The organism is Vibrio sp. MM46 (assembly GCF_027587135.1).
GTDB lineage: Bacteria > Pseudomonadota > Gammaproteobacteria > Enterobacterales > Vibrionaceae > Vibrio > Vibrio harveyi.
In genome coordinates this window covers 115,344-173,014 of the sequence record NZ_JAPPTO010000008.1, presented here as the reverse complement: position 1 = coordinate 173,014, position 57,671 = coordinate 115,344, and the positions used below count along the sequence as shown (strand labels likewise).

40 protein-coding genes (1 of these 40 only partly in view) are annotated in these 57,671 nt (G+C 43.9%); 15 read left to right on the top strand and 25 right to left on the bottom strand.

All coding sequences use genetic code 11. The annotated features are described in order from the left end of the window. Positions 1-41 precede the first annotated feature (41 nt). The 3 genes from clpX to tig all read right to left on the bottom strand — a co-directional run bounded on the left by clpX (position 42) and on the right by tig (position 3,430). On the bottom strand, positions 42-1,322 hold the full coding sequence (clpX, locus tag OH459_RS11340) for an ATP-dependent protease ATP-binding subunit ClpX (protein WP_005430932.1): 1,281 nt from the start codon (positions 1,320-1,322) through the stop codon (positions 42-44). A 71-nt stretch (positions 1,323-1,393) separates the two neighbouring features. Next, on the bottom strand, positions 1,394-2,020 hold the full coding sequence (gene clpP / locus OH459_RS11335) for an ATP-dependent Clp endopeptidase proteolytic subunit ClpP (protein WP_005430931.1): 627 nt from the start codon (positions 2,018-2,020) through the stop codon (positions 1,394-1,396). Between the two features lie 105 nt (positions 2,021-2,125). Beyond that, positions 2,126-3,430 carry a trigger factor gene (gene tig, locus OH459_RS11330; RefSeq protein ID WP_009698344.1) on the bottom strand — a complete coding sequence of 435 codons (1,305 nt, stop codon included), beginning with the start codon at positions 3,428-3,430 and terminating at the stop codon, positions 2,126-2,128. A 527-nt stretch (positions 3,431-3,957) separates the two neighbouring features. Here tig and OH459_RS11325 point away from each other — a divergent pair. The 3 genes from OH459_RS11325 to OH459_RS11315 all read left to right on the top strand — a co-directional run bounded on the left by OH459_RS11325 (position 3,958) and on the right by OH459_RS11315 (position 7,365). Then, the gene (locus OH459_RS11325) at positions 3,958-5,751 is read left to right on the top strand and encodes a sensor histidine kinase (RefSeq protein ID WP_029788625.1); all 1,794 of its coding nucleotides are present in this window, start codon (positions 3,958-3,960) and stop codon (positions 5,749-5,751) included. 15 nt (positions 5,752-5,766) lie between these two features. Next, positions 5,767-7,104: a sigma-54-dependent transcriptional regulator gene (locus OH459_RS11320; protein WP_009698346.1), complete on the top strand. Its 1,338-nt coding sequence runs from the start codon at positions 5,767-5,769 to the stop codon at positions 7,102-7,104. Positions 7,105-7,182: 78 nt separating this feature from the next. Next, positions 7,183-7,365: a hypothetical protein gene (locus tag OH459_RS11315; RefSeq protein WP_026000132.1), complete on the top strand. Its 183-nt coding sequence runs from the start codon at positions 7,183-7,185 to the stop codon at positions 7,363-7,365. A 58-nt stretch (positions 7,366-7,423) separates the two neighbouring features. On the opposite strand, the gene OH459_RS11310 is transcribed toward OH459_RS11315, so the two are convergent. From OH459_RS11310 to OH459_RS11275, 8 genes are all read right to left on the bottom strand, one after another. Continuing rightward, positions 7,424-8,785 (bottom strand): TRAP transporter large permease, encoded by a 1,362-nt coding sequence (locus tag OH459_RS11310; protein ID WP_005446567.1) that lies wholly within the window; start codon positions 8,783-8,785, stop codon positions 7,424-7,426. 3 nt (positions 8,786-8,788) lie between these two features. Continuing rightward, positions 8,789-9,460 (bottom strand): TRAP transporter small permease, encoded by a 672-nt coding sequence (locus tag OH459_RS11305; RefSeq protein WP_005446565.1) that lies wholly within the window; start codon positions 9,458-9,460, stop codon positions 8,789-8,791. A gap of 121 nt (positions 9,461-9,581) precedes the next feature. Further along, positions 9,582-10,577 carry a TRAP transporter substrate-binding protein gene (locus tag OH459_RS11300; protein ID WP_009699389.1) on the bottom strand — a complete coding sequence of 332 codons (996 nt, stop codon included), beginning with the start codon at positions 10,575-10,577 and terminating at the stop codon, positions 9,582-9,584. 214 nt (positions 10,578-10,791) lie between these two features. Continuing rightward, a complete protein-coding gene (locus OH459_RS11295) occupies positions 10,792-12,261 on the bottom strand; it encodes a protein adenylyltransferase SelO (RefSeq protein WP_038898577.1) in 1,470 nt (489 codons plus the stop codon). A gap of 216 nt (positions 12,262-12,477) precedes the next feature. Continuing rightward, a complete protein-coding gene (locus OH459_RS11290) occupies positions 12,478-15,471 on the bottom strand; it encodes a M6 family metalloprotease domain-containing protein (protein ID WP_269986798.1) in 2,994 nt (997 codons plus the stop codon). A gap of 231 nt (positions 15,472-15,702) precedes the next feature. Continuing rightward, a complete protein-coding gene (locus OH459_RS11285; protein ID WP_029788629.1) occupies positions 15,703-17,070 on the bottom strand; it encodes a TrkH family potassium uptake protein in 1,368 nt (455 codons plus the stop codon). Then, positions 17,067-17,729, bottom strand: coding sequence for a potassium channel family protein (locus OH459_RS11280; protein ID WP_005446558.1), 663 nt, complete (start codon positions 17,727-17,729; stop codon positions 17,067-17,069). The genes OH459_RS11285 and OH459_RS11280 overlap by 4 nt, the downstream gene beginning before the upstream one ends. Positions 17,730-18,067: 338 nt before the next feature. Beyond that, the gene (locus tag OH459_RS11275; protein WP_050937211.1) at positions 18,068-19,303 is read right to left on the bottom strand and encodes a DEAD/DEAH box helicase; all 1,236 of its coding nucleotides are present in this window, start codon (positions 19,301-19,303) and stop codon (positions 18,068-18,070) included. A gap of 197 nt (positions 19,304-19,500) precedes the next feature. On the opposite strand from OH459_RS11275, the gene OH459_RS11270 reads away from it, so the two are divergent. Further along, on the top strand, positions 19,501-20,823 hold the full coding sequence (locus OH459_RS11270) for a hemolysin family protein (protein ID WP_033007918.1): 1,323 nt from the start codon (positions 19,501-19,503) through the stop codon (positions 20,821-20,823). Positions 20,824-20,885: 62 nt separating this feature from the next. Here the strand turns inward: OH459_RS11270 and OH459_RS11265 are convergent, their stop codons facing one another. Next, the gene (locus OH459_RS11265; RefSeq protein ID WP_020480883.1) at positions 20,886-22,847 is read right to left on the bottom strand and encodes a TonB-dependent receptor domain-containing protein; all 1,962 of its coding nucleotides are present in this window, start codon (positions 22,845-22,847) and stop codon (positions 20,886-20,888) included. Here OH459_RS11265 and OH459_RS11260 point away from each other — a divergent pair. Then, on the top strand, positions 22,822-23,694 hold the full coding sequence (locus tag OH459_RS11260; protein ID WP_061065705.1) for a 4'-phosphopantetheinyl transferase family protein: 873 nt from the start codon (positions 22,822-22,824) through the stop codon (positions 23,692-23,694). The two genes, OH459_RS11265 and OH459_RS11260, sit on opposite strands and share 26 nt — an antisense overlap. Positions 23,695-23,709: 15 nt before the next feature. On the opposite strand, the gene OH459_RS11255 is transcribed toward OH459_RS11260, so the two are convergent. The 6 genes from OH459_RS11255 to OH459_RS11230 form a co-directional block, all read right to left on the bottom strand. Further along, on the bottom strand, positions 23,710-24,651 hold the full coding sequence (locus tag OH459_RS11255; protein ID WP_038898580.1) for a hypothetical protein: 942 nt from the start codon (positions 24,649-24,651) through the stop codon (positions 23,710-23,712). Further along, positions 24,644-28,591, bottom strand: coding sequence for an enterobactin synthase subunit F (locus OH459_RS11250; RefSeq protein ID WP_269986790.1), 3,948 nt, complete (start codon positions 28,589-28,591; stop codon positions 24,644-24,646). Before OH459_RS11250 ends, OH459_RS11255 begins: the two co-directional genes overlap by 8 nt. Before the next feature lie 33 nt (positions 28,592-28,624). Continuing rightward, positions 28,625-29,515, bottom strand: coding sequence for an isochorismatase family protein (locus tag OH459_RS11245; RefSeq protein WP_029788635.1), 891 nt, complete (start codon positions 29,513-29,515; stop codon positions 28,625-28,627). Between the two features lie 66 nt (positions 29,516-29,581). Further along, complete coding sequence (locus OH459_RS11240; RefSeq protein ID WP_269986789.1) at positions 29,582-31,201, bottom strand: (2,3-dihydroxybenzoyl)adenylate synthase; 1,620 nt, start codon at positions 31,199-31,201, stop codon at positions 29,582-29,584. Further along, complete coding sequence (locus OH459_RS11235; protein ID WP_269986787.1) at positions 31,198-32,418, bottom strand: isochorismate synthase; 1,221 nt, start codon at positions 32,416-32,418, stop codon at positions 31,198-31,200. The genes OH459_RS11240 and OH459_RS11235 overlap by 4 nt, the downstream gene beginning before the upstream one ends. A 354-nt stretch (positions 32,419-32,772) precedes the next feature. Beyond that, positions 32,773-33,879, bottom strand: coding sequence for a hypothetical protein (locus tag OH459_RS11230; RefSeq protein ID WP_017818983.1), 1,107 nt, complete (start codon positions 33,877-33,879; stop codon positions 32,773-32,775). A 92-nt stretch (positions 33,880-33,971) separates the two neighbouring features. Between OH459_RS11230 and OH459_RS11225 the strand changes: the two genes are divergently transcribed. Beyond that, entirely contained in the window at positions 33,972-34,763 is a 792-nt protein-coding gene (locus OH459_RS11225) for a 2,3-dihydro-2,3-dihydroxybenzoate dehydrogenase (protein ID WP_050932155.1), read from the top strand. 24 nt (positions 34,764-34,787) lie between these two features. Here OH459_RS11225 and OH459_RS11220 read toward each other — a convergent pair whose 3' ends face one another. Then, positions 34,788-35,507, bottom strand: coding sequence for a transglycosylase SLT domain-containing protein (locus OH459_RS11220; protein ID WP_009696054.1), 720 nt, complete (start codon positions 35,505-35,507; stop codon positions 34,788-34,790). Between the two features lie 391 nt (positions 35,508-35,898). On the opposite strand from OH459_RS11220, the gene OH459_RS11215 reads away from it, so the two are divergent. From OH459_RS11215 to OH459_RS11205, 3 genes are all read left to right on the top strand, one after another. After that, a complete protein-coding gene (locus tag OH459_RS11215; protein ID WP_005446528.1) occupies positions 35,899-36,918 on the top strand; it encodes a hypothetical protein in 1,020 nt (339 codons plus the stop codon). After that, entirely contained in the window at positions 36,918-38,531 is a 1,614-nt protein-coding gene (locus OH459_RS11210) for a hypothetical protein (RefSeq protein ID WP_005446526.1), read from the top strand. Before OH459_RS11215 ends, OH459_RS11210 begins: the two co-directional genes overlap by 1 nt. Before the next feature lie 85 nt (positions 38,532-38,616). Further along, on the top strand, positions 38,617-39,132 hold the full coding sequence (locus OH459_RS11205) for a hypothetical protein (RefSeq protein WP_049536085.1): 516 nt from the start codon (positions 38,617-38,619) through the stop codon (positions 39,130-39,132). A gap of 46 nt (positions 39,133-39,178) precedes the next feature. On the opposite strand, the gene OH459_RS11200 is transcribed toward OH459_RS11205, so the two are convergent. From OH459_RS11200 to OH459_RS11190, 3 genes are all read right to left on the bottom strand, one after another. Then, the gene (locus tag OH459_RS11200) at positions 39,179-39,967 is read right to left on the bottom strand and encodes a YeeE/YedE thiosulfate transporter family protein (RefSeq protein ID WP_269986841.1); all 789 of its coding nucleotides are present in this window, start codon (positions 39,965-39,967) and stop codon (positions 39,179-39,181) included. Positions 39,968-40,264: 297 nt separating this feature from the next. Further along, entirely contained in the window at positions 40,265-40,681 is a 417-nt protein-coding gene (locus tag OH459_RS11195; protein WP_045490463.1) for a DUF5991 domain-containing protein, read from the bottom strand. 3 nt (positions 40,682-40,684) lie between these two features. Beyond that, positions 40,685-41,530, bottom strand: coding sequence for a hypothetical protein (locus OH459_RS11190; RefSeq protein ID WP_005446522.1), 846 nt, complete (start codon positions 41,528-41,530; stop codon positions 40,685-40,687). A 154-nt stretch (positions 41,531-41,684) separates the two neighbouring features. On the opposite strand from OH459_RS11190, the gene OH459_RS11185 reads away from it, so the two are divergent. The 6 genes from OH459_RS11185 to dndE all read left to right on the top strand — a co-directional run bounded on the left by OH459_RS11185 (position 41,685) and on the right by dndE (position 49,731). Continuing rightward, positions 41,685-42,209 (top strand): hypothetical protein, encoded by a 525-nt coding sequence (locus tag OH459_RS11185; RefSeq protein WP_269986779.1) that lies wholly within the window; start codon positions 41,685-41,687, stop codon positions 42,207-42,209. Positions 42,210-42,236: 27 nt separating this feature from the next. After that, positions 42,237-44,264 carry a DNA phosphorothioation-associated putative methyltransferase gene (locus OH459_RS11180; protein ID WP_269986778.1) on the top strand — a complete coding sequence of 676 codons (2,028 nt, stop codon included), beginning with the start codon at positions 42,237-42,239 and terminating at the stop codon, positions 44,262-44,264. A gap of 197 nt (positions 44,265-44,461) precedes the next feature. After that, positions 44,462-45,541 (top strand): DNA sulfur modification protein DndB, encoded by a 1,080-nt coding sequence (gene dndB, locus OH459_RS11175; RefSeq protein WP_138955735.1) that lies wholly within the window; start codon positions 44,462-44,464, stop codon positions 45,539-45,541. Next, the gene (locus tag OH459_RS11170; RefSeq protein WP_269986775.1) at positions 45,538-47,361 is read left to right on the top strand and encodes a DNA phosphorothioation system sulfurtransferase DndC; all 1,824 of its coding nucleotides are present in this window, start codon (positions 45,538-45,540) and stop codon (positions 47,359-47,361) included. Before dndB ends, OH459_RS11170 begins: the two co-directional genes overlap by 4 nt. A gap of 7 nt (positions 47,362-47,368) precedes the next feature. Next, positions 47,369-49,381 (top strand): DNA sulfur modification protein DndD, encoded by a 2,013-nt coding sequence (gene dndD / locus OH459_RS11165; RefSeq protein ID WP_269986773.1) that lies wholly within the window; start codon positions 47,369-47,371, stop codon positions 49,379-49,381. Then, the gene (gene dndE / locus OH459_RS11160) at positions 49,381-49,731 is read left to right on the top strand and encodes a DNA sulfur modification protein DndE (protein ID WP_269986771.1); all 351 of its coding nucleotides are present in this window, start codon (positions 49,381-49,383) and stop codon (positions 49,729-49,731) included. Before dndD ends, dndE begins: the two co-directional genes overlap by 1 nt. Positions 49,732-49,770: 39 nt before the next feature. Here the strand turns inward: dndE and OH459_RS11155 are convergent, their stop codons facing one another. The 3 genes from OH459_RS11155 to dptH form a co-directional block, all read right to left on the bottom strand. Further along, on the bottom strand, positions 49,771-50,970 hold the full coding sequence (locus OH459_RS11155; RefSeq protein WP_269986770.1) for a hypothetical protein: 1,200 nt from the start codon (positions 50,968-50,970) through the stop codon (positions 49,771-49,773). After that, complete coding sequence (locus OH459_RS11150; RefSeq protein ID WP_269986768.1) at positions 50,963-53,029, bottom strand: hypothetical protein; 2,067 nt, start codon at positions 53,027-53,029, stop codon at positions 50,963-50,965. Before OH459_RS11150 ends, OH459_RS11155 begins: the two co-directional genes overlap by 8 nt. Before the next feature lie 290 nt (positions 53,030-53,319). Next, a protein-coding gene (gene dptH / locus OH459_RS11145; RefSeq protein ID WP_269986766.1) for a DNA phosphorothioation-dependent restriction protein DptH crosses the window boundary here: on the bottom strand, positions 53,320-57,671 show its 3' portion. It continues 790 nt past the right edge of the window; the window shows 4,352 of its 5,142 coding nt (coding positions 791-5,142); the start codon falls outside the window, past its right edge — the gene reads right to left on this strand; the stop codon is at positions 53,320-53,322.

Sequence of the window (57,671 nt, the reverse complement as noted above, 5' to 3'; positions counted from 1 at the left end):
AAGGAGGTAATTACTTACCTCCTTTTTATTTATGGCTGAATTTATTCTGCTCCAGCTGCCTGATTATCGGCATTGCTGTAGATGAGCAATGGTTCTGATTCACCGTTAATTACTGATTCATCAATCACGACTTTACTTACGTCAGTCGCTGATGGCAGTTCATACATGGTTTCTAACAGAACGCTTTCTAAGATTGAACGTAGACCACGAGCACCCGTCTTACGCTCCATCGCTTTTTTAGCGATAGCACGCAACGCGTCTTCACGGAACTCAAGTTCTGCGTCTTCTAGTTCGAACAATGCTGCATATTGCTTGGTCAACGCGTTCTTCGGTTCACATAGGATCTGAATTAGCGCTTCTTCATCAAGCTCTGTCAGTGTTGTTGTTACAGGCAGACGACCAATGAACTCAGGGATCAAACCGTACTTCACTAGATCCTCAGGTTCTACCTGAGTAAATAGTTCACCAACGGTTTTGGTTTCGTTCTTCGAGCGCACTTCTGCGCCAAAACCAATACCTGTGCCTGTTGCTACACGTTGTTCAATCACTTTATCTAGACCAGCAAATGCACCGCCACAGATGAACAGGATCTTAGACGTGTCCACTTGTAGGAATTCTTGCTGTGGATGCTTACGACCACCTTGTGGCGGAACCGATGCAACCGTGCCTTCGATAAGTTTTAGTAGCGCCTGCTGAACACCTTCACCAGATACGTCACGCGTAATTGATGGGTTTTCAGCTTTACGAGAAATCTTGTCAATTTCGTCAATGTATACAATGCCGCGTTCAGCTTTCGCTACATCGTAATCACATTTTTGCAGAAGCTTCTGGATGATGTTTTCAACGTCTTCACCAACATAACCAGCTTCGGTTAGTGTGGTAGCGTCAGCCATTGTAAATGGCACATCCAGGAATCGAGCTAGTGTCTCAGCAAGCAGTGTTTTACCACTACCAGTAGGACCGATTAGAAGGATGTTACTTTTACCAAGTTCCACACCTTCGCTCGTTGTATCACCATTGCGTAAACGCTTGTAGTGGTTATATACCGCAACTGCGAGCACTTTTTTCGCGTAATCTTGTCCGATCACATAGTCATCAAGGTGTTCACGGATCTGTTTTGGCGTTGGTAACGCTTCAGATTCTTTCTTAGGGAGAACATCCTTGATTTCTTCGCGAATGATATCGTTACATAAGTCGACACACTCGTCGCAAATGTAAACTGACGGACCTGCGATTAGCTTGCGAACTTCGTGCTGACTTTTGCCACAGAAAGAGCAGTACAGCAATTTGCCGCTGCCGCTTTCTTTGCTTTTATCTGTCATTCGCTAACCTCTTAGCCTTTACTCTTTATGAATGAGTGTATATCAAATTTAGCCAAAATGCGCTGGCTAAATTACTCGCCGCGATGGCTCAACACTGCATCCACAATACCGTATTCTACTGCCTGATCTGCCGACATGAAGTTGTCACGATCAGTATCGCGCTCAATCACTTCAAGAGGCTGGCCAGTATGTTCTGCTAATAGGTTGTTTAGCTTCTGCTTGATAGTCAGGATTTCCTGAGCATGAATTTGGATATCAGAAGCTTGACCTTGGAAGCCACCTAGTGGTTGGTGGATCATCACACGTGAATTAGGCAGAACGTAACGCTTACCTGGCGCACCACCTGCAAGCAGGAACGCACCCATAGAGCAAGCTTGACCCATACATACTGTGCTTACATTTGGTTTGATGAACTGCATTGTGTCGTAGATAGACATACCTGCAGTCACGCTGCCGCCTGGCGAGTTGATGTATAGGAAAATATCTTTATCTGGATTTTCAGATTCTAGGAAAAGTAGCTGAGCCACGACAAGGTTTGCCATGTGGTCTTCCACTTGACCAGTTAAAAAGATCACGCGCTCTTTAAGCAAGCGTGAGTAAATGTCGTAAGAGCGTTCGCCGCGGGAAGTTTGTTCAACCACCATTGGCACTAGCGCGTCAATAATTGGCGACATTGCGTTTTTTTCTTGGTAGCTCATATTCTTATGTCCCTAAAATAAATGGCCCGGATGATGTGTATCATACGGACCATTGTTAGCAGAATAGTCGACGTTAAGTCAACCTTCTACGCAAGATATTGCTTATTAAGCAGCAGGTTGTTGGTTAAGTAGCTCGTTGAAGCTTACTTCTTTCTCAGTAACCTGTGCTTTAGCGATGATCGCGTCGATAGCTTGCTCTTCTAGAGCAACGTTACGCATGTTGTTCATCATTTGCTCGTTTTGCTCGTAGTAAGCAATAACTTCTGATGGATCTTCGTAAGCAGTTGCCATTTCTTCGATTAGCGCTTTCACTTTCTCGTCGTCAGCTTTTAGTTCTTCAGACTTGATTACTTCGCCTAGTAGAAGACCTACAACTACGCGACGTTTAGCTTGCTCTTCGAATAGTTCACGTGGAAGCTGTGCAGCTGCTTCTGGGTTACCACCGAAGCGTTGTGCAGCTTGTTGACGTAGAACTTGGATTTCTTGGTCGATAAGTGCAGCTGGTACGTCGATTTCGTTTTGCTCAACTAGACCGTCGATAGCTTGCTCTTTGATGCGGTTCTTAACAGCTTGCTTAAGTTCGCGCTCCATGTTCTTACGAACTTCAGCTTTAAGTGCTTCAACGCCACCTTCAGCAACACCGAACTTAGAAACGAACTCGTCGTTTAGTTCTGGTAGTTCACGAGCTTCAACTTTGTTCACTTTGATTGCGAACTTAGCTGCTTTACCTTTTAGGTTTTCAGCGTGGTAATCTTCTGGGAAGTTTACGTCGATTTCGAATTCCATACCTTTAGTTTTACCTTCGATACCGTCTTCGAAACCTGGGATCATGCGACCTGCGCCCATTTCTAGTGGGAAGTTCTCAGCTTTACCGCCTTCGAACTCTTCACCGTCGATAGAGCCAACGAAATCGATGCTTACACGCTTACCAGCTTCTGCAGCTTCTTCAACTTCTGCCCAAGTAGCTTGTTGCTTACGTAGAGTTTCGATCATCTCTTCTACGTCTGCATCTTTAACTTCTGTTGTTGGTTTTTCAACAGTGATGCTGTCTAGACCTTTAAGCTCAACTTCTGGGTAAACTTCGAAAGTTGCAGTGAAAACTAGGTCTGCGCCTTCGTTGTTTTCAACTGGAGCGAAAGTTGGAGCGCCAGCTGGGTTGATTTTCTCTTTTACGATCGCTTCGATGAAGTGGCGTTGCATAACTTCACCAAGAACGTCTTGACGTACTGCTTTGCCGTACATCTTAGCAACCATTTTTAGAGGCACTTTACCCTTACGGAAACCATCGAAACGACGGTTTTTAGCGATGTTGCGTAGTTCAGCTGTTACAGCGTCTTCGATGTTTGCAGCTGGAACAGTAATGTTTAGACGGCGCTCTAGGCCTTCTAGCGTTTCAACAGTAACTTGCATTATTTATAAACCTCTAAAGTGGCTCGGTTTGTCCGAGCGTATGAGCGAGACTCTCCGGAGTTCACGCTTCATCCTTGTGTAGTGTCCTGTCCGAACACCTAATTTAAAATCGAGTATCGATGCTGAAAATCAACATCGGACTAATCAGTGATATCTTCGGTGTCATCACCAAAGGTATCTCCTATTAGCCTCAGGACAGAATTTTTAGACGCGACATTCTAGCGATCTGTCGCTACCCTGTCGAGCCAATAGCCACTATGTGGACATTGTCTGCGCTAAATTCTCGAATACTGACCCCAAAATTAGCGAAAAATGCGATTTGAACACCGCTTCATCGCTGTCAGCATATCTAGAATGGGGACAATAGCGACTTTTTCAAGAGAATCGACAGCTTTTTTTATTGAAAAGCCTAAAAAGAGATCTTGCTCTTGTTTTACTCCACAGAGTTGGAAACTAAATCCCTATTCATCTCTACAAACTATTAACATTTTCTTACGTGACAAAAGGAAGGTGTCAAGGAGCGTGGGATGTCGCAGAGAAACCGTATTATACTGATTTTTTTCGCCTTCTATTTCCTCTGCGCGTTCATCGGTGGTCACTGGGTTTGGAGCCATAGCTACCAGTCATTACTCGACAAACATCAATCGCAGTTGGAGCGCTTTTCTAGCCATATTCAAAATAAGTTAGATAAATATGCTCACATCCCACACCTGCTTTCTAAGGATGAACCTTTGGTCGAAGCGCTACTTAACCCAGAAAACAGCGCACAACTTGAAATCACCAATCGATACTTAGAATCGGTCAATGGCGTCATTGAAGCGGCTGACACCTATTTAATAGACAAATGGGGAACAACGATCGCTGCAAGCAACTGGCGTAAAGAACGTTCTTTCGTCGGACGCAACTTTGCTTTTCGTCCCTATTTTAAACAAGCGATTACAGGGCAACGCAGCCAATATTACGCGCTGGGTTCAACATCGGGTAAGCGTGGTTATTACTACTCTTACCCTATTGTCTATGCTGGGGGGGTGCTCGGCGTCGTCGTGGTTAAAATGGATCTGAGTAAGATAGAGGACAACTGGCAACAACCCAACAGCGTTTTCGTAGCAAGTGACCCGAACGGTATTGTATTTATGAGCAGTCGCAATGACTGGTTGTTCAAAAGCCTGCAGCCTCTCGAAGAGCCAACTGCAGCAGAGGTGTGGGCAAGCAGGCAATATTTGAACACCACAATCGACTCACTTGGATTCGTCGGTGACATGAGCTTAGCGCATACCGAAGCGAAGCAAGGCTACCCCTATAACAAAGGGACACTAGTGGTTTCATCCTTACCTTTAGAAAACCTCAAACTCACTATCCGAGTGCTTTCTCCTAAGCAATCTGTCATCTGGTTCACTATGGGCTATTTGCTTGTTCTCACGCTTGTTTTTACTGTGCTCTTTCTCGTTGGGCAGCTCATTTATCATCGCCAGCAGCGGCATCGACAAATCGAACGCATTCAGCAAGAAGCAAATCAGAAATTGGAATATCAGGTAATGGCTCGCACCGCTGAATTGCAAGCAGAGATAGCACAACGTATCGAGACAGAGCAAACCTTACGCGTTACCCAAGACGAGCTGGTGCAAGCCGCAAAACTTGCTGTGCTGGGACAAATGTCGGCAAGCATCAGTCATGAACTCAATAATCCCCTCGCCGCCATTCGCAGTTTTGCTGAAAACGGTAAGCTTTTCTTGCACAAAGAGAAATATGAACGGACGGAAGATAACTTAACGCGTATATCCGCCCTGACCGACAGAATGGCGAACATCAGTCAGCAGCTGCGCTCTTTTGCTAAGAAGACCAGTGGGAATGAGCTGGCACAAACTCACCTTCTGCCCGTTATTGCCTCCGCAAAAGAACTGATGAAGCCGGCATTCAAATCAGCCCGAGTGACATTAAGTACCAAACTCATAGAACAAGACGTAGAAGTGCAGATCAACACAATTCAACTCGAACAAGTGCTGGTGAACTTATTGACCAACGCAATAGAAGCGACCAAAGGGCAAGAAAACAAGCAAGTCCATTTGTCTATCGAAAAAGATATACAAGCCGAACTCGTATGGATTTATGTCGATGATAATGGCACGGGGCTCGGTGAGTTCACCTTTTCACAGCTATGCGAACCCTTTTTAACCACCAAGCAAAATGGCTTAGGTTTAGGGCTCTCGATATCGCAACAAATTTTAGCTGGTATGAATGGCAAATTAAGCGCCCAGAATCGAGAGCAAGGCGGAGCTCGATTCTCCATTTGCTTACCTCTTATTTCATCACACACCACATAACAAAAGGATTGAACTATGTGTCAGGTGTTTTTTATTGATGACGAAGCCGATCTCAGACTGGCGATCGAACAAACCTTTGAACTGGCAGACATAGAAGCCAAGTTTTTTCCGGATGCAGAGTCGGCTTTGATCGCGATGCAACAAGGAGAAGGCTCGGGCGTGGTCGTCACCGACATCTGTTTGCCGGGCATTTCTGGTATGGATTTACTGACCACATTAACCCAGCGCGACCCAAACTTACCCGTCATCATGATCACAGGACACGGCGACATTTCAATGGCAGTTCAAGCTCTTCATCAAGGAGCCTATGACTTTATTGAAAAACCATTTGCACCTGAGCATCTGGTAGAAACCGTCAAACGCGCAATTGAGAAACGCAAATTGACGAATGAAAATGAGAAACTGCGTCAATCCCTGAAAGCCAGTCAAACCTTGGGACCGCGTATTATTGGAGAAACCGAAAGTATCCAACTGCTACGTGAAACCATCACTCACATTGCTGACACCGATGCGGATATATTACTGTTTGGAGAAACGGGGACAGGTAAAGAACTGATAGCTCGCTCTCTGCACGAACAAAGCTCTCGTCGGAACCAAAACTTTGTCGCGGTAAACTGTGGGGCAGTACCTGAGAACCTCATCGAAAGCGAGCTTTATGGTCACGAAAAAGGGGCGTTTACCGGAGCAGAAAGTCGTCGTATCGGTAAGTTTGAATTTGCACAGGGTGGCACGTTATTTTTGGATGAAATCGAATCTATGCCAGTTCAAGCACAAATCCGTTTACTGCGCGTTTTGCAAGAAAGAGTGATTGAGCGGGTTGGTTCCAATGAGTTATTGCCATTGGATATTCGAGTGATTGCAGCAACAAAGGTGGACTTAAAGCAAGCCTCTGAACAAGGCACATTTCGCCAAGACCTCTATTATCGCCTCAATGTGGTAACACTGGATTTACCGCCGATGCGCGAGCGTAAGGAAGATATTCCCGCACTATTCCACCACTTTTTACTGGTTGCCGCATCACGCTATGGGAAAACCTCCCCTAGCCTCTCCTCACAAGATTTGGCTCAGTTAATGGCACATGATTGGCCGGGTAATGTGCGTGAGTTACGTAACGCGGCAGAACGATTTGTTTTACTTGGGAAACTGATACAGCTAGGCGACGCTTCGTGCACATCTACATCCCCATCGAGCCTTTCTGAACAAGTGGCAGAGTTTGAAAAAGCAGCCATAGAGAGTGCTCTACTGGAGAACAGCGGGAGTATCAAGCAAACGATGGAACAATTGAATGTGCCTCGAAAAACCCTGTACGACAAAATGCAACGCTATCAGATAGATAAAGATCTATATAAATAAAACGCCGTTTGCGGTTTGTTGTTATATCCAACTTGAATCATACTTTTTACTAACGAGAGTTTAATGGTTCATATGGATATGACAGAGAAAATCAGGATACCCGTTATCACAGATACCGTGATGGTCGACGGTCATTATCAGGAAGAAAGGCGATCCGGTGAAGATCGGCGCAAAAATAGAAAGAAGTGGCTTGGTTACGAGCGCAGAGTCAATCCCGACCCTCGTAGACCTTCCTACAAGTCAATAAACGAAGAGGTGTGAATCGTCACACCTCTTTTGTTTTAACTGTTTCGGCTCTTACCGTTCACTTGCCCTGCCGCTACTTAGTAATGATTTCCGGTCCCATCAGCGTCGTTGGCAACCAAGTTGACACCCAAGGAACGTACGTCACGATAATGAGGAATAAGAACATCACCGCCACCCACGGTAGCGCCGCTTTAACCACATTCATCATCGACATTTTGGCGACCCCAGCAGTCACAAACAAGTTAAGTCCAACAGGTGGCGTAATCATGCCAATTTCCATGTTAACGACCATCATGATGCCAAGGTGAATCGGATCGATGCCCAGAGCGATCGCTATTGGGAACACTAGCGGTGCCACAATGATCAACAAGCCCGAAGGTTCCATAAACTGACCACCAATCAACAGCAGCACGTTCACGACAATCAAGAAAGTAATAGGACCTAGCCCCGCCGACAGCATAGATTCAGTGATCATTTGCGGTATGCGTTCTTCTGTCAGCACATGCTTAAGAATCAAAGCGTTGGCAATGATAAACAGTAACATGATGGTCAGCTTGCCTGCTTCATACAAGGTGTGTTTGGTGTCTTTATGAACGAAAGTCTGGAACACTTTAACTAAGGCTGGTTTACTATTTTGCTTATCAGCAAAGGGCCCCATGTCTTTGTATACGAAGTTGGCAATGAAGAAGGAATACACCGCCGCCACTGCCGCCGCTTCTGTTGGGGTAAAGATACCGCCGTAGATACCACCCAAAATGATCACCACCAACAACAGACCCCAGCTCGCATCTTTGGCGGCATCAAAGGTTTCTTTCCAACCCACGAAAGGCTGTTTGGGTAAGTTTTTGATCCGTGCGGCAATGTAAATGGCGATCATCAACATCACTCCCGCAAGTAAGCCTGGAATCACACCACCAAGGAACATACGTCCAACCGACACATCAGTTGCAGCGGCGTACACCACCATTACAATCGAAGGAGGAATCAAAATACCCAGCGTACCCGCATTACAGATCACGCCTGCAGCAAACTCTTTGGAGTAACCGTTTTTGATCATACCAGCGATAACGATACTACCGATCGCAACCACCGTCGCAGGGGACGAGCCAGAAAGTGCAGCAAACATCATGCAAGCCACAACTGATGCCATCGCTAACCCACCGCGAAACCAACCTACAATGGCAATCGCGAAGCGGATAATGCGCTTGGCAACGCCACCCGTAGACATAAAGCTAGAGGCCAAAATAAAGAAAGGTATCGCTAACAAGGTGTAGTGGCCAGCAAACGCGTTAAATAAGGTTTGTGCTACCGATGCAAGAGAAGCATCTGAGTGCATCAATAAGAAAAGAATACTGGACAGACCCAGTGAGATAGCAATTGGCACACCAATCAACATGAAGCCAATGACCATCAAGAATAACAACAGAATATCCATGATTTATTGCTCCTTGCGATCTGATGACGAAGAGCCGTTTGGAATCGCATCAGCGGCTTCGCTCAGTTCTTCTTTAAGTGCTTCCAACTCTTCTTCTGCTTCATGACCTGCAATCAAACGGTCTAATTTACCCGTCGCGATCTGCCATGTGATTTGTACAAAACGAAAAGTCAGAAGTGCCATACCAAGAGGTAAAGCAAAGTAAGGAATAAAACGAGGAAGCTTCTCATAGCGTTCCCCTTCGTTGAGCCAGTCCGCTAGAAACTGAAACATCTCAGGCATAGGAATATCGTCGGTTTCATACCATGCACGCTCAGTGACAAACGGATACCAGTAATTCCAAGAGCCGATTAACAGTAGAATGGAAAATGCCAAACAACACACAGCAGCAAGCAGTGCGAGGATCTTACGTTTGCCTTCAGGGACCATGTTAATGATGACATCAACACCGATATGAAAGTGCTTCTTCACACCGTAGGAGGCACCGACCAAAACCATCCATGCGAACATGAATACCGTCAACTCAAGTGCCCAAAGGATGTTGTCGTTAAAGACATAGCGGAAAATAACATTGGCAAAAGTCAGCAACGTCATTGCACCAAGAAAGAACGCAATCAGCGTTTCTTCAATCGCATCGGTGACTCGTCCTGCCTTGGAAAAAAAAGTCTGTTCCATAATTACATCACGTCATTATTGGGATAAAAGGGTCCCCCTCCTCCATATTGGAGTACGCGAGGACCAATCGTAGTGCTTAGTGCTTTTTACTTATGAACCCAAAGAAACTTGGGCTGTTTGATTATTGGTTGGAAGCAAGAGCGGCATCGATAAGATCTGAACCAATGTCTTTCTCGAATTTCTTCCACACAGGTTGCAGTGCCGTCACCCACTCTTGACGCTGCTCAGGCGTTAAAGTACGAACCACACCACCGGCTTCAATGATGTTGTTCTTATTAGCAAGGTTCACCTTGGTTGACTCGGCATTACGCTGAGCCGTCACTTCTTGAATAATGGTATTAAGCTGTTCGCGCTGATCGTCTGGTAACTTTTTCCAGAAATCGTTCGATGTCACAACTAAGTAATCTAGGATGCCGTGGTTGGTTTCAGTAATGCCATCTTGTACTTCGAAGAACTTCTTACCGTAAATGTTCGACCATGTGTTTTCCTGACCATCGATAACTTTGGTTTGAAGACCGCCATACACTTCTTTAAATGACATTTTTTGAGGGTTTGCACCAAGCTGTTCGAACTGAGCCACCAATACGTCGGAAGCTTGCACACGGAACTTCAAACCTTCCGCATCGCTAGGCAACATCAATGGCTTGTTGGCAGACATTTGCTTCATACCGTTATGCCAAAATGCCAGACCTTGCAAGCCACGACGCTTCATTGCATTTTTCAGCTTTTCACCGGATTCCGAGTTTTGGAAACGGTCGACAGCCGCCACATCCTCAAAAAGGAAAGGAAGGTCGAAGATGCGGTACTTCTTGGTGAATTTCTCAAACTTAGAAAGAGAAGGGGCAGCGAGTTGAACATCACCATTAAGCAGAGCTTCAAGCACCTTGTTGTCGTCGTAAAGCGTCGAGTTAGGGAAGACCTGCATGCAAACTTTGCCGTTCATCTCTTCATTTACACGCTTTTCCAGTAGCGAGGCAGCAATGCCTTTAGGGTGTTTATCTGTGTTCGTTACGTGACTGAACTTGATTACGGTTTCACCAGGGTCACAGTTTGCAGCAGCATTAAAGCTGGTGATGGCTAGAGCAGATACAGACAAAAGGGTTAGAGGCTTGAACATTATTATTCTCCTTGTTGAATCACATCCCATCCTTTCCATGAATACCAAACGGGCAGAGGGTGATGGGTACAGATGTTCAACAAGGAGCAAGTTGTAGACCAACTCAATTATCAACTTAAAATCAGTAAGTTAAATTAAATTCAAAAGTTAGCCAGTGCAAAAAGGGGTTAAATCCACCCATGCTAATCTGCGTGATGGGTGGAGAATGACACATTTAAGAAGAGCAGCTAATTTCCATCTTTTTCCCCCACTCTGGAGGCAGTTTGGCGTAGTCGTCCAACTCTGGCTGCTCGTCATAAGGACGCTTGAGCAATTCAGCCAGACGGCTTACTTCACTGAAGTCTCCTTCCTCTGCCTTATCAATGGCAAGTTGAGCTAGGTAGTTACGCAAGATGTATTTTGGATTCGCTCGACGCATCTTTTCACAGCGAGTTTCTGCTGATACGCACTCACCGCGCTCGTCCACTTCCAACTCACAGCGGGCAAGATATAAGTCTACCCATGCACTTGCAGCTTCTCGATCAATAAACAAATCAATCACAGCTTGGGACGAGTTAACGTCTAAGTTAGACAACTCACGGAAGAATCGCGTGTAGTCCGTTTTGTTTTGGTTTAACAGCTCAAACATGGCTTCGAACAAGCGTCCGTCTTCTTCTATTTTGGTCAAAAGACCGAGCTTGGCGCGCATCAATTCACTGAACTTCTGGCTAAGGCGCATTTCAAACTTTCCTAGTGCTGCCTCCAGATCTTCCCGCTGCACAAGCGGTGACAAAGAATGTGCTAAAGCCGAAAGGTTCCAAAGAGCGATACGTGGTTGCTGTTCAAAGGCATAACGCCCTTGGTAGTCCGAATGGTTGCAGATGTAATTAGGATCGTAGTCGTCGAGGAAGCCAAACGGTCCATAATCAAAAGTTTGCCCAAGTATCGACATGTTGTCGGTATTCATCACACCGTGGGCAAAACCATAGGCTTGCCAGTACGCAATCATCACTGAGGTTTTCTCCACGATGGTCTCGAACATGGCAGCATATGGTTTCTCCACTTCTAAACAATCTGGGAAATACCACTCGATGACTTTATCAGCGAGGTACTTTTGCTCACTAAGTTGGTTGGTGTAGAAAAAATGCTCAAAGTGACCGAAGCGAATGTGCGTTTCAGCGATTCGAATCAGTAGCGCGCCATATTCCATCTTCTCACGGTAAACAGGCGTATCGCTGTCCATCATGCCAAGCGCTCTGGTCGTAGGAATGCCTAACCCGGCCATGGCTTCACTGCACAGATATTCGCGGATCGTAGAGCGCAATACTGCCCGACCATCCCCCATCCGTGAGTACGGCGTGAGCCCTGCTCCTTTGAGGTGAATATCAAACCAAGTGCCATTTTGGTGTTGCATCTCAGCCAGTAACAACCCGCGACCGTCACCTAAATCCGGGTTGTACACGCCAAATTGATGCCCTGCGTACTTCATTGCCAAAGGAGCAAATGATGCAAATTCGTTTTGCCCTGCAAACACATTCAACAACTCTTCATTCGCGCTTTCTGGTAAGCCAAATTGCTTCGCTAATTCTCCGTTCCAAACAACCCAACGTGTGTTATCTAAAGGCTGTGGCGTGACATAAGTGAAAAACGCAGATGGCAGGTCACTGAAGCGATGGGTGAAATTAACACCTTCCCAGATGGACATAGTAGTTCCTTAATAAAACGACTTCCTAAACGTGAGTATAAGCGCTGAACAGGTTTCTCTTCAGCCACGAATTATTCATGGGTATTTACGAAATACCGATAACGACAGACCAACATGAGATGACTTCACAACGCGTCACTGTACTACGGGACGAGACAACTAAAGAAATAAAAAAGCCACTCGGCTGAGTGGCTTTAATGAATGAACAAGAGACGCTTATTGCTCGCGACGACGCCAGCCAAACAGCCCTAATAACAATAGTGCCCAGTAAGACAAAGCACCACCGCCACTATCCGAATTGTCAAAACTTAAGCTGCTTACCGAAGCCACCACTGACACATTCACTGAGCCAGTCGCCAAGCCACCATTCCCATCCGACACGGTGTATTCCAGTTGAACATTCGTCACTTGATCTTGAGGTGCTTGGTATTGGATCTTTCCATCCACCACACTTGCCGTTCCCACGCCGGATGGATTACTCACGCTCTGCAACACTAAGCGATCTTCATTGAAATCTAAATCATTAGCGAGCACGTTGATCATAATGCTCTTTCCAGACTCAACACTGGCGCTATCTTGATTAGTAACCGGCGGCGTGTTCTCAACATCAACACTAACCGTCGCGGTTGCAGACAAACCGCTAGGGTCCGTGACCGTCACTTGGAAGGTAAGCGTCTCTCCCGCCTTCGTTCCTTGCGCCACAGTAAACTTCGCGTTCACACTATTCGCATCTGAAATAATGGCTTTAGTACCCGTCGTTTGCTGCCATCTATAGTTAAGTGCATCACCATCAGGGTCAGAGCTTGAAGAAGCTGACAAGCTGCCTTGCCCGTTCGCTGTCATGCTACCGATATCAACTTCGGCATTGGCTGTTGGCGCTTCATTTTGACCATTCACACGCACTTGCACCGCCACTGGCAGCGATTTCAGCGCACCATCTGAAGAAACAAGACGATATTGGAAACTGTCATTACCCACAAAGTTTTCTTTAGGTGTGTATTGGGTGCCGCTCAATGTGCCATGCGTAGGTTGTTGAGTGTATTCCACATTGAATTGATAGCCAGGGGCAATAAAGTCATTCGACATAAGCGCAAGCGTTACAGGCACGTTTTTGTCCGTCGTCACCGTGTCCGTTTTAGCCTCTACGATATTGCTTGAATCAATATCAAACAGCGCGCCAAAAGGAATGTAAGAGAAGTTTTGACGCATTAAACCTGAAGAGTAAATACGTTCACGATCTCCTGCCCAAATCGTTGGCACTGTTTCTTGTTCCGTCGCTAAGGTGCTTCTAAAGTTATAGTTAGATTCAAAACGCCCGTTCTCAATTTCAACCACAAGCAAATGCTTACCTGCCGTTATGCGACTTGGTTGTTCAAACAGAATACGAGTGCTGCTACGAAGTGAGCCTGCCTGCAGAAGCTGCGCCTCATTTTGATCGAACTGCAAACTGAACGATTCAAATCCAGGATGTGGGAAACGCCATACCTTGTAGTTCATCACCCCAGCATTGTCATTAGGTGTCACATAAAGTTGCAAGCCATCCAATTCTGAAGCCACTTTAAGATCCAAAGAGACAGCCAAAGCGTCATCAGAGCTTGGGTAAACATATCCTCGATGGAACGAGTTTTGCCACGCCGACTTGTTTGGTTCACTTGGCATGGTTAGTGAAAACGTTGCCGAGTTTGATTCACTTGAGATATTTGAGATACGAACACCCGTGTTAAAGCCTGCTATGCCGATCAAACTAGGGTTGGAATCGTCAGAAATGCTCGTGCCACCATTTGGATAAAGATCTCGATCGTCGCTAGGAAAACCGGCTTCCAATTGTTTGCGTCCGTCAGCTTGCATGATCTGCACCTGCATATCACCGACATCGTTGAATCGATTTAAGATATTCACCGACGTTGCCAACACCCCTTCTGATACCAATGCTCGGTCGTACCCTTCAAACCGTCTATTCTCAAGGTAGATACGAGGACCGAACTCTTTAAGATAAGGATCAAGATAAACGAGCTTCACTTGCCCATTTTCAACCGAAGCAGATTCATCGCTGGATTGCGCAATGTCCGGCAGTACAAAGCCCGCAGCATGCTTACTCCAAGCGCTCATGTTGACCGGTGTATCTCCAGCATAACGGTCGCCTTCTTTCTTCGCCCAAGAACCACCCCCCATCACGCCCCACTGACCAATAGATGCATCGCTGTTGTAAGAGTACAAATCCGGTAACCCAAGCATCAGGTGACCAAGTTCATGGACGATCACCCCCAATGTGGATTGATGCGTCTGCTGAAAGTCAGCAAACACACAGTAGTCTCTGATGGTAGTTCCGTCGATTGACACCGCATCATGTGAGTATTTGTGCGGCCATATAGAAGGACGATCTAGCTGGTTTGCCGCCAAGTCCCCACCAGCAAAAACAAACATAACCGAGAGCTCTGTTGGTTCGACACGACCGCTGCTGTCGGTGTCGTATTGAGCTAAGTTGATGTATTGGTCTAGCTTTTGGTACGCCTCAGAAAAAACCGCCTTAAGCTTGGTATTACAAGCATCACCGCTGGTTTTGGTGCTACAGTTAGGATGGTTTTGGTTCACCGTGACACTAATAACGCCATCATCCGCAGTGCCATAGCTTTCCTTCGCTGGTACGACGCGATACTTCCCATGTGAGTTCTTGTCATAATAATCCACCACGCTTTGACGATTTTCGCCAAACACCAACTGTTGAAAATCGTTAACCATAGTCTGGTTATTAAACGACACCTCAACCACCAGCAAAGGCTGTTGAACCACACTCGATGAACTCATTGCTCGGTATCCTTGCTGAGCTTGGCGCATCAAGTTTGCACGAGCTTGGGGTTCTAGTGTTCTCAAAGAAGAAAGAGAAGGTTTTAATAGTACATCAGGGCGGTTTTTCGATACTTGTGGAGCGATTGCAGATTGTGTTTTTTCTACTCCAGTCGAGACAAGTAGCGGCTGATCCGCTTCTCGCTTGATCTCAGCAAAAAACCAAATATCACCGTCTTTGATTAATGCATTTCCTTGCTTATCTTCATGCCAGTAGAAACTAGCGGTACCGCGAACCAGAATTTCACTGACCGTCCCATCACTGAGAGTCACGGGTTGCCAAATAGGAGATGGGGGTGTGGTTGCCATGCTGTGACCAGAAATCAGCGCGGTCAACATGGTGAGTGCGAGAGTCTTTAACTTCAAACTACGGCTCCATGAGTTCGATGTGTAAGCCATGCATCTCATATGCAAATGATTACAACAAGTTATATATAGTGGAGCTATGAAATAGTACAGAAATCGAGAAGGAATGAAATGCTGTGACAGGAGTAGATCGAAATTATTTGCATTCGCTCACTAATTTTATAAAAAATGCGAGAGCCGAATAATCAAAACTCTCGCGTAAGCTATTAATATTAAAAGATTAAAATGCAATTAACCTGTTAAAACGTTATCTTCTGGGTATTTAATTAATGTCGGTTCTGGTCGCGCCAGCATGTAGGCTAGTGTCAATGGACCAATACGACCGATGATCATCACAACGATCATGATGTACTTACCTGGTTCCGACAGTTCTGCTGTCAATCCAGCCGTCAAACCTACCGTCGCAAAGGCAGAAATGGTTTCAAACATTACCTTATCAAACGCGGCTTTCTCAGTAATCATCAACAAAAACATCGCAGTGGTGAGGATAGCGCCACTTACCACGATAATCGCTAATGACTTGGTTACGGTTTGCCAATTCACCGTGCGTTTAAAGATCACAACATGCTTTTTCTGGCGCAAGAACGCCCATGTTGCCATAAATGCCACTGCAAAAGTCGACACTTTAATACCACCACCTGTAGAGGTTGAGCCCGCACCAATCAACATCAGTACGATCATCACTAACAAAGCAGGTTGGGTAAACTGAGCCAAATCTACGCTGTTAAACCCAGCGGTACGTGCACTTGCCGATTGGAAGAAAGCCGCTAGCCATTGCCCCGCAACAGGCAAAGACGCCATGGTATTTGGGTTATGTCTTTCCAGTAGCCAAAACAAAATAGTACCGACACCAAGCAATGCAGGTGTCGCGATCAACATGATTTTGGTGTGCAGATGCAAAAAGTGAAAGCCTTTACGCCAATGCAGCCATAAATCACCGATCACGGTGAAGCCCAAGCCACCGAAGATAAACAAACCCGCTAGGGTGAAAATCACCACCGGGTCGTTAACAAAGCTCATCATACTATCGGAGAACAACGCAAATCCTGCGTTATTGAATGCTGAAATAGAATGAAACAGCGCATAAAACATGCCTGTTTGCCAGCCCATTTCTGGCACCCAGCGGAAAGATAGGAAGATAAATCCAATGGTCTCAGCAATCAGAGCAAAGACAACGATTTTCTTGACCAATTTACGTAAGTTGACTTGGCGATCTTGCCCTAATGCATCTTTCGCAAGTGCTTGTTGACGCAAACTCAAACGAACACCAAACATATACAGCAGCACCGCAGACAGCGTCATCTGCCCTAGCCCACCAATTTGCATTAAGAACATCAATAGCACTTTACCCGCCAAGGTAAAGTGCTGCCCGGTATCTACGACACCAAGCCCCGTTACACTGATAGCCGAAGTCGCGGTGAACAAAGCGTCAGTGATAGAAAGCCCGGTTACAGAAAAAATCGGCAGGGTCAGCAAAACAGCAGAAGGCAATAACACACCGAGAAAGCTCAGCAATATAATGCGCGGTTCGCCACCTTTCGCTTTATCTCGTTTGCCATCTGGGGCGTAAAACACGCCTCTCTGATGAAATTGCTTCATAGTGATTTCAACTTGCTCGCAAGTTTGTCTTGGGGTCCCACAACAATGATGAGATCGCCGATCTCCAGCGTTGAATTGAGATCCGGTGCTTTGGTGATTTCTGGACCGCGTTTAAAGCCAAGCACTTGTACACCTTCCACCTTACATAAGGCTAAATCGCCAAGTGTTTTGCCCATCCAACGAGAGCCAATCACAAACTCTGTCATGGCTAAGCCACTGCCTAGTGGATGAAACTCCAACACACGTTTGTCCAGCATCTTACGCGCCACACGAATACCCATATCACGCTCTGGCATGATGACGTGGTCTGCACCGATTTTTTGTAGAACACGTGCTTGGAAGCGATCATTCGCTTTTACCCAAACCGATTTCACACCCGCTTCTTTTGCGATAAGTGTTGCGAGGATGCTGGCATTGACGTCTGCACCGATAGCAATCATGACCATGTCATAATCATCAAGCTTGAGTTCTGCGACTGTCTCTTCATGAGTACAGTTCGCTACGATGGCTTGGCTAACAAATCCCGCCGCTTCTTTCACTCGGTCTTCGTTAATGTCTACCGCCAAAACTTGTGAACCTGAATCCTGCAGTTCTTTACAAACGGCCAAGCCGAAACGACCTAGACCAATTACAGCAAATTGCTTATCACCAGTTTTCATTCGTGCCTCATTTATGCGTTGAATAGCAGGCGCGAAAGTCTGCGCCTATTCCTCACCATCTGCAAACATGACGACAAAAAATTGACAAAACCTTAACTCAAACCTTCGCGCAAGATCTAACCAAAGCGTAAGACACATTGAACGAGTTTTCCTAATTATTAGCAATTAAATCAAAAGAATAACTACATGCTTCACACTTCATCTGTGCATGGTTTTCGCTATCAAATAAAGAAAGAAAACTGAGACCACGTTGAACAAAAAGCCAGAGAGAAAAGAAAAAAGTAAAAAATAAGCCGCATCGAGGTGCGGCTTATCATGTAGAAAAGAGCTATCAAACGTTATTTAGCGTTACGTTTATCACCATTTTCGCGACGTGGACGCTGATCTTGCGGCTTACGCTTGTTCTTCGGAACATAGTTCAGAATCGAAATTGGCACAGGTTTTCTCGGTGCAAAACCTTCAATTTCTACACGCTCTAGCAAATGACCAAGGCGGCTTTCGATCATGCACAGGTTTTTGAAATCGTCTTTCGATACCAGTGAAATCGCCTCGCCCTCTGCACCAGCACGACCAGTACGACCAATGCGGTGTACATATTCATCGGCTGGGTAAGGTAGATCGTAGTTAATCACGACAGGCAAGTTATCAATATCGATACCACGTGCCGCCACACCCGTTGCCACTAAGTATTGGATTTCACCGGCTTTGAACTTCTCAATCAGTTCTTGGCGAACACGTTGGTTACGACCACTGTGGAAAGCTTCAGCCACAATGCCACGCTTCTCTAATTGAGTAACCAGTTTCGCTGCGCCATGTTTTGTCTCGATGAACACCAACACTTGCGACCAGCCGTTCTCATTCAACATGTGGCTCAGTAGTGAAGATTTCATGTCTTTATCAACGGTGGTGATCCATTGCTTAATGTTTGACTTAGACGCGCTGTGCTTTGCAATGGTGATTTCTTCAGGATCAACAATTGCATTCTTTGCCAAATCACGAACTGGGTTAGATAAGGTCGCGGAGAACAGCAAGCTTTGAATATCTTCTGGCATGCAATCGATGATCTTATCAATCGAATCAATAAAGCCCATATCCAACATTTTGTCAGCTTCATCTAGGACCAGCATTTCCACTTCATCAAAGTGAATAGCACGCTGACCGTAAAGATCAATCAAACGACCTGGAGTACTTACGACGATGTCTACGCCTTCAATCAACGCTTGTTTTTGCGATGCGTAATCCACACCACCGAACATCGCCATAGAACGCAATGGTAGATTTTTGCCATACGCTTCAATGCTCTGATGAACCTGAAGAGCCAATTCGCGCGTTGGCGTTAGGATGATCGCACGTGCACGCTTTTTACGTTGCGTTTCGCCGTGGCTCAGTTTTTCTAAGATTGGTAATACAAAGCTGGCAGTTTTACCTGTACCCGTTTGTGCTGCGGCAATTAGGTTGCTACCACGCAGAACAATAGGAATGGCTTTTTGTTGGATAGAAGTCGGTTTTTCGTAACCCAGCGCCTTCACAGCATCTGTGATAGAAGCACTTAAACCAAGCTTAGAAAATGGCATACAAACGTCTCAACGAAGAAATGGGCGCGTAGTGTATCAGAATCCGAACTAAGTAACAGAATCTATCTGTCTCCAGCAGAGGCTTACTGAAATCTACTCGTGGCGACAAAGAAATTCTATCCTTTTAATCAGTCATTCAATTGTTACAGCGTGATGATTTATTCGCCACTTCACGTTTCTTGTATTTGAACCTCGTTATGCTGCTAGGGTGTGCATCACTGGAAAACTTCATGGACATTTTATTACTGGTTGGATTAATCGCGCTCAATGGTGTGTTCGCCATGTCTGAGATTGCATTAGTGACTGCCAAAAGCGGTCGACTGAAAAAGTCAGCCGAACACAGCCCTTCCGCTCGTCTTGCTTTAGAGCTTAAGAATAACCCCACTCAATTTCTCTCTACTATACAAATCGGCATCACCGTCATTGGCATCCTCAGCGGTATTTTTGGTGAAGCAACCCTCTCAGTTCCATTCGGGCATTGGCTCGTCGCACAAGGTTTAGAACGTGAGATAGCAAATATCCTTGCAACGGCAATTGTGGTGGTCATGATCACTTACTTCGCCATCGTGATTGGTGAGCTCGTGCCAAAGCGTTTTGCACAAAACAATGCCGAACGCATCGCTGTCATCGTTGCCTACCCAATCCACTGGCTAGCAAAATTGACCACGCCATTTGTCATGCTACTGACCGTTTCGACCGACACACTGCTTAAGCTTCTACGCCAAAACAACGCAGGCGAAATCGTCACAGAAGAGGACATCTTTGCTGTCGTTAGCGAAGGTTCCGAATGTGGTGCTATTGAGCCTCAAGAACAATTGATGATCCGTAACTTGCTCCACCTTAATGACCGACTAGCACTTTCACTCATGACACCGAGATGCGATATCCATTATCTCGATTTAGATTTACCTCTCGATGCGATTTTGAGGAATCTACGTCAAACTCAGCATTCTGTTTGGCCCGTCTGCAAAGGAGGGTTAGATAACATTATCGGCACCGTTTCCTCTAAGGCGTTATTAGATGAATACGATGAGCTATCCATTTCTCGCTTAGCCAAGCTGTTGAAACGGTCGCGCTTCGTACCCGAATCAATGAAAGGTCTACCACTGCTCAATTACATGCAACAAACCAGTACCGAGATGGTGTTTATCGTCGACGAATATGGCGATGTGCAAGGACTAGTAACTCACTACGATCTGCTTAAATCCATCGCTGGTGAATTGGGCATGGCACCACAGCAACTCTGGGCAAAGAAACAGAAAGATGGCAGTTGGATCATGGATGCGCTGATCCCACTTAACGAGTTGAAGTACAAACTAACGTTGAACCATATTGAAGGCGAAGAAATAGAAGGATTCCAAACATTGAATGGTTTTCTGACGTGGTTAATTGGGCGCGTGCCGACTCAAGGAGAAACCGTCGAATATCAACAATGGCAATTTGAGATACTACACGTGAAGAATAATCGCATTGTCCAAGTCAAAGTCACCGAGTCGCTCTGTGAAATGAAAAGCGATTAAAGCGGAATAAAAAAGCAGCTTCCGGCTAGGAGGCTGCTTGTTAGATCAAACCAGTATTCGCTTTAGAATAGGTAAGTTGCACTTACGTATGCACTGCGACCTTTCTCTGAATAACCGTAGTAGTCGTCTTCATCATCAAGCTCGACATCAAAGATGTTGTTCAAGCCAGCTTTAAGATTGAGCTGTTGGAAGTCATAAGCAACACCAAGACCGACAAGCGTGTAGCCATCTACTGTTTTGTTCTCACGGCTTAGGTTTGTGATCACCTGTTCACCAACGTAGTTTACTCGCGCAAACGTAGTGAATGCGTCAAACACTTCCCAGTTCAAATCAAGATTTGCAAGATGCTCTGGCGTCTTCATGAGCGTATCACCCGTGCTCTTGTCTTTCGCGTCCGTGTAGGTGTAGTTACCCTTTAGGTTGATGCTGTCAGTAATGTCATACCAACCTTCAAGCTCGATACCTTTGATCTCTGCTTTACCGATGTTTTGGTAAGTGAAGATAGGCATTTTACCAACCGCACCAACTGGCTTGGTTAGGTCGCGTTCAATCTTGTTCTTAAAGTCCGTGTAGTAGTACATCAAGCCAACACCCATAGACGTGGACTCATAAGCAAAACCGGCTTCGTAGCTTTCTGATTCTTCAGGTTTTAGATCATCGTTACCCGTTAACCAACAACGGTTACCACAACTGATTACACGTACTTGATCGCTGCTTTCCATCATACCCGGCGCACGGAAACCACCACCCGCACCGCCTTTGAACACAAATTCATCGGTGAAGCTATAAACTGCATATGCTCTTGGACTGAAGTGACTACCATACACTTCATGGAAGTCTTGACGACCACCAAGTGTCAGCGCCAATTTATCGAGATCGAACTCACCCTGAACAAAAACCGCGCCTTGATAGTTATCGATGTCGCCTGATGGTACATCTCGGCTGTTTTCCAATTCAGAAGTACGGTATTCGCCACCAAACACCCACTCATGTGAATCACGCCACAAACCAGAAACTTTAAAATCAAGCGTGTTGTTTTGTAGCTCAACATCAGCAGCGCCATTGGTGTATGCCGTACTTGCATCATCAAGCTTCATATTTTCGCCATACAAACGTACTTGTGTATCCACAGATTCCCATGCACCTTCATGCGTCAGTCCGTAGTTCCAACGCGTTGAGTCTTGAGAATTTGTTTGCGCACCCGAACGAGGATGGACCCAATCCGCTTCACGCTCATCGTTGGTGTAAATCACATCGGCGATCAAACGCTGTTCATCAGTAAGCTGCCAAGCCATCTCACCAAATACATTGGTGGTGTCTTTCTTTTCTAATGCATCAAAGGTCGGGTTAGTATCGGTACGCCACGGATCTCTTGAAGAGCTTTCAACAATGATGCTGCCTTCAAGGTTTTGTGCGAGTTCACCACTAGCGTAAGCATGACCTTTAACACCATCACCACCGTCGCCTTCAAGAATGCTTTCGTATTCCAAACCAACAGAACCTGATGTCTCTTTGGTTGGCGACTTCAAGATAACGTTGACCACACCACCCATCGCTTCAGACCCATACAGGGAAGAAACCGGACCGCGAACCACTTCAATTCTCTGAACCGCAGTCAGTGGGATGCTTGATAAGTCAAAATCGTTACCACGAATCAAAGCATCTTGAGAGTTAATACGACGACCGTTAATCAAAACCAAGGTGTGCTTAGAATCCAGACCACGAATACGAATGGTGTTACGACCGTAAGCTGTACTACTCAACACACTCACCCCGGTAGCACTACGCACCGCTTCTGAAATGTCTTTTACCGGCATCTTAGCGAGATCGTCAGCGGTAATTACCGACACTGATGCCGGTGCAGTCAACTCTGAATGCTGTGTTAAAGACGCTGTCACAACCATGCGCTCCATTTCCACAACATCATCTTTATCGTTAGCAACTGCATGACCACTGAGTGCCGTCAAAAGTGCACCGGCAAGCACTGTCGGCATAAATGTGGGCTTTTTAACTAAACTATTCACTGCATATCCTTATATCTATTTTATAAATAAATTGAGCTCGCAAACTCTAATAAACGAATGTATAAATGACAATCATTACTACTCGTATTTACATTTAGATTTGAGCTGGGCTATATTTTTGAACTGCAACACATTGAAAAGCACCGAGTTGGGTAACATTCTCGACCCTTTCTGTCTTCAATTAGAAAGTGTCAGTCCAAGGGTTCACATCGTAAAAGCCACACCGGAGATGTATTCCAAATTGGGCTTTCCCGAGGAAGAGCAACAAATTCATAAGTCGATAGCTAAACGCCAGCGAGAATTCAGAGCAGGACGCAACGCGGCTCGTGCCGCCATACAAATGCTCTCCTTAAGCCAAGATAACGGGAACTCCCCGCTCATTTTGACGGGAAAATCCAGAGAGCCTTTATTCCCTCAGCCAATCAGTGGCAGCATCAGTCACACTGATGGTATTTGCCTCGCGGGTTGTGCATTAAAAAGTGACATCGCAAGCTTAGGGATCGACGTAGAACGCAATGTCCCCCTCGCCTCACACCTTTTTACAAGCATCTACACAGGTGACGAACAGAACTTAATCAAATCGTCTAGCCACCTACCTGATGCTCTGATATTCAGCATCAAAGAGAGCTTGTTTAAATGCTGCTTCCCCTTTGTTCAGGTGTATTTCGATTTTCTAGAAGCACAAATCACGCTGCTGCCTGAGAGTAAAAACTCAGGACAATTTCGCTTCGAACTGATTGGAAATAACCAAACCTCTTTAACCGCCAAATTGCCCGACCTTCCATTTCATGGCTACTACTGCTTCAACAAGCAGTTTATTTTCTCGCTGTGCTATTTCTCCTCATGAAGTCGTCATTCATTTCTATTCGATGACCTTTTTGATCACCATTTGCTGTCGTTCATTAACCAGCGGTAAGCGCTGCTCTAAACGCCACTTCCACATTTGTGGGATTGAAATACCTACTGTATCGAGTTGCCTTGCCTGCGGACCCAAGTACCAATAAGCATCAACCAATTCATCTAAGCAGGTAAAAGCATATGGATTCACGGGAGGCTTTTTCGGGATCAGTTCAAGAAACGAGCGCTGCTTTAGTAAAGGCTGATCCGTCGGGTAAATGCCATGTTCAGGGGCATTCAGTTCGCTAGATAAGATGTGTGGCCAAACTGATACATACTGCTCACCAAACTTGTGTTTCGCTAGCTCACCGAAGGTGCTGTGTTTTGCCATAAAGCCCAACGTTGGCGAGCACTTCAGAATGTGTCTTGCACCAACTAACACCACCACACCAAGCCCACATTTCGACGTTTGTTTTTCTACTCCTTCTGCCAAAGCTTGATCACGTTGTGCACTGAGCTTTGCTAACTCTTTCGAATGTTGGATGTCTTCCCAGCTGAACGATGGTTCGGTCAACACTATCTTGATCGGCACCTTACGCGTGCTATTTACAGCACGAACTCGCTCAAAGAAAGCACCGTAACAAGGATGCAACCAAGCGGGAAATGCGACTGAGTCCAACCACACCGCCGCTAATTCAGCTTGGGTAACCGTCTCTCCCGATAAGTAGTTATTGAGTAATGCTTGATGCTTGGCATTCCCAAATTCAATGAACAAATGGGAAAACGAACCATCCAATTCAGGTGCAAGTAAGGCTTCCGTTATCTTCTCGAACAGTTCGCTAAACCAATGAGCTTCACCGATGGCAACTACACTGCCAGCGTTAAGTTTGCTTTTGAGAAAAGCCAGAGGGGAAACCGCCCCCTCCAACAAATCCTTAGTTTTTGCTTTGGTTGAGGTATCAAACATCAAATCTCTCTCTCAGTTCTTCAACCATATGTGAACCAATCAAACGCAGCATATCTGGGCGCATCATTTCACGGTGAATACACGCGACATCGATCACTTTGAGCTCACCATCCATGTATTTGAACCATCCATTGCGATCAAGAAATGCTTCTTCTGGTGGCTTCTCCGCATTGAAAAACAACACATCCCCTTGATACTGATAATTGACGCTATCGCGTACGCGATGGTTGTTGTTAATGACCACTTCCACCATTGCCGTAATGGTTTCAGCACTCAGGTGCGCCATTGATGATCCTGCATCTTGTAAGATGTCGATCACTTCAGGTCGCGTTAGGCTAGAATGCAACGATTCATCAAACTCTACCCCAGCCATACGAATTAAGGCGCCAAGCGCTTTCTCTTCGCCAGGCGGGTGCATACTTTGCCATTGCTCCGTTGGGTAAGAGTCCAACAAGGTGACTAAGCCAACTTCTTGACCTTGCTGCTGTAAGATACCCGCCATTAAATGCGCAATCATGCCGCCAATAGACCAGCCTAGTAGGTGATATGGACCAAAGGGTTGTTCTTCTCGAATCGCCGCCACGTAATCCTCAGCCATTTCGGTCATTGATTTAGGTAGCGGAGAAGAAGGGTCACCGAGGTTTTTCGCTTGTACGCCGTAAAGAGGCACATTGGATGGAATAATCGGAGTCAAAGCCGCATAGCACCAACTCAAACCACCAGCAGGATGGACACAGAAAATAGCTGGCTTGCCCTCTCGTTTTCGCAGAGGCAGTAAGATATTGAGCGCTTCATCGCTTTCACTGCCATTTAACTTGGCCGCAATACCGGAAACCGTCGGAGACTCAAACACCGCCGCAAGCGATAGCTCAATTCCCATGATCTCTTTCACATGAGCAATCAACTGAGCAGCAAGCAACGAGTGTCCGCCTAATTCAAAGAAGTTGTCATCCACACCAACCGCCGGTAAATCAAGTAAGCGGCAAAATAGTTTGCATAAACGCTCTTCAACAAGGTTACTTGGTCCTTTTGTGCTCACTTGAGCAGACAAATCTGGCTTGGGTAGCGCACCACGATCCAATTTACCATTCGGTGTTAAAGGGAAGCTTTCAAGCTCAACAAAATAGCTTGGTACCATGTAATCCGGTAATGGCTCAGCAAGGTACTTTTGCAGTGCATTAGTATCAATTCCCTGCTCAAGATCCTCTACCGACACATAAGCAACAAGGCGTTTATCATTCTCAGTATATTCCTGAGCTAACACGGCAACTTGCGCAACACTTGGGTGGTTTGCTAAGGCATTTTCAATCTCTTCTAACTCGATTCGGAAACCACGAATCTTGACCTGAAAATCGCTTCGCCCACAGTATTCAATCGCACCATCTTCGCGCCAGCGCGCTAAATCACCAGACAAGTACATTCGGCTACCTTGTGGACCAAAGGGATTGTCGATAAAGCGCTCTTGAGTCAGTTCTGGCTGACCATAGTAGCCCATCGCCAACTGTCGACCTGCAATGTATAAGTTACCCACCACACCAGGAGGCACAGGATTAAGTTCGTCATCAAGAATATAGATTTGCGTGTTCCATACAGGACGACCTATAGGAATCGAATTCCCTTGCGTATTCGCCTCACTCGGCCAGTAAGTTACGTCCACCGCAGCTTCTGTCGGACCGTACAAATTATGCAATGGTGCATCAAACTCTTGGTAATAGTGATTGACTAGCTCCATTGGCAACGCCTCCCCGCTACAAAAGACTTGGCGTAGACTTTGGCACAATCTGGCATCTGCTTGTTGTACGAAAATTTGCAGCATTGAAGGCACAAAATGCAAGGTGGTGATCTGCTCTTTATGAATCAAATCTTGTAGGTATATTGGGTCTTTGTGTCCGTCTGGTTTCGCAATAACAAGGCACGATCCGACCATCATTGGCCAGAAGAACTCCCATACTGAAACATCGAACCCTGCTGGCGTTTTTTGTAATACCCGGTCTTTCGCATCAATTGGATATTGGTCGTGCATCCACAAGAGTCGATTGACAATCGCATCATGCGTAACGACGACGCCTTTTGGTTTCCCGGTCGAGCCCGAGGTATAAATCATATAAGCTGGTGAATGAGGTTCTGGCTTAACTTGAGGAGGCAACGGTTCTACTACTTTGTATATCGTAGGCAGCGTCTCATCATCCACTAGCTTTACATCCACCTCTTGCGGCAGTTTGTCTTGAAGCGTCTTGGTTGAGAAAACAAATTTCGGTGAAGAAGATTCGAGCATGTAGTGGATACGCCCCTCGGGGTAGTCAGGATCCACAGGCACATAAACCGCGCCAGCCGCTAAAATGGCTTGCTGTACTACAATCAGCTCTTCGCTTCTGGGGACACACACAGCAATGCGGTCACCAAGCTCAACGCCTTGCGCTGTTAACCAGTTGGTGAGTGAATACACTTTGCGAGCCAGTTGCTCGTAACTCAACTTCTGACCTTCAAAGATCAAAGCCGGAGCGTGTGGTGTCAAAATACGTTGGCGAGCCATGATGGCGGACAGCGTCGTTTCCGGCACTTCGCGAGCGGTATCGTTCCATGTCTCGACAACCTTCTCTCGCTCACCAGCCAGTAAAATACTGACATCACTCACTTGGCAATGAGAAGAATCTTGAGCTTCTGCGCTTGTAAAAAAGTCACTCATAAAATGGAACAAGCGTTGTTGATGCTCATGAATCTCTTTCTCTGAATACAGCTCTGGATTCGCATCCATATCGATGTGTAATTGCCCAGCTAATTCATAGCAATAGAAAGAAATGTCATCGACCGGTCCGGCTGATAAGTTGTGTGCTTTTGAAGTGAGGTCACCGAATTTATGCTCGTACTCAAACGGCATAATATTCACCAATGGACCAAATAGATTACGATGATCTTTTACCAAATTTAGCTCGCGATGAAGCTCTTCATAGCGATAGCTTTGATGACGGCGAACCGATGCAAATTCTTGGTTAACTTGCTTCACCAACGTTTTGATATCCAGTCCTGATTCAAAACTGACTCGTACGGGAAGAATATTGACGCGCATCGCCGGAGTTTGAATGGCTACCGAGCCCAAACGCCCCATCAGAGGCACACCAATCACCACTTCATTGGAGCGTGTCATACGGTGTACATAAGCCGCGATAGATGCGATAAGTACGCTATACCAGTGTGTTCTGCACTGTTTAGCTAACGACTCCATTCTCTGAAAGTCAGAGGCTGCCATTGCACCTTTTAGACGAAGGAAATGGTCTGAAGTCACTGTCGGCTTACCCGCAAGGTTTACAGTGTCAGAATGGTCGGCATAACGCTGTAAATAAAATACGCGATCTTTTTGGTATTTCTCAGAAGCTTTATAGTCATCATCTTCTTTCAAAAGAGCCTGTTGGTCTGCAAATTCAAGCTTCTCAAAGTGCTCTCCTTTAACCAACTGACCATAAACATGCGCCACCCGCCCCGCGACCAGCGACATGCTGTAACCGTCTATCGCAATGTGATGCAGTGAAAGGAACCAAACGTATTGATCATCGGAGAGCTTAAGCAATGCCATGATGAATAAAGGACCTTGTTCCAAATCGACAGGTTGCTTTAACTGATCTTTCATCCAAGTCACAACTGCATCAAGCGGTTTAACGTGTTGCGAAAAGTCGATACGTTCGACTTGCCAGTTTTGTCTATCTATCACCATTCGCGGTCCTTCGGTGGTAGTGACAAACTTAGCGTGCAACGAGTCGACTTCATCAATTGCCGTTTTGACTGCTTCAACAAAACAAGGCTCATCCACCTCGCCTTCAATAACCAGGTATTCGCCAGTCTTATAAATTGGATTTTCAGGGTCACGTAACTGAGCAAACCAAATCCCAGCTTGGGCATCCGTAAGCGGCAACAACTGCTCTGCCGTATAAGGTAAATCGTACATGTTCATTCCTTTGTCATTTTTCCGCTTTGGCTGTTAGGTCAGCTTCTTCTCGATCAGTCTCCACCAATCCTGCAAACTCGGTTTCGCTGCTAATTCCATAAAACTCACATCAAGGCCCGCCTGTTGCCAATCTCCGACCAGCGACATCATGCGTACCGAATCCAAACCAAAATCAAGCAAACTATCCTCTGGCGTCATCTCATCGGCCGGTACCTCTAACAGCGCCGCTAACTGTTGAGTAAGTTGCGGTTGCGACTGAGGAATCACAAAATCACCAGCTGCGAGTTCGTTCGCACTTGCCACTTGTTCGAGCAATTGCTGCTTGTCCAAGACATAACCGCATCGACCCGCCACATAGTTGAGCGCCATGTCATGATCGCTCGCTGAGAAGTCAGCAACGGCATCGGAAACCATGAAAGCTTTAATGTCTGTCATGAACGCTTCTGCCGCTGTTTGTAAACAACCGATGTGAGCATAAATACCCACGATAATTAGCTGATCACGCCCCGTTTCATCCATCATGGATTTAAGTGGCGTACGTTGAAACGCACTGTAACGCCATTTGGTGTAAACGGTGTCCTGCTCCGTTGGCGCAAGTGCTGGGGAGATTCGAGTAATGTTGTCATCCGCTTTTAAACCGGGGCCCCAAAAATCGGTCAATAAAGCGCGATCTTCTTGACGTTGGTCACCGGGCTGCGCGGTATAAACCACTGGAATGCCGGCATCAATACATGCTTGTTTGATCTCTTGAATGTTGCGAGTCAACGTTTGAATCAGCTCGCTGTCTGCATCGTAGAAATTGAGAAAGTACTGCTGCATATCGTGGATTAACAACACGGCACGATGTGGTTCTACTGACCAGTTAACGCGATTTTCTGGCTTCACTTTCGTTAGTGAGTAACCAGAGATAGATGGAATGGCCATTGGGCTTATCTCCAAAGTAATCAAAATGCCAAGCACACCAAATCAACCTTGGTGTTTCGGCCTTGGTTAAACGAGTTCGAGTAATTTATTTTTATTCACTTTACCTACTGGCGTTTTGGGTAATACATCAACAAAAACGACCATATCTGGGATCTTAAAATCAGCCAGCCCACGCCCTCGTAAGAAACGCTTTATCTCGATCGGTTTCGGGGCTTGCTGCGGGCAAACTAAGGCAGCACAACTGCGCTCTCCAAGGTAATCATCTGGGATGGCAATAACAGCAGCATCATGGACACAATCGTGCGCCAGCAAATGGTTCTCGACCTCTTCTGCTGCGATTTTTTCACCCCCTCGGTTAATCTGATCTTTGTCGCGACCAACAACTTTCAAATTGCCCTCTTCAGTCAGCAGTACCACATCGCCAGTACGGTAGTAGCCTTGCTCGGTGAATGAACGCTGATTGTGCTCTGGAGCCCGGTAGTAACCTTGAATGGTATAAGGTCCACGCACGAACAAAATACCTTCCGTACCTTGCGGGACAGGGTTACCTATTTCATTGAGTATCAACAGCTCATCAGCAGGTGACATTGGGCGGCCTTGCGTCGTGACAATCACGGACTCAGGATCATCTAGACGGGTGTAGTTAACTAGCCCTTCAGCCATGCCAAATACTTGCTGTAAGGTACAACCAAGTTCAGGTTTGATACGCTTTGCCGCTTCCTCACTAAAACGAGCCCCCCCAACTTGCAGCACTTCTAATGAAGTAAGGTCATGTCGAGTTCTTGCGGCTTCATCGAGCCACAATAGTGCCAACGGTGGCACTAAAGCGGCTACGGTAATTCGGTACTTTTCAATCAAAGAAAAGGCAGTTTGAGGGCTTGCGTCTGGAGCAAGTACAACGGTGCCACCCGCCATAAAACAGCCCAACGCACCGGGAGAACTCAATGGGAAATTGTGGGCGGCCGGTAAAACACAAAGGTAACGCGTATTTGGCGAGAATTGGCAAACCTCATTGCTCGCTCGCACACTGTATAGATAGTCGTAATGTGTGCGAGGAATAAGCTTCGGTGTGCCAGTCGTACCACCCGATAATTGGAAAAAGGCAAAATCTTCACCGCGATGAACTTGAGGTTCAACATTGTCTAGCAAGAGCGCTCTAAGGGCTACGCAACCAATCGGCATGGCACTCATGTCACCCGCCCAAACGATGTTCTTTAAGCCTGGTAATTCAGACGCTACTTGCAGCGCAATATCAGCCGTATCGACGCCGAGTTGAGGAGCAGTGATTAACGCTTTTGCCTGTGTAAAATGACAAAAGTATCGAATCTCCGAATAACGATGAGCGGGTAACGCAAGCACAGGTTGAACACCAATTTTAAGCAGTGCAAAAAAGCTAATGTAAAACTCGCCTATGTTAGGCAAATGCAAAACGACCTTGTCGCCAGATTTAAGATTCAGAGTCGATTGGAAACCAGCAGCTAACTTATCAACATGCTCAAGTAACGATTGATACGTCCACTGTCGCTCCCCGTCAACTAGAGCAACATGGTTAGGAGAAATAGAGACGCTTGCCTCAAGCATCTCTGGAATGGTTTGCTCTGTCCAAAAACCCGCTTGGCGGTATTGCTTTGCTAAACCTTCTGACCAAGGTGTAAAACCAGAGGCATTCATGCTTAAGCAAGTCATTGAACTAACTCCATATTCTCACGGATTTCAATACCCAGCGCGTTCAATACAGTACGCATTTTATTTCCTGTTTCTTCAAGCTCACTTTGTGGCTCAGATCCGGAGACGATCCCAGCTCCGGCATAAACTCGAATACGCTTCTTCTCAACTTCAGCGCAGCGGATAACAACAACCCATTCGCCATTACCACGAGCATCTACCCAACCAACAAGACCCGTGAAATAGCCCCTATCAAAGGGCTCCACTTGACTGATGAAATCGTAAGCTTGAGCCGTAGGATAGCCACACACGGCAGGTGTTGGGTGAAGCGCACTCGCCAATTTCAGAACGCTGGTATTGGCATCGGAAACCGTCCCTTCAATACGAGTCGAAAGGTGCAACATGGCTTTGGTTTCAATAACCGACGGCACCATAGGCACATAAAGGTTATGACACCAAGGTTGAAGCGCTTTTTCTACCGCATCGACCACTACCGCATGCTCATGAAGATCTTTGCTACTCTCCATCATGAGCTCGCCTTGCTGCTGATTCATTGATGCATTTTCACAACGTCGACGAGAACCTGCCAGAGGGTTTGAGCACACATGAGGACCTTTACGGGATACCAGTAATTCAGGGCTGGACCCCATCAAATAAGCGTCAGAATGACTACCGCCGATACGAGTAGAAAAGGTATAACCACCAGGATTTTGCTTGAGTAAGGTTTTGAGGAAGCGAGCTCGATCGATTTCATCTTGTGTATCCACTTGCATCGTGCGTGACAACACCACTTTATCAAGAGCGATGTTTTCTTGGCTGCAACGATGAGTGGCAAGCTCAACACTATGCATGTATTCAGTAGGCGTTGGGATAGGTTGAATAGAAGAAGGATGACAGTCGTTGCAACCATCGATATCTAATACTTTATCCGGTCTGATCGGTGACGTAGTGATCAAACGCTCAGGGACGATAAAGTGCACGGGATTATGTTCAGAAAACGGTATTACACCAACGGCAATAGGGTTGTCATTCCCCTCTTCCTTCGCCGATTCTAGTAATTTGCTAATGTGAGTATCTAACTCTGAGAATTTAACTTGTTGGGAAAATTCTGCAGCAATGCCTTGCGTAAGCAACGTCACCGTCGGTGAGCTAAAGAAGAACGAAGCGTCATCCGTATGGGCGTTGAGAAACTCTGTGAGCATAGTACTGCTTCCCATGGAGTTACGAAGCATAATCATCTCTCAAACTGTATTAAACATAGCGTCCTAAATGAGATTCCTTCTCATTTGAAGAATGAGACTACACACCTAGTTACAATTATTCAATCATTTTTGATAATAATTATCATTCGCATAACTTATAGTTTTATAAATTAATATTCTTAAACAAATAGAACCTCAAACAAACAATTCACCATATTTATATCTAAGTAACTTCAAATCTAAGCAACTTCAAGGTGGAGGATTCAGAGCGACTTGCCTTGGTTCGTATGCATCGTTAACAATTTTTGATTTGGATCCATAGCCAAAAAGAAAGGGCTGACGCCCTCAGCCGTCAGCCCTTTCTCAATCTTTATTTCAATTAACAGCGCATCAGTTGTTATCAACAAAGCCGTACTTCTTATCACTTAATGAGCGAATCTCATTGAAGCGGTCTTGCGTCTTCCCACCGATAATATCGACGCGTCTTTGCATCTCATTTACCCACTCCCGATCTTCCATCACATCACGAGGGAATACCGTTGTTCGTTGGTTATCACCCAGATAAAGAAAAGCATCAAACAAACCACCGACTTGGGCGTCCATGTCGTCCATCGCAGCAAGCTTATAACGGGCTTTTGGTAATAAATCGATAAACCTCAGATCAGCAATCGGACTTTTTGCGACCTCAAGAAGCGCCGGAGCTTTTACGTCATGAAATGTCTTCACCACTTCTGGTTCCGTCATTGGCCAAATCAAGTAGGTACTATTGGGAAACGCTTGCTCTAATCGTGTCGCCAATGGCCAAGCACTGGCTTGTGTTTTTGCAACGTAATCCCGCGGCGCATTCACCAAATGGAAAGCCCCAAAAATCAACAGTGCTTTCTGATTGTTTTGTATACGCTCAGCAGCAACTTGATAAAAATGATCCGTCTTGTTTTTAGCAGCTTGCTGCCATACCTTTTCATCACTCACAGTGCTCCAATCAAACGGTGCTTCGGCTAAATGCACATGGATTTTTTTCCCTTTAGGTAGCGTTTGATTTCGCACCTTTATCGCTTTGAAGAAATCGGCATAAGCATCTGGCATCCAAGCCATAAAGTAGATCGAACCTCGCAAAATTGAGCGAAGCTGTTCATCACTCACGTCCCCACCAGCTAAGTAGTTATCCAGTACAGGTTGGTACTTTGCATTGCCAAACTCCACCACAATATGCGTGACTTGATCTGAAAATGCAGGAGTCGAAACCAGCTCTGTTGCATAGCGCAAGAAAGCATCATTCCAATGATAATCGCCAATACCCACAAAGTTGTGTTGCTTAAACGCATTAAGAATCGCAGCGTCTGCTGATTTAGCTTGCTCGACCACTTGTTCGACTTTTTGCTCGGACAGATCTACCTCTGCGTAGTGTGGTAAATACTCACATCCAGCCAACCCGACAAGCCCTAACGTGAGCAACCAAGGTTTGATTTTCCAACCTAGTTTGTTCGTCAATTTCATTACCTCCTTGTTAACATTATGACAACGATAACAAAAATCATTATCATCTATCTAGTTTGGATGTGATATTTGCAGCACGAAGGGAGAGGGTTATGAGTGAAAACAACACAGAATTCAAAAGTAAACTGTGCCTAGTGACTGGTGCAGGGCAAGGTATTGGACTTGCCTGTGCCAAAAGCTTATTGGAACAAGGGGCTACTGTGATTGCCTGCGATATGACGCAAGCTCTGCTAGAGGAATTCAAACAATCTTTGCCAAAAAAACAGCAAGCTCGAACGTTGCTACTTCCCTTTGACTTAGCCAACACCACAGCCGTTCAGTATGCGTGTCATTATCTTGCTCAAGACAAGCTCATTCCTGACTACGTGATTACATGCGCCGGTGCGCTACATCTTGGTTCTGTTCTGGAACTCCCTCCTGAAGCGCTCATTAAAACATTAGACGTGAACCTAAAGGGAACCATGCTACTGACACAACAACTGGCGAAATTGCTGGTTCAAAATAACAAAAAAGGCGCGATTGTTGCGGTAGGTTCGAACGCAGCAGACACCCCAAGAGTCAACATGTCGGCGTATTGTTCGTCTAAAGCGGGACTTCATATGTGGATGCAATGTTTGGGGTTAGAACTCGCGGCATACGGCATTCGCTGTAACATTGTTAGCCCAGGCTCAACCAGAACACCGATGCAAGAACAAATGTGGAATGAGTCCTATGGAGAACGAGAAACGATTCAGGGTAACTTAGCGTCACACCGGATTGGTATTCCTTTGAACAAGATTGCAGAAACCAAAGACATAACCAATGCGATTGAATTTTTACTGAGTGAGAAAGCGGGTCACATTACCATGCACGATTTAAGAGTGGACGGCGGAGCAACTTTCTAGTTGCCCCAGATTTAAGAGAATGAGCTAGCCTAAGAACTTAGGATGCAGTCCCTTTTCTAGCTTACGTCTCACTTTATATGACACATCGCCTAGTGTGATTTTCCCAGCGTTATTGCGGTCGATCCCTGCATTCTGGCGATAAGCAATTGATCCTTGTTTAAATAATACATGAGCAGCGGGTTTACCAATAGCCGCAGGATACAGGATCGCCATATACACATCCTCAAGAGAAGACAGGCGGTTTCGGTAAGGCATAAAATACGCTTTCACATAATCGAGTTGCTCTAACGCACTCATTTGAGCAAGCTTCTTTGTGCTCGTACCAAGTGCTTCCGCGGTTGATGGCATAAATTGAATCAAACCCGTCGCCCCACTCCCCGAGCCGTTTTTAATGCTGGGGCTGAATGTCTCTGCTGTTTCAAAAGCCATGCAAGCCATCAGATGATTTGGATCGATGTTGAGATCTCGGGAAATATCATTCACTTTACTTTTAAACTCAGGAGATACGCGACTCCCCCAAGCAAGAGCATCTACAGAAGGCGTCGAAAAGGGCACAGAAACATGACCTTTCTTGTAGAAAAATGAAGATGAAGAGAGGATTTTTAGAATTTTCTGATTCTTTTGAGTGTACGTATCAGAAAGGGGAAAAACCTTATCTTTCTTGTGTTTAAGCTGCTTAATTTTTGTCAACTTATACAATAACTTAGAAACCGTTTTCACGATAAAACCACATTTGGAAAACATGCTCCAAACTGTAATCCATTTCTCACTTATTTAACATCGTTATCAGTAATAACGAGCAAAAGTGTGAGATGGATCTTTTGATTTTATAGAAAACATTACATTAATAAGTGGGGTTGTTGGAAAAGTATTCGCTGCACCTCCAGAATAACGTTCAGTTTGAGATTACTACTCAGCAATACAAAGACGGCTTTTCGTTATGTTCATATTAAATATACGACACAGTTGTCATTTTATTTTTACTTTAACAGAACACCATACTGCCAATTTTTTTTGAACGAAAGTCACACACAAGGTTCAACTCAATTCATAAATAAACTCTTTATTTACAGCACGCTACATTGTATATTAACTATGCATCTCAAACCATAAGATAGTAATAGTCATTAATTTCATGAAGTTAGAAAAATTTGCCGTAAGTACGGCCCTTGGGTTATTACTTATTGGATGTAGTCAAAGTACTAACATACAACAAAGCCCTATAGGGCAATCCTCACCTTTAAAATCCAACCCTGAAGAAGCTAGAGATAATAAAACCGAATCAATACAGACTCTAAGTTCAAAAACAGCAACTAAACAGGTTCCAAAAAATGTCGAGAAAGTCACCCACGCCAGAGGGAAAGACAACTCACAGAAGGTGGTAAAGGGAAAAACAAACAAACCGATAGAGAAGGCTCTCCCAGAAAACGTTCAGCCATCCAATGCAGATAAAAAGAGTTCTCAAAAGTTGGCTGAAGATAAGCAACCGACCCCTGCTCAGGATACTAATGACAATCTAACCGAGAAGAACCGTAAACCGCTTTCTTCAAAGTCAAAGTCAAAGGCGAATACCGCAGTGCAAGAATTTATTTTTCCTGAATTTTATGCGCCCACAAAATACAAACACCCACTACGTAATACTAAGAACCTCACGTTCATGATTGGTGAAGATTCAGAGGGTTCATACTTATATGGTGAAGGACCAATAATTTCAGGGGCTTATGAAAAATTCTTGAAATATGTAGAACACTATAAGTCGCTTGGAATACATCTCGATCGCTTAATGCTTCATAGCCCTGGCGGAGTACTAAACGAAGGGATAAAAATTGGCGAATATCTCTTAGACAATAATTGGAAGACTGATGCAGACAAATACATGCGATGTTATTCAACATGCGGTTTTATTTATGCGGCTGGTGTAAGCAAGAGAATTCAAGATGGAGCAGAGGTTGGGTTTCACCGCCCTTACATTCCCCAAGTTGAGGATACTCCCGAGTTTATTGAGCGAGTTTACAACGAATATCAAGGTTACTGGCGAGCAGTCGGAGGCTCTCCAGAGTTATACAACAAGTTTATGCGAGAGTATGGTCGTGAGGACATGTACATACTCAACACACACAATATTCGCAGATATATGCATGTAGAGAAATATTAATGGCAATCAAGACTCTAAAACTGCCTGAGCATTTATGGCTTAAAGTCATGCTTTTTGTAATGGGTGCAATGATTATCCTATTTAACGTGAAAGGTTATGAAGTACTTTTTCACGCAGAGCCATTAGTTCCGTTTATTCCAATTTCACCGTTTGGGATACTACTAGGTTGTGCAGAGATTGCTGTACTTGCTTGGACATCTGCAGTGATAAAGGAGTGGAGTGTATCTAGCCGAGTACTCAAAGCATCTATGTTTCTTCTTGTCCCATCATTCTGGTTTCTTTGCTACTCAGGTGTAAACAGTTATTTAGACTCTCTAGCAACAGCTGAAATACGTAAAGTAGAAGAAGCAAAAAAACTTACTTCAAATAGCGAAGATTATTTGAGAACTCTAAGTAGTAACGTTGAAAAATATGAACGCCAGCTTACAGAACTACGAACCGAGCAATCTGTTATCAACGAGCAGATTTCTATAAAAAACTCTCAGATTCAAGACCTTAATGCAAAAGCTAGTGCTAGAAGACTAAAAGCGCTTGATTGTTCATTAGTTCCTGACTGTGCATCTTCCGTTGCAGCATTCGAAGATCAATCAGATCGAATCGCAAATGATGTAAAAAGTCTTGATATCACTCGCGCTCAAAACCAGCAACGCCTATCAAAGCTACAAGACGATCTTGATTCATCTCAAACTGAAATTGACAAAATCAAACTAGCCAACACTCAAAACATGAATGAGTTTGCAGGTACAGAATCTGGCTTTATATTGAAAAAAGCAGCTTATGAAAAGGCTGTAGTTTCTATTTTATCAATTGCAAATATCGAAGTAGAGCGACCTTTCGACTTATTCATGATGTTAGTATCTGGGCTCATCTACCCCGTTTACTTTCTTTTAAACCTATTTATTTCTCTCAACTCTGAAGCAAACAGAGCAGCAAGAGAAAAACGAATTGAGAGTAAGAAAATAAAACATACGCTACTTCAAAGTATCGCTCGCTATCTAAGAGCTCGAATGCTAAGGAAGAAAAAATCCAGCTTAGATAACCTTGCAGATAGCTTCAAGCTAAGAAGAAAGCGTAAATCAAGAAGAGAGGTTACCTATAAAAGGATGATGAAATACTTCCGTGTATGGGCACACCGACGTAAAAAAACCAAAGAAGTCGCAGTCGAAAAAATTGTCGAAATCCCAACAGAAGTCGAAGTAGAGAAAATCGTAGAAGTAGAGGTACCAACAGAAGTAGAGGTTGAAAAAATAATTGAGGTCGAAAAAATCGTCGAAAAAGAGGTAGAGGTCGAGAAAATTGTTGAAGTCGAAAAAATCGTCGAAAAAGAAGTAGCTGTAGAAGTTGAACGTATTGTTGAGGTACCAACAGAAGTTCCCGTCTACGTAGACAAGATCAAAAAAGTACCGGAACCAATGTTCATTAACGATCCGCAAATCATTATTCATGAAAGAATCATTCCTGTTCCTGCAGATATCACTGGACAAGAATTAGAGGAATTATTAAATGCGCAGCCTCGACTTAACTCAGCTACACGAGATTCGAAGACAACAAGCGATCAAGAAAGCGAACAAACCACAGACTTCGACTTCAGAGATCTCGATAAAGCCATCTGACGAGGGAAATTACTCTCATAGTAACTCAAAAACACGAAAGGATGATGAGCATAAATTAGAGTCTAAAGTTAAAGATTCCGAGCTGATGAATGGGAAAAACATCGAAGAAGAGACTGCTTTAGAACAAAAAAAACTAAAACTACTCAAAGAAAAAACTAAAACTACCTATGCTGCGCTAAATGAAGCAAACGTAGCCAGAAAAATAGAAGAAGCGAAACGGAGAACCGCTCTAGCAAAAGCAGAAGCTATATCAGTCGAGTCAAAAGCCCATAAAGACAGTAACGATGGTGCATGGAACAGCAAAGTAGACAAAGCATTGCGATGGTTGAGAGTAGCGTTTCTCACTCTACTGTTGCTAACACTTTTATTCGCTGCTGCTTTAGGGTTGTATTATTTGTTCCGAATGGTGACGGAAGAACCAATAATAAAAACAGTAACAGAGACCGTAACAGAGACCGTAGAAAAAGAAGTTATCCCAGAAGAGTGTACCCAAGTTAGACGTAACGGGAAAATCTACGTCAGCTGTGATGGTGTAACCGTTCAAGGAGCATCAACCCTTGCTGAAAGTGGCGTTGAAGAAATCCCTGAACTGATTGAATAACGTTGCAACATAAGGCTCATATACAATATGAGCCTTACCATCTCCGCTATTTCCCTGCTCTAACCCCTACGAAAATTCCGGCAATAATACTCAACACTGCGACCAATCCTGCGGGAGAAAGTGCAGGTAACGCAACCAGCAACTGTGAATCATTACCGCCACCAGCCATCACCGCACCGAATCCCATCAAGATTCCAGCAGCCAAGTGACGCATATAGTGTTTGGTTGCAGAGGGTCGAAATTCAAAAGATTTTTTAGCGATTGCCGCTATCACCATGCCCCCGATTAATGCCGACATTAACGCAAAACGCTCAAAATGAGGCCATTTCATGTCATTTTGATGCCAAATAGAAAGACTCATGTCTTTAAGCAGCCCACTCGGTGTCCAGTGCGGCTCATAAACAAACACTAATCCTGCCATTACTCCGATTCCAAGCATCGATGCCCACAACACTTTGTCTTCTCGATTGAGTCTCCAAACGAACACAACCAACAAAATAGATAAACCAATTAAAGCGGTATATCGATACAAATGAGGAAGAGTGACCTCTCGACCAATCACATTAGACGGAATCAGACTAGAAAAGAACACCCAAGCGATAAACCATCCAAGTATCGTTGAGAGCATGACCAACTCGCCGCGAGCAAGGCGACTTACTGTTGAAACGCCACATCCACTGTTGAATGCCGCCCCAAGACCAAATAAGAAACCGCCAAGGGCAGAGTAAAGCGTGGGTTGAAATGCCGTAAAGTGGCGACCTTCATCGAAAAAATAAGCAAAGCCTACTGCCATCCAACATAAAGTACCGCTCAGTATGATAGCCATTAGAAACATTGGCTTACCTGATGAAGCTTCTTTAACTCCTCTCACCATGCATAGCCCAGTGGTTTGCGCTAAATAGCCTAAGATCGCAATACAAATTAAAGAGAGAAAAAACAACATAACGCCCTCCATATCGAGTCATTTTTTAGAGGCGTGTTGGAGAATCATTGATGACTACATTATTAAAACTATAGACACAGTTTTGGAAATCAACGTGTTTAGAGAGATGAATTGGCGTTATAGCTCACGAGTTGATGGCTTGAGTATTTGAACGCCAAGATAAGAGAATGATTTGAGGATGCTGAACTGTTACTTCTTTTCAAAACACGATGTGGACTTCGGTGCGGGTTCTCCAGGCCAATACGACAGCCAATGCGTTAAGAGCGCTTTTTGTTCCCTCTCCAACGAGAATAATGTCTCGTTAACTCTGTAAACTTGAATACCATACAGGTTACTTAGATCCCCATTAGAATAGGATTTAAACTGCACATCTAAACGATCGCCTTGAGCGCTCGTCGAACACACAATCGACTCATCCAACTGAAAGCCTTTTGCCTCAAGAGAACAAGAGCCTTCCGAAATGCTCAGTTCGTATTCTGCCCATGTACTCTGACCTGCTGCATTCTCACCTAAATCTAACTCACATCCATAATAGCCATCCCAAGAAGGAGTTAGCGAAGCCGATGCAGCAAAACTCAATAAAAGCGAGCTTAATAATTCGTTCATATCCTAGCCTATATACCCTGCTTGTAATCCCTTGTGGTACTTACTTGTCACTTTGCTCGAAATTTCACTTAATGTGATATTGCCATCTTTGTCTTTATCAAAGCCTGAGTTCTGCTTGTAAGCAATGGTGCCTCTTTTGAACAACGCATAAGAAGTCGATTTACCAATTGCTGCGGGGTAAAGAATGGCCATATACACATCTTCCAACTTATTAATACGCTTTCGATACGGCCAAAAGTACTTCTTAACATAATCAAGCTGTTTAACAGCAGTCATTTTGGCCAATTTTTCGGTCGTTGTCCCAAGCCCTTTGGCTGTTGCTGGCATAAACTGAATAAGACCCGTAGCCCCACTTCCTGCGGCATTCTTTATTTTCGGGCTAAACGTCTCGCCAGTTTCAAACGCCATACAAGCCATTAAAAAGTCAGGGTGAATATCCAACTCCTTACACACCAACAGAACCTTCTGCTTAAACTCTGGTGAGACTTTTGCGCCCCAAGCAATAGTTTGAATGGACTGAATGCTTGGCTCCGCTTTCTCAACGACTTGGTTGTGTGAAGTAGAGAATAAAGAAGCAAAACTCTTTGCCTGCTCTTTTGGTTTAACAAGAAACAGCGACAACGCTTTCCACGTTTTACCTTTCACATCAATTAAAGAGTCTGGCCTTCGAAACTTCAAAACCTCTTTTTGAAACCAGTAAATACGTTGCCGTGTGTTCGCACCACATAACCCATCTACCGACAGCAACCTTAATGGACCTATCGTTGCTCGATTGAGCGCCTCTTGCACTAACTTAACATCTGCCTTTTTGTTGATGCCCTTTAAGCCAACAGAATGAGAAAGTTTCATCGTCACCCTCCACTAATGATTGATGACGTGAAACTACTAAAAATGTACTAAACCTTTGGCGCAGAAAACGGAAAATAGAGTCGACTTCACCCTAATCTGCAACTATTTTGTCAATCAGTAACCTTTCCTTACTGACCCTAAGATAAAAACTAAGATGCAAGACGCACTGATCAATTGGTATCGACAAATACATCGCGCATTTGTTGGCGAGAATGCACCATCGAACGCCTCTCAAGAACAGCTGATGTTGCTGCAACATCACATATTAGAACCGCTTAGCCAACTTGGGGAGCTCACTATCACCTACGGCTTTACCAACCATAAGCTTCTTCGCTTTTTGTTGAGAAACAGCCCAAGAGACATGAGCCCAGATATAGATCAGCATGCTTCCATGGAGCTCAACAGCCAAGGAAATCGAATTTGCAAGCGAGATGGCGCTGCCTGTGACTTCTATGTACAAGGTTATGAACAGCGAATGGATGAGGTCGCAAAATACATTTGCATGAGCCTCGAATTCGATCGTCTCTACTTCTATGGAAAAGACCGCCCTATTCACATCAGTGTCGGCCCTGAAAACACACGCTATGCACTGATTCGAGAAAAACGCAGTGATGGACTTCGCGTAAACAAGAAAAGTGCAAAAGGCAGCGCCACACGGACCTTATTCAATAACTTATAATCGAGGAAACATCATCGAGGACATGGAATGAATGAAGAACAGTTTGCTGAGCTTATTGCGCAGATCAAAGTAGGGAAACAGTTGCCGGACGCTATCTACCTTCATAAAGATGCCTTGAGCGCCCTACCGACAACTCTCACTCAATTCATACCTGCGGTAGCAAAAGCCGTTAGCCTAGATGATGAACACTGGAATCTAGTGAAACTGTTTAAAAAAGAATTCCGTCTATCTTTGCTTCACTACCCTGACTTTTACACTGACTCCTACCCTGCGCTTAGACAGAGCTTAAACGTCGACCTATCTAAATTAAGCCATAAAATCACAAGCTACTCGGATTCTGACAACCCACCGATCCTTCATCGCAAAGAGACCATGATCTTGCCGGAATGTGAGTACTTTGATCATTTCACTTCACTCACTCAAGAAGGTGAAAACGCGGGGCTGTATGAGAATAGCCGACTGATTGGGTTTAAGCGTTCTTGGGACAACCTCATTGCGCGTCATGGCTATGAACTGGTCGACGGGCGTTTGTTCCGCAGCTCTGCTGTCACTCAAGTCGAAGAAACCGGAATTGATAGACACAAAACAGCACTCGTTCGCCATGAACTGTCTGCACCTATGAAAACACTAGTAAAGCATGGCTACCTAGAAGGCTCACATTCCATTTTTGATTATGGCTGCGGACGTGGCGATGACTTGCGAGAACTGGAGGCACATGGGCTAGATGCGCTTGGCTGGGATCCTAACTTTCAGCCTGATAACGACAAAGAGAGTTCAGACATCGTCAACCTTGGCTTTGTTCTAAACGTAATTGAAGACCAAGATGAACGTCTAGATGCTTTGTTAGGCGCTTGGGAACTGGCGGATAAGCTTCTCGTTGTTTCTGTAATGCTTGCCAACGAAAGCTACATTGCCCAGTTCAAACCCTATAAAGATGGTGTAATTACCTCTCGTAATACCTTTCAAAAGTATTACGCTCAGTCAGAGATAAAAGCTTATATTGAACGTAGTTTGCAAGAGGATGCCATTACCGTTGCACCCGGCATTTTTTACATCTTCAAAGATAAACTCGAAGAGCAGCAGTACTTACAAAACAAATACAAGCGCCACCATAAATGGCAGCAACTCACCTCTCCAGAGCCTGTCGAAGCAAAAGATAAAACCAAGCTCCTCATCACCCAAAACCAAGAACTGTTCGACGCATTTTGGAACACATGCTTAACGCTGGGCCGTATACCTGCTAACGAAGAATTTGAGCAATCAGACAAAGTAAGATCGCTTATCGGCTCACATAAAAAAGTGTTTGGTCTGTTGCAAGAAATGTTCGACACCGAAGAGTTCGAAAAAGCAGAAAAGCGCCGCAAAGAAGACCTGTTGCTTTACTTTGCGATGGGACTGTTTGAGAAAAGAAAACCTTATACGCAGCAACCAGAAACGCTCAAGCACGATATCAAAGCTCTATTTGATGATTATAAAACCGCACTTAATCTCGCAGCAGAATTGCTGTTCGCGATAGCCGATACAGACCTAATCAACACGCAATGTGAAAAGGCCCACAAGCAATTACCTGCAAGTTTATTGAACGAGGGGCATTCTCTTATCCTACATCGTGACTACATCAATGATTTACCACTCTTACTGCGCACATACGTAGGTGCGGGTTTACAAATGTATGGCGAACTGGATGAAGAAATCGATTTAATCAAAATCCATATCACATCAGGCAAGCTAACCTTAACCGCTTATGACAACTTCGAGCACTCAGTGCCATTTCTGGTCGAGCGCATCAAAATAAAAATGGCAGAACAAGATATCGACTTCTTTGATTATGTAGATGAGAAGCGCAGACCACCTCTGTTGAACAAGCATCTCTATATGCAATCCGAACACGAGAACTACAAAAAGCAGCTGAGCTTTGATAAGCGATTAGGGAAGTTAATGGAGTTTGAACCAACTGAAGAGACTCAGATGGTTCGAGCGGAATTTGAGGTGCTTTTAGGCAAACACAATAAGGAAGTCAGAGGATTTACAGTAAGCACGACTGCATCCGGTTAAACCTTCAGAAAAAAACTGTCCTGCCATAGAAATCTAACCTGCATCCTTGTAAAATGTCACACTTATTTTGGCATACCTATGTAATAATTCGCATAGATAACACCAACACATAACAAACTCCAAGATTAGTTTGTCAAAAAATGACATACCATCTATGTTTTATGTCATAGGCAAATAACATAACCTTAGAGCTAACTATGCAAAATCAAGATTCAGGCTATTGCTACTCCTTTCCTGCTGTCAGAGGTATTCAAGCAGGACGTCCCTTTTACATTGCGACGTGCCCTCTTAGGATCATTCCTAAAATTTTCAGTTACAACGAAGACGATGTTCCGCCTGAGCTAAGAGCTCAACGAACGTTGAACAAAACTCGTATTCCTGAAATGGTTAAGTACCTACTTGATAACCCAAAAGATTATGTTTTTTCTGCTCTAACAGTATCTGTAGGTGTCGATATATCATTTGAAGATCATGATGGTGCTCCGAATTTAGGAACCCTAAAAGTTCCTATGGATGCACAAATCTTGATCAATGACGGACAACATCGTCGCAAGGCAATTGAAGAAGCACTGCGAGAAAATCCGGACTTAGGTCAAGATAACATCCCAGTGCTGTTCTTCATTGATGAAGGACTTACACGCAGCCAACAGATGTTTGCTGATCTCAACAAATACGCGGTAAAGCCTAGCCCGTCTCTGGGTACGCTGTATGACCATAGAGATGAAAGCTCCGAGCTTGCTCGCGAATTGGCAACTAAAGTTAAGCCTTTCATAGGTTTAACTGAAATGGAGAAATCCAATATCAGCCCTAAGTCGAACAAACTATTTACTTTGAGTAGCATCAAACAATCGACTCGCGCACTCTTGAGCAAAGGCCCTAAAGACGGCTTTAGCAAAGAAGAAAAGCAACTTGCTGCTGAATTTTGGGAAGAAGTGACTCGCCACATCAAAGATTGGCAACTAGTCATTGATAAAGAAGTATCCCCAGCACAACTTCGCCAAGAATATATACATGCGCATGGAGTTGGGTTGCATGCTATAGGCGTATTAGGGAAACACCTACTGTGCCAAGAACCAAAACAATGGAAAGAAAAGCTTCAGCAGTTGAGCAAAGTTAACTGGTTAAAAACCAATCCGGACTGGATCAAACGAAGTATGAACCACGGCAAACTAAGTAAGTCGACACAGAACATTCAACTTACTGCCAACGCACTAAAAATTGAACTTGGGTTACCACTAACCCCAGAAGAGAAAGCTCTAGAGAAGCAGTTATCATGATACACGAGCTAAAACTGGCAGAAGACCTAGCCGAATACGAAGACTTTATCAATGCAGAAGACTTCGCAAATAACAAACTAAGCCACTACATTGCAGATGTGCAGCGTGTCTACTGTGCCGACAAACGCCCATGGGTAATTGGCTACAGTGGTGGTAAAGACTCATCGGCAGTCATGTCGTTAGTTTACTTGGCATTACTTGGCTTAGAACCAAAAGACCGCCAAAAACCGGTTTTTGTTGTATCTTCAGACACACTTGTTGAAACACCTGTTGTTGTTAACCACATCAAAGACTCGTTAGCCGCTATCGAGAAAGGCGCAAAGCGCGATGACTTACCGATTACTTGTCATACTGTAGTACCCAAAGACAATCAAACTTTCTGGGCAAACTTACTTGGTAAAGGATACCCTGCGCCAACACGCTCTTTTCGTTGGTGTACGGAGAGAATGAAAATTGATCCTGTGAGCGACTTTATTAAATCGAAAGTCTCTCAATTTGATGAAGTTATTGTTGTTTTAGGCTCACGTAGCCAAGAAAGTGCATCACGTGCACAAGTCATCGCTAAGCATAAGATTGATGGCTCTCGTTTAGCAATTCACACGACACTTGCGAATGCGTTTATCTTTACCCCGATTGACACTTGGGGTGTTGATGATGTTTGGAAAATACTTCGGTTATGTCATCTAGAAACCAAACAAACCCCTTACGGACAAAAAAACATTTGGATCGACAAATACGATTTGGAATGGGAAAACCCATGGGGCGGTAAAAACCTCGTACTCTGGAACCTTTATAAAGATTCATCTGGTCAAGGTGAGTGCCCAATGGTGATTGATGAAACAACTCCATCTTGCGGTAATTCGCGTTTTGGTTGCTGGACTTGCACTGTAGTAACTAAAGACCGCGCAATGGAAAGCCTTATCCAAAATGGAGAACAATGGATGGCACCTCTTCTCGAGTTCAGAGAAGAATTAGCTAGAACTAATATCCCAGAAAACAAAAACATCTACCGAAACTTCAAACGTAGAACAGGGAAAATTCATACCCAAACAAAGAAACTACCTACGAATATAACGAATAAATTTGAGCATAGAGACAAAGTTTATTCCTATGTTAAAAGTAATTACCCTCAAGAACACGATTACCCAGTGTTTTTTAAGGAAGAGGGCAACGACTTAATTCAGATCTTCCATCAGGAGAATAATGAAAATGTTGGCACACTTGTCTTTAAAAAAGACAAAAAGAGTGACAGCGAACGTTGGTTTTGGAGAATAAATGAACACTCCCCAGGTCCATATTGGCTAAAGTATCGTCGCCAGTGGTTAAAAGAGTTACTCGAACTTAATAAAAAGTTTAAATCTGATGGTCATGAAGTTGAGCTAATATCAGCTCCTGAGCTCCATGCAATACGACAAGAATGGTTACATGATCCAAATGAACCTGACTGGAACGACTCACTGCCAACAATTTTCAGGGAAGTATATGGTTATGACCTTGATTGGGTATACGACGACAATGCAAGCTTTGGCAAAGGGGATGCACAGCTTCTTGTGGAGCTCAGCAATGATTATGATATCACTCCGGAAATGATCATGAAGTTAATTGAATTGGAAGTTTCAATGGAAGGCTTGAGCCGCCGTAGCGGAATTTCCAAAAGAATTGAATCATTATTAAGACTGGACTGGGGTAGTCTAGAAGATATCAAAACCAAACATATTTCTCGTCAAAGTATCGCTGAATTCGACATGTATCGAAAGGACATAGAACGCTATAACGAACAATTAGCAGAACTAAATACACTACTCCAGAAAGAGTTTTAAATACTAAATGTTGATTACAAAGCTAACTTTAAACAACTTTCGCGTGTTTCGCGGTGTGCATGAAATCGATTTGCGTCCTGCTCCCGCTCGTCTAAGTAAGAATGGACCAATTGAAGGGACCGAACGACCAATCATTCTGTTTGGTGGCCTTAACGGTGCTGGTAAAACATCGATTCTGACAGCTGTACGACTCGCTCTTTTTGGCCGTCAATCATTTAGCCAAGTGTTGTCAAATGGTGAGTACGTTGATGCCCTTTCCGAACTTATCCATAAAGGCGTCGGCCATGGTGGAGTTCAAGATAACGCATCGATTGAGCTTGAGTTTAAATACAGCCAAAACGGCGAAGAAAACACTTATAAAGTGATTCGCGGCTGGAAACGCGGTAAGAAAGATAGCCTGTGCCTTGAGAAAGATGGCATCCAAATCCCAGAGCTCAACTACGAGCAGTGCCAGGGTTTCCTCAACGAATTGATCCCAACAGGAATCGCTGACCTGTTCTTCTTCGACGGTGAAAAAATCGCAGAGCTTGCGGAAGACGAGTCAGGCACAGTGCTAAAGACCGCAGTCCGTCGACTATTGGGCTTAGATGTAATCGCAAAGCTCAAGAGTGACTTAAATATATTCTTGAAGAAACAAGGTTCTAGTGCACTAAGCCAATCGCTAAAAGAGGAAATGGACTCTCTTGATGAGCAACGTATCAGCCACGAGCGCAATGCAGAGAAACTTCGCGGTGAAGCGGACATCGTTGATGCACAAATTGAGCTCGTATCACGTGACATCCTTAGTCTAGAAAATAAGTTGTCTCAAAACGGCGGCGCTTGGGCTAAAACTCGAGAAGATGAGCAACAAAAAGTAGATAGCTTGCTTAAAGAGAAAGTAGAGCTTGAAAAGCAAATCCGCATGGAGATGGAGACGAGTCTTCCATTTGCACTAGCACCTAATGCAATGCAGCGCCTTCAAACTCAGATCAAGCAAGAACAACAGATTAAGAAGAAACAGAACTTTGGTAATGAACTGGACTCATTCTTAGAAACACTGCGTTCAAAGTACCCAAGTTTTGATACAGAGATGGCTCAAAGTGCGATTGCTGACAGCTTTAAAGCACACGTGGGTGAATTTGATTCTGCTGAGCTGCTTTTAGATATCTCCGACCGTCAAGCGAATACTATTGACTATCAACTCTCAAATCTGGCTCGAGAATCTTTTTCACGTTTCGATGAAGCACGAGTACGCTTGAAAAAAGTCGAAGAAGAGATAGACAACGCTTCAAACAATATTGCACGAGCTCCTGAGCAAGAGCAGGTGCAAGAACTTTTTGCGGACGTGCGCGCATTAGATAAGAAAAAAGAAAAGCTGATTATCGAATACCATGCTTTGCTCGAAGAAGCAAAACGCGAATTGCGCCAAGCACTAGAGACAGCTCGTCAAATTCAGAAGCTACACGATAAGAATAAAGATCAATCCAATAAAGATCAGAGTATTAGCAATGCCCAAAACTCAATCTTATTGCTTGAGAAATTTGGTGAACAGTTAACTAAAGCTCGCGTCAACCAGTTAGAGAACGAGTTCGTACAGTCTTACAAGAAGCTGGCTCGTAAAGAAGATTTGCAGCTATCCGCTTCAATTAACCCATCATCGTTTGATGTTGAGTTAGTAGACGAACATGGTATTAAGATCAATCGCAAAGCAATGTCTGCAGGTGAAAAACAGATCTACGCGATCTCGATTCTGGAAGCACTAGGTCGTACATCGGGTCGCAAGCTGCCAATTATTATTGATACACCACTAGGTCGCTTAGACTCGCACCATCGTGACAAGTTGGTAGAGAGTTACTTTCCTTTCGCCAGTCACCAGGTTGTCATATTGTCTACTGATACAGAAATCGATAAAAAATATTTTATGGGTAGACTTCAAGATGATATGGCTCGCACTTACGAAATCTGTTTTGACGGTATGACTAAGTCTTCAACCTTGAAGGAAGGTTACTTCTGGAGAGAAACAACTAAGGAGGCGGTGTAATGCTACCTAATCGTATGAACCTGACTCGCAATACTGAAGAGCAGCTTAAAAAGTTGAAGAGCTATACTGGCATCACTCCAAACGTGTCGGCACGTATCGCATTCTTCCGCTCTATTGAAAGTGATTTTCGATACCAAGGCCAAAAAGCTAAATTAGACGGCTCACTTGTACTAGATAAGTACACTTGGCTTGGTGAGACTAGTGATGTAACAGAGCTAATGTTGAAGATGTACTACCCAGCGCTTGATACAAAAGAGTACCAACAAGCTTGGGCAGCACATGTTGAAGATGGGATTGCATCCGTGCGTAATCACAAACAAATATCGACCCTATCAAGCAAACTATCTTGATTATAAAAAATGATAGGGCTTAGACTTCAAGCCCTATCATTAGAAGTTTTGTTCATCGCAAAAGCATGAAATTTCGTTATATACATCAATAGACAAAAACTCATCAAGGCGGTGAGAAATATTAAACCACCTCGATGCTTGCTGGTTAATTTCATCCTCAAAAGCCAAAATGAAACCAGATATGACATCAATTGCATCTCTGGAGATGCGCTTAGTAATTTTCACACTCCCATGCGTTAACACAAAATTATTTCTTAACTCTTTGATTTCATCAAGTTTGTTAATTAAAACAGGATCTATAGCATTGAACTCAGCTTGATTTTTTATCTCGGACCACTTACCGCCAAATCCTGAAACAAAACGGTTGTTAACTAGCAAGGTATTAGGCTTAAATATTTGCCCTTGACGATTTAAAGCGTCGCCAATACGAGCTCTTCCAAAGAAAACCAATAAGCCATCACAATATGCCTCTAATGCTCTAAAGGCGTACATAAATGAACTAGATATTACATTAGAGGACAACTTAAACTCAGCAGCCTTGATAAACAACGAGGATAATAGTTTGATAGATATTGGATATCCATCTACTTGCAATAGATTTAGGTTATTATTATTTCTAAGATTAAAAAAATCATTCAAGCATGATATCTTTCTTTGTCTTAAGCTGCTAGTACACAAATAATACGAAAAAACAGATGTTTGATAAAAACCTATCACTTTATCTAATTCGTTCAAATTAAGCATCTCTAGATAAGTTTCATCCTTTCGATTCCAAACTTCAGAGTCTAAAAAAAAACCATCTTTAGAGATAAATCTTTCGTTGTACGTAGATATGTTTTCCAAAAAGTTAATATAATTATTTAAATTAAACTTCAATGTAGAGGATAGTGAACTTGAAGCTACTAGAGACTTTAATCTCAACAACTTATCTCTAGTTTGAGAGCCAAAACTATCACCTATAAAGTCATATATATTAATCTCTAAGTCTAATAGCCTTCCGGTGTTTACACAAATTGGGGTTAGTCTTTGATTTTTTAATGATTCAAGAAACAACACATCGCTATATTTCTTGCTAGTAATCCTTAAGTCAAAATCTATTTCTAATTCACCCAAAGACTGTAACTCATCTGCATATAAACCTCTAGAAGACACTATAATAACAGGTGAGTATAGACACATACTCACCTTTGCATTATCGTCATCATCTTCCCTAAGGTCAACTAGATACTTGCTATTCATCTTCACCATCATCAGAAGTAAAAACTAACGCACTCGCTTCAATGCTAAAATTAGAACGTAAAGATTCCAGAGCTGTATCTAATTCTGTAGAAATAGCCTCCGTAATAGCCTTATCAAATGGTTCACTGGCGTTTCTTCTTTCAGATGCTGTTGATGCAGAAATCAGTTTTTCATCTCGCTCAGACTCCAATTGTAATAACTTTTCTCTATCAAATGAAGATACCGAAAAGTTTACCTTATAATTTTTCTCAAAGTACTTTTTCTTATCCATTGTCATTCGATTTACATAAGAGCTAAAGTCTTTAGAAGCTAAATCAAACAACCTTTGAGAGCAAGATTCACTAACGATCCCCTTAACTTTTTCTAAAATTGAAGGTGAATTCAATGAGCAAATAATCAATCTAGATAGTTGCCTTCTCGTTTCCTTAGTAACTTTTAGTTTATTAGCGTTATATATAGTATTTTGGACATAAGGCTGTCTAAAATCATAGTTTCTTCCACAATCCTCTAAACTATAATCCAGCAATAAAACCAATATTTCGGTAGCTTCTTTTACTGTAGAACCAGACGCGACCACAATTTCCAATATTTTGAACCAAGCTTCAATTATAGCCTTCTGAAATATAGATCTTCTTATAATTTCAGGAGCCTTTCCTTTTCTATTTTCCAATAAAGCATTATAGAACTCTGAACGAAGCTCCCTAGCTTTCTTTTGAGAACTATCTATAGGATCATTAAATAAGAGATTATTCTTTACCAGAGAGGCCGAATCAGAAATTGATTTTCTTTCTGATATTGCTTTCTCAATTACCTCATATAATGAATCTTTAAATGTATCAAACAAAACCTTGTAGGATTTAGATTCAAAAAATATCGACACTAGATATTTAGTTATATTATCGTTAACCAGTTCAGTTAATCTAAACTTATGTTTTATCGATATAGACTCTAATGGAAATTTTTCTGGTTTTGGCTTATTATTGTCGTACTCATCAACTCCAAAATCAAAGTCAGATATATTTTCATCAATCTTGAGTATTTCATTAATTAATTGAATGCCAGATTTGTTGTTAAACATTTCTTCAAATGCCGAGTTCAAAACACCAATACTCGTTGTGGTGTGCTCTCTACTTATATTCAATGATTCTTTGTGGTTTTTTGTATTCCACTCAATTAAGCCAAGACCTTCATTAGATAGATTAGGGGAGTTTAGTACTTCATTACAGAAGTCTCTACAAATAACTGAACCAAGAGAATCATCTTTCAATAGGGTAAGAAAGTGGCCGCTAACCCTTTCAACTGTTGAGTTAACATCGACAAACAAGCTTCTCATAACACTCTGAATATTTGGAATACCTTGTCCATCAGAGGATAATGATTTGATCGATTTTGGTGAGTACACGATGCAAACAGGTAAAACGATATTCTTAACGCTTTCATGATGCTCTCTTCTTAAATAATTCAGAGCATACAGACGATGCTGACCATCAATCACGACTAACTTAGCCCCCTTCATTTGCTTGGGACTTAAATTTAGTGAAATCTCTGCCTGTGTAGATGTGATTTGTATCGATTTATCAACAAGGCTACTATCTAGGATATTTAAATCAAACCCTTTCTTTGCTGGGTAGTTTTCTACCTTAAATACTCCCGGCCATTCTCTTATATGCGTTCCACCAAATTCATCATCTATAAATTTGTACTCTGAGTCAGGGTATGTTTCTACAATATTATCTTGATTATCTGTTTCAACTACTGCTACCAATAAAGGTGGAAGAAATATAATTTCTTTTTGTTTTTTTGTTCCATCTGTATATATATATTGACTAATTTCGCTTAAAGCTCTTTCTTCATCAATATCTCTCTGAATTAAATAGTCAAAATTTAAATCTGAGTATAACTCTCTAGCCAAACTGAGGTGTGGAAGCTCATTAATCGTAAAAGAAGTCATTACAAATTCTATAGGTACTGTCGATTCTGTATCAAATATACCGAATGCACCATTTCGGCTAAATTCATATTTATAACCATCTTCTAGAGGTCTTCTTTTTGTATTCATTATTATTGCCTATCTACCTATATATTTTTAACCAACAATCAGCGTTTAAGACAGCTTAACATTGCATTGCAACACCCAATGATTAGCAACTTATTGATAACTTAAGCTTTCTTACGTAGTTTTATCACATTACCCTTACATTTTTTAGTGACTTAACTTAGTGTACCGCTAACCAAATAAACAACTTGAACAGCCATCTGACTCAACTACGATCCAATACGCTTTTATCATCATAATGCTAGAAGGAGCATATCAAAAAACGCCCTAAAAGGGCGTTTAAAGTCATATGTTTATTGAAGCAACTCCCAAAATGCTCTATCTCGCATCTTGACTATCTTCTTAGCACCATCGATGTATAAGCTGTAGTGCTTCTCTAGCTTATTGATAGTCTCCATCAGCTTTTCTTGCTCAGCTTTCTCATTGACACCAAACATAGCTTTAAGCTCTTGCGGGCGGATCTTCGCTACGCGGTGAATTACCCATGTAAGCACATAGCTTGAGTAGTCGTTCTCACCTGTTTGGAAGTGCGTAATGTCTTGAGTAGACAGAATCACACCAACACCATACTCACGACCTTCTTTTAAGATCTTGCGCAAGCTTGGGAAGTTTTGAGACATAAAGTTGTCGGCTTCGTCCACCAAAATCATTTTAGTAATTTGACGGAAATCGCCTTGAACTTCTGGCTTACCTTTCTTCTGCATTTGTGAATAGAACAAATCCAGTGTTAATGCCACTACGAGGTTTTGAATCTCTGACGGGTAACCTGCTAGCTCAACAACTGTAATGCCCTCAACAAGATCGTAAAGGCTCATACACTTGGTGTTGTCGTCTTCGAAGATCTCCAACTCATATAGGCTTTCAAGTGCCGCGTATAATGAATCTTCATCTGGGTCAGTTTCAATAAACAAGTCCCACACCTGTGAGATTGTCGGTGCTGGTTTTGTCCAAGTGCTTGGATCCGATTTGCGAATACCAGCCAACTCATAAGCTTCACCCACCAGCTTACGCAGACGTAGTTGCTGTTTTTGTCCTAAGCCAAAAGCTTTACCCATGGTTTCAGAAAAACCACGCGCAGTGTGCACTGGCAGCATTGGCGTGTCCCCAAACAAACTCAATGGATTATATGGCAGTTTATGAAGGTTAAACTTCTTACCCGCTGTCGCTTGTTGGAACTTGTCGTCTACATAATCGGATTTGTAGTCGAAAATAAGCATGCCAATTGGCGCACCGTTTACGTTGTCTGCCCGATTGCGATAAAGCTGTGTAATCACCGATTTGGTGAACTGAGTTTTACCCGTACCCATAGTACCTATGATACCGGTGTTGGTATTCATAAACTTGGCAGTATTAGTTGGTTCCCAGTTCAATGGGGCTTGTGTTAGAGCATTGTGACCAAAGAGCACATTTAAGTTAGTGCCCGATGGTTGTGACTTGAAAGTATCTACTGCTTCAGCACCTTGCACCGAAACGTCTTCCTCTGGAGCTGTTTGTCCCTCTTCTACATCAGAGCAACGCTCTTCAGCTTCAGTGTTTAACTCAATCTCTGAGTCAGCTGCTTCTTGGCGTACGCTCTCACTCGTAACATCAGCTTGGCTGTCGGCTTCGAGCGCTTCTGCTTGAGTTTTTCCACCTAGAACATATTCGGTCGGTACGTGGCATAACTTGACGATATCCAACCCGTTAAGCACTTCTTGAAGTGGCGTTTCGACCAAACGAGGAAGCAAACCCATCGGAAGGTCGACTTTTAGCACGCCTTCCAACATTTGGTAGTCTGGTTGCAAGCAACTTGCGCCCTCAAGGTGGCTGACAACAAATCCATCTGGGTAATCAGCAACTTTTGCTAGCGAGTAATCACCTTTCAGCCACTCTTCTTTGTTGTCTAGCAGTGCGTCAAAATAGTCTGGAGCGAACACGTTGTACAAGCGGTACTTGTCTACCTGCATTAGCACTTGACGCATGAACAAGCCGCGGTAAAGTTTGCTTGCAAGGTTGTCATTGCCAAGCAGATCTTCGCTCAGGTAACGCAACAACTCTTTTGATTGCTTAACTGCTTTTTTGTAGTCAGGAATTGAACCCGTTTTTACTTCCACGGGTAGCAAGTACATCTCTTGCCCTTTAAAGCCAACAAGCAATACATCGTCAGAAATCTCACCTTTTTTGTAGCCATGAACGTTACGCGAGAATTCACTGTCTGACATTTTCAGACCGATATTACCTGAGACACGGATCATTTCTGCCACAGAAAGCGGAACCCAAGTGATATCTGAGTTATGCACTAAGCTGGTCACAAACTTATAAGCACCAATAACACCTTTGCGCTCTTTGTTGATGGTTGGCGCGCAGGTCATCATCTTCAACAGCCAATCTCCATTAAAGGCATTGAACTCGTTAATTTGCCCACCATCACCCTGCTTAATGACTTTTTCGAACAGACCACGCTGCGCCGTTACGGTAATCGCATCGTAGCTGGATGAGCTGGTGTACTGATCGGAATAGTGAATCAGCACCACATCTTCATTGCTGTGGAAGAAGTCTAATGTCACTTTTGGATCAATGATGGTTGTCCAAATGGAGCTGTCGTATGAGCGCTCTAGCAAACCTTTAAAATCTTCACTAACCGCAAGTGCAACTGCATTAGTGCCGTTATATGGCGTATTTGGCTTGAGTGCAGGCTTTAATAAAGCACCAATGTATTTGGCCATCATCAAGTGAGGATGGTCTTCACAATCGGTGCCCTTCAAACCAAAACCAGTTAAATAGGAGCCGGATTGACTCTCAGACGCATCCCCCGTTAATAGACCATCACATGCAATACCCGAAGCCATGTCTTCGATTGCAATGTCTGAGCAATCCACTTTGTCGTTATTACGGAAGAACGAGAGGTGTGCGTATGACTGGCCGTCTTTATTCGCCTGCTCATTGGTAAACTTACTGTAGGTTAAACGAGTGCGAAGGATATCAATGATGGTATCCGCCACTTCACGAACTTTGCCTTTGTTCAGCTCTAACCACTCTTTCAGTTCGTCGTAATTGGCTGTTTCTGCAAAGCGGTCAAACGCATTAAACGTCAGTTTGTCATCATAAAGGTTGATGTGAATCGAAGCTGCTTGCTCTTGATTGCTGCGGATGTAATCCACTAGCCCCATGAACAGTTCTTCAGCGCTGTCTTGATTCACTGCGTTAATGATGATGCTCTTTTCAGAACCTGTGAATAGTTGACTAAATGCGGTCTGGAACTCGTCGATTTTTTCTTTAACGAGTTTACGAACGAACGTCAGTGAGCTCTTCTCTTGAGGGACGCTCTTGATCCAAAATGCGTTTTCTTTCACCTGTTGGTTGTAAGCAAACTCGTGCTGAGGATGATAGACATATGGCAACAAGCCTTTTGGTGATAGGCGCTCAAACGTCACATCTGGTAAGCTAGCGAAGCTTTCATCTTCACGAATCACTTTGCGTAGATTTAGGTAGTAAGCCAAGATTAACGGGTGGAACGGAGAGTAATATTCTTCGCCTTCAGATTTAACCAAGCCAATTTGCAGCGCGGCTTTTTGCTCTTTGGTCAGCATACTGCCCGTAGGAATCGCTTCAAAATAAGCAAGACTTGCATCGACTGCATTTTGTACAAGCGTCGTGAAATCATCCCCCCAAGAGGCTAGAGATGGTGTACTACGGCGCTGCTCAAGGTAATCATACAATTCGACATAGGATGAATGCATCGCGTCATCAATGCCTTGCACATCATCCAACTTGATTGTGTCAGAGTCAGAAATAGAAACGACTTTGTCATTGATGAAGGCTTCTTCCCAGCGCAGCAGTTTTAAACGAACACCAGGTACAACAAATTCGCTGTTATCGATGCCAACTTTACCTTTTTGGGAGTAAAATTCGCCATTGTATTCATCTTTGAATAACTTATGGTAACGGCCTCGGTTGAGTAGCAAAGGCAAGCTCAACGAGTCTGTTGCTACTGCACCTTCGACATTGAACTTAAGTTGGTTGTCACCAGATTTAACAGCAAAGTCAATCTCATCCGCTTCATTGGCAAGTGCCTCAAAGTCCACCAGCGAGTGTTCTGCTACGTCTACGACTTGTTTTGCATCCGTCAAAGAACAAGCTGTACCCTCTTCAGCTCGAATCTGAAGCTTATTTTCTTCCATGTTTAAGGTTAAACGCTGCTTCGCAGGCGCTGGCTCGATCAAGAAGATGTTTTTGAATGGCTCAATGTAAAATTCACCCTTGCGAACAACGAGACAGCGGAAGTTGTAGACCTCAGATTTGTTCTCACGCTTGAGTGCTAGGTTAAAAAACAGCGGTTCGTTGTTGTATGTCCCTTTCAAACTTGCTCGGGTCGTCTTCACGCTATTCAGCGTTGAAATCACTTCTTGATTACCGAGCGCTTTAGCTGGTTGAATTTTAAACTGACTCTTTTCTAGATTGCTTGCACCTTGGAAAATCAACTTCAATTCAAAGTCATTGACGCCTTCATCAAGCTCAATGATAAGGTGGCGATCACGCATACCGGCTTTAGTTTCTGCACGATTGCGCGCAGTTATGGTCATGCCTTCGCTAGCTTGCTCTTCTTCAAGAACAAGTTGCTGCTGTGCATTGCGTTTTTTCTCTTGTAGAAACGCCTCAAACTCAA

Excerpts from the sequence above, each read along its gene's own strand:
- OH459_RS11195 (WP_045490463.1), bottom strand. The coding sequence starts at position 40,681 with ATGAACGAATTATTAAGCTCGCTTTTATTGAGTTTTGCTGCATCGGCT.
- clpP (WP_005430931.1), bottom strand. The coding sequence starts at position 2,020 with ATGAGCTACCAAGAAAAAAACGCAATGTCGCCAATTATTGACGCGCTA.
- tig (WP_009698344.1), bottom strand. The coding sequence starts at position 3,430 with ATGCAAGTTACTGTTGAAACGCTAGAAGGCCTAGAGCGCCGTCTAAAC.
- OH459_RS11210 (WP_005446526.1), top strand. The coding sequence starts at position 36,918 with ATGGCAATCAAGACTCTAAAACTGCCTGAGCATTTATGGCTTAAAGTC.
- OH459_RS11150 (WP_269986768.1), bottom strand. The coding sequence starts at position 53,029 with ATGAATACAAAAAGAAGACCTCTAGAAGATGGTTATAAATATGAATTT.
- OH459_RS11295 (WP_038898577.1), bottom strand. The coding sequence starts at position 12,261 with ATGTCCATCTGGGAAGGTGTTAATTTCACCCATCGCTTCAGTGACCTG.
- OH459_RS11190 (WP_005446522.1), bottom strand. The coding sequence starts at position 41,530 with ATGAAACTTTCTCATTCTGTTGGCTTAAAGGGCATCAACAAAAAGGCA.
- OH459_RS11225 (WP_050932155.1), top strand. The coding sequence starts at position 33,972 with ATGAGTGAAAACAACACAGAATTCAAAAGTAAACTGTGCCTAGTGACT.
- OH459_RS11205 (WP_049536085.1), top strand. The coding sequence starts at position 38,617 with ATGAATGGGAAAAACATCGAAGAAGAGACTGCTTTAGAACAAAAAAAA.
- OH459_RS11220 (WP_009696054.1), bottom strand. The coding sequence starts at position 35,507 with ATGTTTTCCAAATGTGGTTTTATCGTGAAAACGGTTTCTAAGTTATTG.
- OH459_RS11185 (WP_269986779.1), top strand. The coding sequence starts at position 41,685 with ATGCAAGACGCACTGATCAATTGGTATCGACAAATACATCGCGCATTT.
- OH459_RS11280 (WP_005446558.1), bottom strand. The coding sequence starts at position 17,729 with ATGAAAACTGGTGATAAGCAATTTGCTGTAATTGGTCTAGGTCGTTTC.
- dndE (WP_269986771.1), top strand. The coding sequence starts at position 49,381 with ATGCTACCTAATCGTATGAACCTGACTCGCAATACTGAAGAGCAGCTT.
- OH459_RS11300 (WP_009699389.1), bottom strand. The coding sequence starts at position 10,577 with ATGTTCAAGCCTCTAACCCTTTTGTCTGTATCTGCTCTAGCCATCACC.
- OH459_RS11310 (WP_005446567.1), bottom strand. The coding sequence starts at position 8,785 with ATGGATATTCTGTTGTTATTCTTGATGGTCATTGGCTTCATGTTGATT.
- OH459_RS11245 (WP_029788635.1), bottom strand. The coding sequence starts at position 29,515 with ATGGCCATTCCATCTATCTCTGGTTACTCACTAACGAAAGTGAAGCCA.
- OH459_RS11230 (WP_017818983.1), bottom strand. The coding sequence starts at position 33,879 with ATGAAATTGACGAACAAACTAGGTTGGAAAATCAAACCTTGGTTGCTC.
- OH459_RS11240 (WP_269986789.1), bottom strand. The coding sequence starts at position 31,201 with ATGACTTGCTTAAGCATGAATGCCTCTGGTTTTACACCTTGGTCAGAA.
- OH459_RS11305 (WP_005446565.1), bottom strand. The coding sequence starts at position 9,460 with ATGGAACAGACTTTTTTTTCCAAGGCAGGACGAGTCACCGATGCGATT.
- dndB (WP_138955735.1), top strand. The coding sequence starts at position 44,462 with ATGCAAAATCAAGATTCAGGCTATTGCTACTCCTTTCCTGCTGTCAGA.
- OH459_RS11180 (WP_269986778.1), top strand. The coding sequence starts at position 42,237 with ATGAATGAAGAACAGTTTGCTGAGCTTATTGCGCAGATCAAAGTAGGG.
- OH459_RS11155 (WP_269986770.1), bottom strand. The coding sequence starts at position 50,970 with ATGAATAGCAAGTATCTAGTTGACCTTAGGGAAGATGATGACGATAAT.
- OH459_RS11235 (WP_269986787.1), bottom strand. The coding sequence starts at position 32,418 with ATGATTATGCTTCGTAACTCCATGGGAAGCAGTACTATGCTCACAGAG.
- OH459_RS11255 (WP_038898580.1), bottom strand. The coding sequence starts at position 24,651 with ATGTTTGATACCTCAACCAAAGCAAAAACTAAGGATTTGTTGGAGGGG.
- OH459_RS11285 (WP_029788629.1), bottom strand. The coding sequence starts at position 17,070 with ATGAAGCAATTTCATCAGAGAGGCGTGTTTTACGCCCCAGATGGCAAA.
- dndD (WP_269986773.1), top strand. The coding sequence starts at position 47,369 with ATGTTGATTACAAAGCTAACTTTAAACAACTTTCGCGTGTTTCGCGGT.
- OH459_RS11275 (WP_050937211.1), bottom strand. The coding sequence starts at position 19,303 with ATGCCATTTTCTAAGCTTGGTTTAAGTGCTTCTATCACAGATGCTGTG.
- OH459_RS11200 (WP_269986841.1), bottom strand. The coding sequence starts at position 39,967 with ATGTTTCTAATGGCTATCATACTGAGCGGTACTTTATGTTGGATGGCA.
- OH459_RS11250 (WP_269986790.1), bottom strand. The coding sequence starts at position 28,591 with ATGTACGATTTACCTTATACGGCAGAGCAGTTGTTGCCGCTTACGGAT.
- OH459_RS11320 (WP_009698346.1), top strand. The coding sequence starts at position 5,767 with ATGTGTCAGGTGTTTTTTATTGATGACGAAGCCGATCTCAGACTGGCG.
- OH459_RS11170 (WP_269986775.1), top strand. The coding sequence starts at position 45,538 with ATGATACACGAGCTAAAACTGGCAGAAGACCTAGCCGAATACGAAGAC.
- OH459_RS11215 (WP_005446528.1), top strand. The coding sequence starts at position 35,899 with ATGAAGTTAGAAAAATTTGCCGTAAGTACGGCCCTTGGGTTATTACTT.
- OH459_RS11270 (WP_033007918.1), top strand. The coding sequence starts at position 19,501 with ATGCTGCTAGGGTGTGCATCACTGGAAAACTTCATGGACATTTTATTA.
- OH459_RS11315 (WP_026000132.1), top strand. The coding sequence starts at position 7,183 with ATGACAGAGAAAATCAGGATACCCGTTATCACAGATACCGTGATGGTC.
- clpX (WP_005430932.1), bottom strand. The coding sequence starts at position 1,322 with ATGACAGATAAAAGCAAAGAAAGCGGCAGCGGCAAATTGCTGTACTGC.
- OH459_RS11325 (WP_029788625.1), top strand. The coding sequence starts at position 3,958 with ATGTCGCAGAGAAACCGTATTATACTGATTTTTTTCGCCTTCTATTTC.